Here is a 53,265-nt window from a genome sequence, read left to right as displayed (position 1 = left end):
CCGTGCAGGCCCCCCCGCCCGCCGCCGGGCCCCCGCGCCCCGGGGCCGCCGCCGCCCCCCCCCGCGAACCGCGGGGCCGCCCGCCCCCCCACGAGGGAGAGGCCGAACCCGTCCATGACCAGGTGGTGGTAGTTCTGGTAGATGAGGTGGTGCGTCGGCGAGAGGCTGATCAGCGCGAAGCTGAAGAGCGGATCGCGGGCGAGGTCGAGCGGACGCATCCGGTCCCGGGCCATCCATGCCAGGGCCGCCGCCCGGGGGTCGGGCTCCGCGCTCAGGTCGAGCAGGGCCGGCCGCCAGTCCCATGTCCCGCGGACGATCTGCCGCGGCTCCTGCCCGTCGTCGACGAAACTCACGTGCAGGGCGTCGATCTCGTCGACCACCCGGCGCAGCACGGTCTCCAGGAGTTCCCCGTCGACCGGGCCGTGGACCTCCAGATAATCCCCGATGCGGTAGGCCTCGAGCGCTGTCCGCGCGCGCTGCTCGGCGAGCCAGATCTCACGCTGGGCCGCCGTCAGGGGAAGGACGTCGCCGTCGCGACGGGACATGGGGGTACCTCCAGAGATGTGGGCGGCGGGGTCGCTGGGCGCGCCGGGACACGCCGGCCGCGGTGATGTCACGCGGCCGGCGTTCGGGGGGTGGTGCGGCAGGTGGGGTCAGCCGGCGAGTTCGCCGGCCTGGAGCTGCCAGAGGGATGCGTAGAGTCCGTGCTGGGCGAGGAGTTCGTCGTGGGTGCCCTGTTCGGCCACGACTCCGCCCTTGTCCATGACGTAGATCCGGTCGGCGTGCCGCACGGTGGAGAGCCGGTGGGCGATGATCACCATGGTCCGGCCGGCCGCGAAGCCGCGGAGCGCGCGCTGGATGGCGGCCTCGGTCTCGTTGTCCACGGCGGAGGTGGCTTCGTCGAGGATCACGACCGGCGCGTCCTTGAGGATCGCGCGGGCCAGGGCGATGCGCTGCCGCTGACCGCCGGAGAGTGCGGCGCCGCGTTCGCCGATCACGGTGTCGTAGCCCTTCGGCAGGGTCGCGACGAAGGGGTGTGCCTCGGCCAGCATCGCCGCTTCGACCACGGCCTTGTCCGAGGCGTCGAAGCTGCCGTAGCGGATGTTGTCGGCGATGGTGCCGTCGAAGAGGAAGGGGTCCTGGGCGACGAAGCCGATCGCGTGGCGCAGGTCGTGCCGGGGCAGGTCGCGCACGTCCCGCCCGTCGAGCAGCACGCTGCCGAACTCCGTGTCCTGGAAGCGCATCAGCAGTTTGGCGATGGTCGTCTTGCCGGAGCCGGTGGCGCCGACGAGGGCGGTGACCTGACCGGCGGGGATGGTCAGCGAGAGATCCTCCAGCGCCGGCGGCCGGCCGGGGTAGGCGAAGGTGACGTTGTCCAGGACGACCTCCCCGCGCACCGTTTCGACGTCGAGCGGTCCGCCGGTGCCGTCGGTCTCGGCGGGCAGGGCGCGCAGCTGCCGGACCCGGTCGTAGGCGGTGATCGTGCGCTGGTACTGGTCGACGATGCCGCCGAGCCGGTTCATCCGCAGCAGCACCATCTGGGGCAGTCCGATCAGCGGGCTGAACACCTCGAACGGCAGGCTGCCGTTGAGTACCGACCGGCCGCCGATCAGCAGGGTCCCGGCCATCGAGCCGGTGGTGCAGACCCGCACGATCTCGGCGTGGCGGATGGTGCTCCGGTCGGTCTGCTCGTTGCTCTGCCGGGCCTCGCCGCTCAGCCGGTCGATGCGCTCGGCCTCGTAGTCCTCGGTGCAGGAGCTCTTGACGGTGGCGCCGGCCTCCAGCGTGTTCACCAACTGGCTGTGCAGTCTGGCGCGGCGCTCGCCGGAGACGGCGTAGTCGTGCGTGACCTTGTCCTGGTAGTGGAACGACAGCCAGGCGATGACCGGGATGGGCAGGAACGCGATCCAGGCGATCTGCGGGGCCAGCAGCAGGAACACCGGCACCAGGAGGGCCACGCTGGTGCCCAGTTGCAGCACGTCGTTGGCCGAGGTGGCGAAGAAGGTGCCCAGCTGGCGGACGTCGTCGGTGAGCGCGCCGGCGATCCGGCTGGTCCGCTCGCCCTCCAGGTGCCGCAGTTCGAGGTGCTGCACATGGGCGTACGTCCGGTTGCGCCAGTCGTGCTCGATGTCCTGGCCGAGCCGGCGCCACTGGAGGTTCGAGGCGTACGACAGGCCCGCCACGGCGGCACAGGCGGCGGTCACGAGCCCTGCCAGGCCCCACAGTTGGGCGGACGCGGTCGTCAGCCCGAAGCGGACGAGCGGTGCGGCCTCGCCCTTGATGAGGACCAGTGCGGTCCAGCCGAGGAAGGTGCCGAGTGCCATCTCCGAGACCTGACAGGCGACCGACAGCGCGGAGGCGCGGTAGAGCCGCCCGCGGTGCGGTCCGACGATCTCCAGCAGGGGGTGTGGCCCGGTGTCCGCTCCGGGCAGGTCACGGGTCGCTTCGGCCGTACTGCGCCAGGCCTTCCGGACGACGGCCGCGGTCGCCGCCGCGACTCCGCCCAGCGCGACCAGCTGCTTGCTCAGCGCCGACCCGCGGAGCAGGGCGACACCGGCCGCCACCCCGCCCCCGACGGCGAGCACGGGACCCACGACACCGCGCTCCGCGCGCGGGGCCGACTCGGCGGCGGGTCCGGCCGGCGCCGGGCCCCCGGCACCGGCCTGTCCCTCCAGGACCAGGGTGACGGCTCTGCGGACGAGCCGGCCGACGTCCGTCGCTCTTAGCCGGGCGTCGTGCCGGACGAGGACGCCGCCGGTGACCGGACTGGCCTTCGCTTCCGTGATGCCGGGAAGGCGTCGCAGGGTCGCGGCGAGGACGTCGGCCGCCCGTGGCCGCCCGAGAACGGGCCTGACGTCCCAGCGCTGGCGGCCCGGAATGACCGAACGCGGGCGCACGTCCACATCCAAGGGGTGATATCCGGCTGCGGCACCCAGCAGAGATGTCATGTGTACGATCCCCTGTTTGCGGAGGTTGCAGAATCCGTCACGTGCACGACGCATTCATGCGGCAGAGTGGTAATTCTGGGGAAAAGCGATGCGACCAGCGGATTCGGGACCGACCACCGCTCGGGTGCATTTTTCTGCACCCGAGCAGCGGCCCGGACCGCCGAACCGTCAGCGCGTCTTGCCGGCGCCGGCGCCCGCGCCGGCGGTCGCGCGGATCTTCGGAGCCCTCGCCTCGCCCTCGGCCCGGGCGGCGGCCTCGTCCTTCTCGCTCTTCGGGGCGGTGCTTTCGACGGCGGCCTGCCGGCCGTCACCGGAACCGGCGTCGACGTCACCGGCGGCGATCTGCGCCGCCATCATCTCGGCGGCCACCTCGGCGGCCAGGTCGTGGATGTTCTCCCCGGCCTCGAGGGTCGCCTTCTTCACCTCGAGGACGAGGCCGACGGAGGTCTTGACGACGCCGCGCACCAGCGGCTTGAGGAGACGCTTGGCCAGTGGCGCGGCGATGAGGCCGACCAGGAAGGGCGGTACTACGGGCGGCATGATGCTCCATCCTCTCTACGCATACGTATGACAGGGAGCCCGGGTGCTGCGAACACCGAAGCAGCACACAGATGGGCGGAAGGAAGCACCCATTTCCAGATTTCGGGGTTCCCTGGCTGGGCCGGAAATTCTTGTCGATGGGGCCCAGCACCCGCTCTTCCATCACCGTAGTCGAGTCATGTGTGTCGAAGCCAAATGGTGCGGACTGGTTCACTCATGCGAGTGCTCTTGATCTTTCCGGGCCACGTTGGTTGCAGGGTGCATACTCATGAAGCGATGGTCAATATGATTTTCCTATATACGGAAGGTTTGCGGGTGTGCGTCCGCACCGACGGCGAGGTGCGGGGTCATCCCGGACCGCGTAGCCTGGTTCCTGGCACCAACCCAGTCGGGTCACCGAGGGAAGGCCAAGATGAGTCAGATCATCCGGCGCCCTGAAGGGAAGTACCGGCCGGCGAACGAGTCGCTCCGTCTGCACGGGAAACGGTTCTGGTCTCGGGTGGGCACTTACTGGCCCCAGAGATCGAGAATGTTTCGAATTAAACGGGAAGCCAAGCGCAGGGTCCCGCTCGCCCGGCGTTGGCGCCTGCGGAGGACGCCCGCGACATATATCAGGATATTGTCCTACTGTGCCGCAGTTCTGTTTTTGGGCTGGCTGGCGTGGGCCATCTATGCGATCGTCAACAACCAACCCGGTGCTGTTGACCATCGCTGTGAACATAAGACTGAGTCCTGTGGTGTCGTCATCAGTTTCGCCACGCCATTTCTCGCCTTTGCCCTGAGTCTCGCAACGTTTCTCACTCTGCGATATGTCAAGACGATCCATCGGGTGCGTCGCATCGCCAGGAAGACCCCGCGGAAACTGGTACCGACGGCGGGGACGATCGTCGACGAGGTCGTCGGCCGGGAAGAACTGTGCTCGGTGATGGCCCAGGCCCTTCGCAACCGTCGCTGGCGTCGGCCGTATCTGCTCGTCGGCGGAGTCGGCAGCGGAAAGACGGCGGTACTCGTGCAGCTGACGCAGGTACTGGCCAAAAAGGGAGTGCTCCCCGTTCCCATCCATCTGCGGAGAATCGACCTCGACGGTAGCGAGCTGAATTTCAGCGAAATGGCCAAAAAGCGGTTCTGCGACCTGGTGGACCCAGGGGTGATTTCCAGGGCACAGGCCGAACGCATCTGGCGACAGCTCTGCATGGACGACAAGGTTGTCGTCATCGCGGACGGACTGGAAGAGGCGTTCAGCGACGACGATCGCCAGGCGGAGCGGGACGGACTGATCCGCTACGCCATCGAACGAGCGGAGCAGCAGGGGATTCCCCTGGTGATCGCCTCCCGCCCGCATGCCGCGGTCGAAGGCACACGGGCGGCCGTGATCGATCTGGAGCCGCTCAGCGACGAGGCCGCGCTCACCTACCTGGGGCAGCAGAACTCCGGTGCCGAGGGCCGGCGGCTGGACTGGATCGTGGAGACGGCCGCCGTCGCGGAGTCACCCCTGTATTTGCAGGTCGCCCGTCAGCTCAAACAGCGCCAACTGCTCGAGCACTACGAGGGCGCCCGCGACCGGGGGGAGATGGACACGCGGGGCGGTGACCGCGCGGGGATCCGGCTGCGGCTGCTGCGGTCATGGGTCGACGCCCTGGTCCGTGGCCATCTGCGCGAGCGCTTCGACATCCCGCACGAGCAGCGGGTGAGAACCGTCGAGGTCATCTCGGCCATGGCGTGTATCGGTCTGCTCCGGGACCGGCAGGAGGTCAATTTCGCCGAGCTGGTCAACTGGAGCGGCAAAAAGAGAGGCTGGCGGTATCCGGAGATTCGCTATCCGGCGATCGTCAACGAATTGAGAAAGCGGGTCAGCGGCCTGCCGGGGCGTGACGCCTCGGAGGGGTGCTGGCGAGCTACCTTGTCGCGATTTGCGGCGCAAGGGGATCAGCTTGGCCTGGTGGAGGCGTACAGCCACAAGGTGAGGTTTCCGCACAGTATTCTCCAGGCATATCTCGGCTCCAGTTTCCTCGACGCTGTCCAGGAGAATTCCGATTCTGTTCTCAAGGAGGCACTGGCCGACCCGGCTCGTGAACTCCTCATCGCATTGATCATGCGTTCGCGGCACAACGGAGAGGCGCCGCAGCGGTCCACTGTGGACCTGCTCCTCAAGGCTGCCGAAGGCCGCGAGGACGAGAAGGCGTTCGAGCTGTACGCGGCGGCACTGGAGATCGACACCGGTAAGATCGGCGACTCGGCTCACGCGGATATCGCGCGCAGAGTTCGGGAGCGCTGGCCCGAACTCAAGGGCGGCGACGCGAGGACGCTCGACGACGCGAAGCTGAGGCTCGTGCAGCGCTTCGGCGAGGCGGCGCGCCGACTGGACGAGGCAGCCAAGGGTGCGGATTCCCAGGCATGGGAGAAACCGGCTTACAGCGATCTGATGAGGATCAGCTGGAAAGAGCCCAGCTATCCCGTCAGGCTCGCTATCGCCCAGGAGATGGGCGCGGGAGGCGACCACGCGTTCGACGCCGTGCGCCAGCTCTTTCCCTGGCCGAAGAAGAGGGAGGACTCGGACTCCGAAACCGACGATCCCTGGGAGCAGTACAGAAAGGCCATGGCCGACCAGAAATACTGGGAGGGCCTGGAACGCGAGAAGAAGCTCAGCCCTCCGGCCCGGCAGCAGACGGAGAAGCCGACCGACGCGGTCGAGATCTGGCGCCAGTTCGTCACCAGGGCGTGGCTGGTTCCCATGGTGGTGGGTTCCGTGGGCGTCGACCGCAGGAGTGTGGCCAGGGAACGTATGGATCTCTGGCTGCGGCACCTGGTCCCCAACCCCGCGACCGGACGGGCCGACCTTCCCATATCTCTGGAGATCGCTCTCGCTCAGGGGTTCAAGGGGGCCGCGAACCGCCGCAGGCGGCACCCCGCGACCTCCAACGAGACCCGCGAGTTCCTGATCGAGCAGGCGGAACGCATGCTCACCCACGCACGCTACTGGTACTCGCAGCTCACGCTCATCCACGCGCTGTGCCTGTGGGAGCTTCAGGACAGCGACGACGACCCCGACAGCGCGAAAGACGGGAGCCGGCACGGGGCCGAGTCGCTGCGGGCCGTGGAGCGCTGGCTGAGCATGGCCGGCTCCGAGCAGGCTCCCGGTGACCGGCCCGCCGACGAACTGACGGTGAAGGGCGGAAAGCGCCTGCACCCCTTCGTAGCCGAGGCCGGGGACCTCGCGGCACTGGCGCTCCAGACCGGGCATCCGGAGCGGTTCATCTGGATCGACGAGACGGGGGCCACTCTGAAGATCGGCTCGAGTCCCGCGGATCCGAAGGTCTATCGCAAACACAACCTGTGGATCCCCCCGTCCGTGGGCTGGAGCACGCTGCACCCCCGGGCCCAGCAACTCCTCGCCGACGTACTGCTGCTGCTCAACCTCACGGAGCGGGACGGAATCTCGGTCGACGAGCGCCTCCAGCGGACCAACCGGACGGAACTGCCGCCCTGCCTCACGTCGGATCGGACGGTCCTGCACCCCGATCGAACGGTCGGCATGCCGGGGAGGGCCGCGCCCGGCACTTGCTGCCTGCGCGGCTGCAAGTTCGAGCTGTGTCCCTATCCCGCGAAGGGGGAACAGCCGGCCGGTGAACTGCGTGAACCCTTCTGCCGGCAGCAGCTGACACTGGTGTCCGGGCGAAGGCCCCGACGCAAGAGAGCGGGCTGGCAGGGGATGAGCAGCCGCAAACTGCGCCGCTTCTGGAGAGCGATGGCAGAGCGCACCCGCACGCCGTCCGCGTAGCCGGCCCGGACAGCCGGTGCCGCCCGGGGCGGGTCAGGCCACCGGGAGACCCGCGTAGTTCTCCGCCAGTTCCGCCGCCGCGTGCGGGGAGGTGGCGATCCGGTCGAGCTGGGCGAGTTGCAGCTTGGTGTCGAACGGGTTCTGGTCCGGGGCCGTGTGCATCGTCGTCGTCATGAACCAGGAGAAGTGCTCCGCCCGCCAGACCCGCCGGAGGCAGGTGTCCGAGTAGGCGTCGAGCGCGGCCGTCGTGCCGGTGGCGGCCCAGTCGGTGAAGGCGCGGGCGAGCACGACGACGTCGGCGGCGGCGAGGTTGAGGCCCTTGGCGCCGGTCGGGGGGACGATGTGCGCGGCGTCGCCGGCCAGGAAGATGCGGCCCCAGCGCATCGGCTCCGTGACATGGCTGCGCAGCGGCAGGACGGCACGCTGGGTGATGGGGCCGCGGTTGAGACGCCACGGCCCGTCGACTGCGAAGCGCTCCTCCAGCTCGTCCCAGATCCGCTCGTCGCTCCAGGCGGCGGGATCGGTGCCGTTCGGGACCTGGAGGTAGAGCCGGCTCACCGAGGGCGAGCGCATGCTGTGCAGGGCGAAGCCGCGCGGCGAGTGGGCGTAGACCAGCTCGTCGCAGGCCGGCGGTGCGTCGGCGAGGATGCCGAACCACGAGTACGGGTAGACCCGCTCACAGGTCCGCAGTGCCCCTTCGGGTATCGCCTTGCGGACGACACCGTGGAACCCGTCGCAGCCCACCACGTACGCGCAGTCCAGGGTCCGCGCGACGCCCTCGTGGGTGTAGTGGACGACGGGCCGCCCGGTGTCCGCTCCGGTCACCGCGCTGACCTCGGCCTCGAACAACAGGGGTGCCCCGTCGGCCAGTTGGAGGGCGATCAGGTCCTTGACGACCTCGGTCTGGGCGTACACCCAGACCCGGCGGCCACCGGTGAGCGACGGGAAGTCGATCCGGTGGCCGCGGCGCCCCCAGCGCAGTTCCACGCCGTCGTGCACCAGGCCTTCGCGGTCCAGCCGCCCGGCCGCGCCGCAGTCGCGCAGGGCGTCGACCGTGCCCTGCTCGAGGATGCCGGCGCGCTGCCGCTGCTCGACGTAGCCACGGTCCCGGGACTCCAGGACCACGCAGTCGACGCCGGCCCGGTGCAGCAGCCGGGCGAGCAGCAGCCCCGCCGGGCCGCCGCCGACGACGGCGACCGTGGTGTGGGAGGGGATCGTCATGGGGCGCTCTCTTCGTCGAGTACGTCGAGTTCGGCGAGGACGCGGTCGGCGACGGCGAAGGCCTGGTTGGCGGCGGGCACACCGCAGTACACCGCGCTGTGCAACAGCACCTCCTGGATCTCGGCGACCGTGAGGCCGTTCCTGCGGGCCGCCCGGACGTGCAGGGCCAGTTCCTCGTAGTGCCCGCCGGCGACCAGGGCGGTGAGGGTGATGCAGCTCCGGGTCCGGCGGTCCAGACCGGGCCGGGTCCAGATGTCCGCCCAGGCGTAGCGGGTGATGAAGTCCTGGAAGGGGGCGGTGAAGGCGGTGGTGGCACCGGTGGCCCGCGCCACATGCTGCTCACCGAGCACCGCACGCCGTACGGCCGTCCCGTCCCCGTGCTCGGTGATGCCGAAGTGGCCCGTCAGCGCCGTCAGCACCCGGGCCGGCTGCTCGGCCGGCGCCAGGTGGCCGGCGCCGTCGATCTCCAGGAGGGTGGACCGGGCGATGCCGTCGGCGAGCCGGCGCGCATGCGCGGGCGGTGTGGCCGCGTCCTGCCGGCCGGCGATCACCAGGGTGGGGGCGGTGATCCGGTCGAGCCGGTCACCGAGGTCGTACGAGGCCAGGGCGTCGCAGCACGCGGCGTAACCGGCGGGCGAGGCGGCCCGCTGGTCGGCGACCAGCGCCCGGGTGGCTTCCGTGTCCTCGAACCCGGGCGCGAACCAGCGGGCCGGAGCCGAGTCGGCGAGCCACGCCACGCCCTCGGAGCGGACGCGTGCGGCCCGCTCGCGCCAGGCGGCCGGCTCGCCGAAGCGGGCCGAGGTGCACACCAGGGCCAGCTGCGCGACGCGCTCGGGGTGGTGGACGGCGAGCCAGGCGCCGACCGCGCCGCCCAGGGACACCCCGGCGTACGCGAACCGGTCCACGCCGAGCGCGTCCGCCAGGTCCAGGACGAGGCCGCCGAGCGCGGCGACGGAGTTCTCCCGCAGCAGGGACGCCGGGGAGCCGCCGTGCCCGGGAAGGTCGTACCGGACGACCCGCCGGCCGCGGGCCAGCACCGGCACCTGCGCCTCCCACAGCCGGAGGCTGGTGCCGAGCGACGGGCCGAGGAGGAGTGGGGGCGCGTCGGGGCGGCCCTCGACGACATGGTGCAGAAGAGGCATCAGCTCTCCTTGTGGGGGTGTGCCGTACGCTCCAGCGCACGGTCCGTCAGTTCCGGCGCGGCGCCCAGGTACCGTGTGGGGTCCAGCAGGTCGTGCAGCCGGTCCGGGCCGAGCGCGTCCCGTACGGCGGGCAGGGCCGCCAGGACGTCCGCCAGCGGCCGCGGGCCGGTCGCGGCGTCGCGTGCGGCGTCCGTGAGCAGCAGCTGTGCCCGGGGCCGGCCGACGGACTCCGCGAGGGCCGCCACCAGCCGTTCGGAGACGATCAGGCCCTCGGTCAGGCCCAGGTCGGCGCGCATGGCGTCCTCGTGGACCCGCAGCCCCGCGGTGAGTTCGGCCGCGTCCCGGGCGGCGCCGCCCGCCAGGCGCAGCGCGTCGCGGACCGTCTGCCACTCGGCGTGCCAGGCGCCGGCGGGGCGCTCGTCCTCGGCCGCGAGCGACGACAGCAGCACCGCGGCGTGCTGCGGAAGGCGGCGTGCCGCGGCGGCGATCAGGGTGGCCCGGACCGGGTTGGCCTTGTGCGGCATCGCGCTGGAACCGCCGCCCGTGCCCTCGCTCACCTCAGCCGTCTCGGTGCGGGAGAGGAGCAGTACGTCGGCCGCGAGCTTGCCCAGCGCGCCGCCGGCCAGGGCCAGGGCCGTGCCCAGCTCGGCGACCGGCGTGCGCAGCACATGCCAGGGAAGCAGGGGTTCGGCGAGGCCGGTGCGGGCGGCGTAGGCGGCGAGCAGGTCGACACGGCTGTCGAGAGCGGCGAGCGTGCCGGCCGCCCCGCCCAGCTGCGCGGGCAGGACGAGCGAGGCGAGGCGGTCTCTGGCGTCCAGGACCAGATGGCGCCAGCCGGCCGCCTTGAGGCCGAACGAGGTCGGCACGGCGTGCTGGGTGAGCGTACGGCCCGGCATGGGGGTGCTCCGGTGCGCCGTGGCGAGCCGCGCCAGGGCCTCGGCCGTGGTGTCGAGGTCGGCGAGGAGGAGCGCTCGGGCGCGGTGGGCGACCAGCATGAGCGCGGTGTCCAGGATGTCCTGGCTGGTGGCGCCCCGGTGCACCCAGGCGGCCGCCTCGTCGTTCACCGCCGCCCGGAGGTCGGCGACGAGGGGGATCACCGGGTTGCCGCCCGCGCGCGCCCGCTCGGCGAGGGCGCGCAGGTCGAAGCGGTCGGCGCGCGCCGCCGCCCCGATCTCGCGCCGTACGGACTCCGGTGCGCCCAGGGCGTCGGCGAGTGCCACCTCGGCGTCCAGCATGGCCTGGAGGAAGGCGCGGTCGCCGGTCGCCGCCGCCACGGGCGAGCCGGCCCAGCCGGGGGACAGCAGTCCGACGTCGGACGCCTCGTGGGCGGTGGTGTCAGCGGAACTCAAGGAAGACCGTCTCCTCGGTGTCGTCCCCCTGGAGCCTGATGTCGAAGCGGTGCACCCGGTCCCGCTCCTCGGCGGCGACCAGGGTGGCCCGCCGGTGCTCGGGGAGCCCGGCGAGCAGCGCGTCGTCCGGGTGGCCGGGCAGGTAGGCGCGGGTGTGGAGATGGTGCAGCAGCCCGCGCGCGAAGACGATCACGCTGAGGTAGGGCGCGTCGGGGCTCGGCGGCAGGGTGCGGACGGCGTAGTGGCCGTCGGCGTCGGTCGGGACGCGTCCGAACCCGGTGAAGGTGGTGCCGTCGCGGCCGATGACCGCGCCGGTGACGGGGTCGCGGCGCAGGGAGCCGGGCGCTCCGGTGCGCGAGCCGTCCGGGGCGGCCTGCCAGAACTCCAGGAGCGCGTCGGGAACGGGCGCGCCGGCGCCGTCGCGTACGACACCGTGCAGGGTGATGGTCCGCGGGTCTCCCACGGGTGCGATGTCGCCGCCGCCGGCGAACGGCAGTGCGTACCCGTAGAAGGGCCCGACGGTCTGGGAGGCGGTGACTCCTTCGGGCGGTGTCACGGCTGCGGGTCTCCTTCGGTCCAGGTGGCGGCGGGGCCGTCGAGCACGATGTCCCAGCGGTACCCGAGCGAGAACTCGGGGCGGGACAGATCGTGGTCGTAGGTCGCCACGAGGCGGTCGCGGGCGGCGGCGTCGGTGACCGACTGCAAGATCGGGTCGTACCGGAACAGCGGGTCGCCCGGGAAGTACATCTGTGTGACCAGCCGTTGGGTGAAGGCGGTGCCGAAGAGGGAGAAGTGGATGTGGGCGGGGCGCCACGCGTTGCGGTGGTTGGGCCACGGATAGGCGCCGGGCTTGACCGTGGTGAAGTGGTAGCGGCCCTGGTCGTCGGTCAGGCAGCGGCCCACGCCGGTGAAGTTCGGGTCGAGCGGGGCCGGGTGCTGATCGAGCTGATGGGCGTACCGGCCCGAGACGTTGGCCTGCCATATCTCCACCAACTGGCCCCGGACCGGGCGCCCTTGACGGTCGAGGACCCGTCCGCCGACCGTGATCCGCTCGCCCTGCGGCTGGTTCGCGTGCTGCCGGGTGAGATCGGAGTCGAGGGCGGTGACATCGGTGACCCCGAAGACCGGGCCGGTGAGTTCCACGGCGTCGGGATCGCCCTGGACGGTGACGGGGGAGTGCCGGGGGTGACGCAGGACGCTGCTGCGGTACGGCGGATAGGCGCGGTCGGGATGGACGGCACCGCTGGGGGGTACGGCGGCCATCTCGGCGTCGATGATCGCCTGGGTCGCCTGGTCCGGGACGGGGGCCTGCCGGGGCAGGTGCGGGTGTGTCATGTCAGCGCTCCAGGACGAGGGCCAGCCCCTGGCCCGACGGTGCGGTTCTCCTCGCCGGTGCGGACGGCGTCGAGGCCGTGCACCTCGGTGGCGGTGCGCCGGCGGACCTCCTCGGGAGTGACCCCGGGCGCCAGCTCGACCAGGCGCAGTCCGTCCTCGGTGACGTCGAGGACGCAGAGGTCGGTGATGATCCGGTGGACGCAAGCCCGGCCGGTGAGCGGCAGGGTGCAGCGGTCCACGAGTTTCGCGGAGCCGTCCTTGGCGGTGTGCTCCATCAGCACGATGACCCTGCGGGTGCCGTGCACGAGATCCATCGCCCCGCCCATCCCCTTGATCATCTTGCCGGGGACGGCCCAGTTGGCGAGGTCGCCCTGGGCGGAGACCTGCATCGCGCCCAGCACGGCGACGTCGATGTGGCCGCCGCGGATCATGCCGAAGGACAGCGCGGAGTCGAAGAACGCCGCACCGGGGACGGCGGTGACGGTCTCCTTCCCGGCGTTGATCAGATCGGGGTCGACCTCGTCCTCGGTCGGATAGGGGCCCACGCCGAGCAGGCCGTTCTCCGACTGGAGGACGACGTCGACGCCGTCGGGCAGGTGGCCGGGGATCCGGGTGGGCAGCCCGATGCCGAGGTTGACATAGCCGCCGTCGGGCAGTTCACGGGCCGCGCGGGCCGCCATCTCGTCGCGTGTCCAGGGCATCAGCCGCGCACCGTCCTCTTCTCCACGCCCTTGTCGGCGGCCTGCTCGGGGGTCAGTTCCAGGACGCGCTGCACGAAGACGCCGGGCAGGTGCACCTCGTCGGGATCGATCTCGCCGGGCTCGACGAGCTGCTCGACCTCGGCGATCGCGACCCGGCCGGCCATCGCGGCGAGCGGGTTGAAGTTGCGCGCAGCCTTGGCGAACACCAGGTTTCCGTGGCGGTCGCCCCGGGCGGCGCGGACCAGCGCGAAGTCGGTGGTGATGCCGTGCTCCAGGACGTACGGGCGCCCGTCGAAGTCGCGCGCCTCCTTGGCCGGCGAGGCGACGGCGACGCTCCCGTCGGCGGCGTACCGCCAGGGCAGTCCGCCCTCGGCGACCAGGGTGCCCACCCCGGCCGCGGTGTAGAAGGCGGGGATGCCCGCGCCGCCGGCCCGCAGCCGCTCGGCGAGCGTGCCCTGGGGGGTGAGTTCGAGTTCCAGCTCGCCGCTGAGGTACTGGCGGGCGAACTCCTTGTTGTCGCCGACGTACGAGCCGACGACCCGCGCGATCCGCCCCGAGGCGAGCAGCGTCCCGAGACCTCCGCCGTCCACACCGCAGTTGTTCGATACGACGCTCAGGCGGCCGGCGCCCTGCCGGTGGAGCGCGTCGATGAGTACGTTCGGGACTCCGCTGAGCCCGAATCCGCCCACGGCCAGCGAAGCGCCGTCGCCTATGTCGGCGACGGCCGCCTCGGCCGAGGGAACCACCTTGTCCATTGACGTCCGTCCGTTCGTCGGCGTGAGACGTTGCGGGTGTTCGCCCAGTGAACTAAAGTTCATAAATGGAGATGGTTGCGAGTGTCCATCCGCCGCCGTCGGCTTGTCAACGGGTGCACCGCGCGCGCACGGAGGACGAATGACGCAGAACGGCGCAGTCGAGGCGCCGGTCGGCCCGTTGGAACGGGGGCTCACGGTCCTCCGGCTGCTGGCCCGGTCTCCTCAAGGGCGGCTGACCGCAAGCGCGCTGGCGAAGGAGACCGGCCTGGCCCGGTCGGTCGTGGACCGCATCGCCACCACCCTGGTCCGCCTCGGCCACCTGCGCGAGGAGGACCGCGAACTCGCCCTCGCCCCCCGTGCGTTGACCCTCGGCACCGCCTATCTGCGCGCCTGCGGTGTGCCCGCCGCCACCGGCCCGCTCGCCGCGCGGCTCGCCGACGAGCTGGACGAGTCCGTCTCCGTCGCGGTGCCCGACGGCGACGCCGTCCGCTTCGTCGTCCAGCACACCCGGCGCCGCGCCCTGTCCGTCTCCTTCCGGGTCGGCGATGCGCTCCCCGCCGACCGCTGCGCCCCCGGCGCGCTGTTCGCCGCCAACTGGCCCGGCGAGCGGTTCGCCGCACGCCGCTCCCGGCGGCCCGAGGACTTCCCGGCGCTGCCCGGCCCCTACCGCCCGCGCCTGGACGACGCGGAGCTGCGCGCGCTCGCGGCCGCCGCGGCCCAACGCGGCTGGGCCCTTGACGACCAGCTCGTCGAGCCCGGTCTGGTCGCCCTCGCCGTCCCGGTCCGCGACGCCGACGGCCGCACCCTGTGCGCCCTCAGCGTGGTCAGCCACACCAGCCGCCACACCGCCGAAGGCCTGCGCGAGCACGCCCTGGAACCGCTGCGGCACACCGCGGCCCTGATGTCCGACGCGCTCGCCGCCGTACGAACGGCACCTCCGGCCGCCCCCGCCGGCGATCCGGACCCGACCGCCGACGCCAAGCGGGAACTCGGCCCCGAGTACCTCCAGTCGCTGGCCCGGGGGCTCGCCGTACTGACGGCTCTCGGCAGCCGCTCCGGCGCCGGTCTGACGCTGTCCGCGGTGGCGCAGGCCACGGGGCTGGCCCGCGCCACGGCCCGCCGGTCCCTGCTCACCCTGGAGCAGCTCGGCTACGCCACCTGCGACGACGGCCGGTTCACGCTTCTGCCGTCCGTGCTCGACCTCGGCTACCCCCTGCTGTCCGGCCTCTCCCTCGGCGACATCGCCCGCCCGCACCTCGCCGCGCTCGTACGCGACGTACGCGAATCGGCCTCCCTCGCGGTGCTCGACGGCCCCGACATCCGATACGTGAGCCGGGTCGCGGCCGGCCGGATCATGAGCGTCGACATCACGGAGGGCACCCGCTTCCCCGCCCACGCCACCTCGATGGGCCGGGTCCTGCTCGCCGGACTGCCGGCCGCGGAGCGCGCGGCCTGGCTGTCCGCGGCCGACCTCTTGCCCCTGACCCCGTACACGGTCACCGGCCGCGACGAGCTCGCGCGCATCCTGGAGCAGGTGGACCGGGACGGCCACGCGGTGCTCGACCAGGAGCTGGAGCAGGGCCTCTGCTCGATCGCGGTCCCTGTGCGGGGCGCCGACGGGGAGGTCGTCGCGGCGGTCAACGTCGCCCTGCACTCGGGACGCACCTCCGTCGAGCAGGCGCGGACGGCCATCCTGCCCGCGCTGCTCGCCACGGCCGCCGAGATCACGGCGGACGCGGCGGCGGTCCTCGGCACCCGCGCGCGCTGAGCACCGGGCGGGCGGGCCGTCACGGCGTTCGGAGCCGGGCCGTGACAAAAAAGTCGCGGGCCGCTGTCGATCCCGCCGGATCCCGTTCGACATCCCTGTGTGCGGCGCCCTGCCGCACGACGACGCGACAGGACTGGTGAGGAACACATGGAGCAACTGCTGAGGGTCATGAACTTCAACGTCTCGAGTGACGGCGTCGCTGCCGGTGAGCACCAGAGCCTCGAGAGACCGTTCGGCCTCGACCATGCCGAGAGGCTGTTCTCCTGGGCCGGCGCCACGGCCAGCTGGCCCATGCGCACGGATCCCGGGGGGAGCCGGGGCCTGGACGACTACTTCACGCGGGACTTCGCACGCAACATCGGTGCCGAGATCATGGGCCGCAACAAGTTCGGGCCGCAGCGCGGGCCCTGGCACGACCACGCCTGGCGCGGCTGGTGGGGGGAGGAGCCCCCGTTCCACACGCCGGTGTTCGTCATGACGCACCACCCGCGTCCGTCGTTCACCCTCTCCGACACCACCTTCCACTTCGTGGACGCCGACCCGGCCACGGTCCTCGCACGGGCACGGGAAGCGGCGCAGGGCAAGGACGTCCGGCTCGGCGGCGGGGTCACCACCATCCGGCAGTTCCTCGACGCCGGCCTCGTGGACACCCTGCATGTGGCGGTCTCACCGGTGAAGCTCGGTTCCGGCCTGCGGCTCTGGGATTCCCCCGACGAGCTGCGCGACCGTTTCCATCTGGAGGTCGTCCCCAGCCCGAGCGGGGTGACCCACCATCTGTTCTGGCGAAGGTGACACGAGGCCATGGCCGCATGACAGGGGGTGACACAGGCCTGCTCGTCGCGGCCGGGACGGGCTCCCTGTCGGCCAGTGGTGGCCGGAATCTGTAGATTTGCCTTGTAGGCCCAGAAACGGCCGTCCGGTGTGCGACGGCCGTGTCCATGGTCATGAACCTCGCAGGCGAGGCATTATGTCCGACTTGAGTGCGCAGATCGTGGTCACGTTCCTCGTGTACGTGGCCGTCATGATCGGAACCGGTGTCTGGGCCTACCGGCGTACCCACACCTTCGCCGACTTCGCCCTGGGCGGCCGCCGGCTCCCCGCGCTCGTCGCGGCACTGTCCGCGGGGGCCAGCGACATGTCCGGCTGGCTCTTCCTGGCCTTTCCCGGGGCCGTGTACGTGGCCGGTCTGGGGGCGAGCTGGATCGCGGTCGGTCTGGTGGTGTGCACCTATCTGAACTGGCTGATCGTCGCGCCGAGGCTGCGCACCTACACCGAGCGCGCCGGGAACGCCGTGAGCCTGTCGGCGTACCTGGAGGAGCGGTTCGAGGACCGTACCCGGATGCTGCGGCTGGTCTCCGCGGCGGTCACCCTCGTGTTCTTCACCTTCTACGTCGCCAGCGGGCTGGTGGCCGGCGGAGTGCTGTTCGGCCACATCTTCGGTGCCGGGTTCCGGCTCGGAGTGGCCCTGACCGCCCTGGTCATCGTCGTCTACTCGGGACTGGGCGGCTTCCTGGCCGTGAGCCTGACCCATGTCGTACAGGCCACGCTGATGTTCCTGGCCCTGCTCGTGCTCCCCGTCGTCGGTCTCTCGGCGCTCGGCGGCTTCGGGGCGCTGCGCGACTCCCTCAACGGCAAGAGCCCCGGCCTGCTGGACATGGGCGCCAAGGTCGACCTGAGCGACGGCAAGTGGTCCGCGCACGGCGGGTCGCTCGGCGCCGTTGCGATCATCTCGCTGCTGTCCTGGGGCCTCGGCTACTTCGGCCAGCCGCACATCCTGGCCCGCTTCATGGGCATCCGCAGCACCGGCGCCGTTCCCGTGGCCCGCCGTATCGAGACCGGCTGGGTCGTCGTCGTACTCGCCGGTGCCACGCTCGTCGGGCTGCTGGGCGCCGCGCAGGCCGGTACGCCGCTGCACGACCCGCAGACGGTGTACATCACCCTGAGCCGCATGCTGTTCAGCCCGTGGGGCGCGGGGATGATGCTGATCGCCGTACTCGCCGCGATCATCTCGACCGCCGACTCCCAGCTCCTGGTGTCGTCCGTGGCCCTCACCGAGGACTTCTACCACGCGTTCCTCAACCGGCGCGCCTCGGACAGCTCGCTGGTGTGGGTGGGCCGCGCCGCCGTCGTCGGCGTGACGCTGGTGGCCTCGCTGATCGCGCTCAGAGGCGGCGGGCTGCTGGGCATCGTGGGCTACGCCTGGGCGGGCTTCGGAGCCGCCTTCGGTCCGGTCGTCGTGCTCTCGCTCTACTGGCCGCGCATGACCTGGGCCGGAGCCATGGCCGGGATCCTGTCCGGTGCGGCCACGGTGCTGGTGTGGAAAGAGGTCGGTCCGCTGCTCGGTCCCCCCTGGTCGGGGGTCTACGAGATGCTTCCGGGCGTCCTGGTCGCCACGCCCGCCGCACTCTTCTTCGGCAGATTCGTCGGCCGGCCCCCGAAACGGGCCTTCTGGCGGATGCCGGGCGGCGGGGTGAGCCAGCTGATGCTCACGCCCTTCCTGACCCATGCGCCGGTCGGCATCGCCGTGCTCGACACGGACCTGCGCTACGTTTGGGTGAACGAGTGGCTCGACCACCAGATCCCGATGAAGCGGCGGCTGGGGCGGCGGCTGGTGGAGGTCCTGCCGCAGGCCGAGGCCGAGGCCTTCGAGGAGCAGATGCGCCAGGTCCTGGAGACCGGCACTCCGGTGATGGACTACGAATACCGGGGGGCGAACTTCTCGCAGCCCGACCGGAGCCGCGCGATCTCCGTCTCCTTCTTCGCGATGAAGGACCGCCACGGCCAGAACGTGGGCGTCTGGTACATGATCATCGACATCACCGAGCGGTGGCGGGCCCAGGAACGCCTGGCCCTGCTCAACGACGCCGCGAGCCGCATCGGCAGCACCCTGGACGTGTCGCGGACCGCGCAGGAACTCGCCGACGACGCGGTGCCGGCCGTCGCCGACTTCGTGGCCGTCGATCTGCTGGACTCGGTGATGCGCGGCGAGGAGCCGGCCCCCGGTCCGGTCGGCATGGAGCCGGTCATCCGACGCGCGGCCCAGCAGTCGGTGCGCGAGGGCTGCCCCGAGGCCTCCCTGGCCGTGGGGGAGACGGTCCGGCGGGCCCCTGCGTCGCCCGTGACCCGCTGTCTGATGGAGAGCAGAACCCTGGTCGAACGGGTCCTGGACGCCAAGGACAGCCCCTGGGTGACCGTGGACGAGACGCTGGGCGCCTCGCTCCTGCACTACGGCCTCCGCTCGGTGATGGTGGTCCCCGTGCGGGCCCGCGGTGTCACCCTGGGCGTGGCGACCTTCGCCCGCTCCGGGCGGCTGGGGCCCTTCGAGGAGGACGACGTACGTCTGGCCGAGGAACTCGTCTCCCGTGCGGCGGTGTGCATCGACAACGCGCGCCGGTTCACCCGCGAACGCAGCGCGGCCCGTTCCATGCAGCGCTATCTGCTCCCGCAGGACCTGCACGGGGGCTCCGCCCTGGAGGCGGCCTCCTGGTACCTCCCCGCGGACGCCCCCAGTGGCGTGGGCGGCGACTGGTTCGATGTGATCCCGCTGTCCGGTGCCCGCATCGCCCTGGTCGTCGGAGACGTGGCCGGGCACGGCATCAACGCGGCCGCGACCATGGGGCGCCTGCGCGTCGCCGTCCGTACGCTCGCCAACCTCGACCTCTCCCCGGACGAGCTGCTGGCCCATCTGGACGACCTGGTCATCGGTCTCATGGGAGCGTACACCGATGCGCCGGCGGCGGCCGAGGGCGAGACGCCGGGCGCCGCCTTCCTGGGCGCCACCTGCCTGTACGCCGTCTACGACCCGGTCAGCGGGCGGTGCGTCATGGCGCGAGCCGGTCATCTGCCCCCGATGGTCGTCGGACCCGGCGGCGAGGCGGAGATCCTGGACATTCCCGCCGGACCACCCCTCGGCCTGGGCTATCTCCCCTTCCAGGCCACCGAGACCGAACTGGCCGAGGGCAGCCTCATCGCGCTCTACACCGACGGCCTCGTGGAGTCCGTCGACCGGGACATCGACGTCGGGATCGCCCGGCTCGGCGATGTTCTCGCGGTGCCCCGGCCGACCCTGGAGGAGACCGGCCGCAGTGTGATCGACAGTCTCCTGAACGGTCCGCCCATGGACGACGCGGCCCTGCTCCTCGCCCGGACCCGGGTGCTGGCCCCGGAGCAGGTCGCCTCCTGGGACCTGCCCAGCGATCCGGCCGCCGTCGCGCACGCCCGCAGCCTCGCCACCCGTCAGCTGACCGACTGGGGCATCTCCCACCTGACGTTCACCACGGAACTCATCGTCAGCGAACTGGTCACCAACGCCATCCGGCATGCGAGCGGACCCGTCGTGCTGCGGCTGATCCAGGACCGGGGCCTGATCTGCGAGGTCTCCGACGGCAGCAGCACCTCGCCACGCCTGCGGCACGCCCGGACCACCGACGAGGGCGGCCGCGGCCTGCTCATCGTGGCCCAGCTGGCCCACCGATGGGGCACCCGTTACACCGCCCACGGCAAGATCATCTGGACGGAGCAGACCACCCAGGCCGACCCGATCGCCTAGGGCCTTTCTTTCGGATCAGGTCGGCTGCGGTGCCGGCGCCTTCTCGGCCGACCCGAGCGGGGTCATGGGGGTCCCCCCGCGCGAGCGAAGCCGAGCGTGGGGGAGAGTGACGACAACGCCGCAGATGTGCGTGCCAGGGCCCGCGACGCCGGCAAGATCCGAAAGAGAGGCCCTAGCGAAACGGCCCTGTCCTCATGGCGGCCGATCCCGACCACGAAGCGTCGCCGCCCGGTTACTTGCGAAGCGCTTCGACAATATCGTGTGCGGGTATGACACTCAGGATGCAGTGGCGTGGCAGGCGTACGGGTGTGCTCACCGTGGTGACCACCCTGATGGTGGGACTGCTGACCGGCATAGGCGCCGCCGGGACGGCACATGCGGCCACCGTGGACACGAGCGCGCGGTACAAGGCGGGAGTGCTGGCGCAGGTGCACACCGCGGGGCGGGTCGAGGACGACGGAAGCTCGGTGCGGTACAGCTGGCCCGGCGTGTATTTCGAGGGCCGCGTCCGCGGCACCGGCGTGGGCATCGTCCTCGACGACTCGGCCGCCGACTACGACGTCCAGATCGACGGATCCACCGTCGCCACGCTCGTCACGCCCGGCAACACCACACACTGGATCAACGGCCTGTCGAACGGCACGCACACCGTCCGGCTGGTCAAGCGCAACGACACCCCGTGGAGCACCAGCGCGTTCGGAGGCTTCGTCGCCGCGCCCGGTGGTGCCGTACTGAGCAGGCCTGCGGCCCGCAGCCGCCAGATCGAGTTCATCGGCGACTCCCTCACGGTGGGCTACGGCAACCTCTCGACCTCCCGTACCTGCACCGCGGACCAGCTCAAGCGGAACACCGACGCCGATGTGAGCTACGGCGCCCTCACCGCCCGGCGGCTGAACGCCGACTACCAGATCAACGGCTACTCGGGCCTCGGCATGGTGCGCAACTACAACGGAGGCTCGCCGGACGTGACGTACCGGACCTTCTACGACCGTGCCCTGCTGAACACGCCGGGCGATGTCTGGCGGAACCCGGGTACCTGGCGCCCCCAGGTGGTGGTGGTCAACCTGGGCACCAACGACTTCTCCACCGCCATCAACCCCGGTGAGCCGTGGACGCCCGACAGCCTGGCGGCGGCCTACCGCACCGCCTACGGCGACTTCGTGCAGAAGCTGCGGTCGCGCTACGGGGCAGGCACGACCATCGTGGCGGTGGGCGCCGGAAAGTACGCCGGCTATGTCCAGCAGGTGGTCAAGGCGCGCAACGACGCCGGCGACAGCCGGGTCCGCTACTGGCTCCTGGACGACTCGGGCCTGGACTTCCTCGGCTGCGACTGGCACTACTCGGCCCACGACGACCGCCTCATCGCCGACCGGCTCACCTCCTTCCTCGCCGGCCTGCCGACGGGCTGGTGACGGCACCGGGAACCGACACGCAGCGGATTGATGGGATGGATCCCTGATCCTCTCAGGGTAGTACCCCCACCGAGGGGCGGCTGAAAACCAGATAATCCAAGGAAGTTGACGCACAAGGCTGGACATCGCAAGAAGGCCGCGTCTATAAACATCCCATCTCTACCGCACGGCAACACACCGCTGTCGCCGAGGCGAAACGGCTCCCGCCCAGGGACGAGCGCGAGGAAGCATCGATGAGACTCAGAACCGCCCTCTGTTCATCCGTCTCCGCCCTGTCCGCACTGGCTCTGCTCAGCGCGTGCGGCAATGGCTCCACCTCCGCGTCGTCGGGCGGCGAGCCGCTGGTCGGGGTCGACTACCCGCGCTCCGACACCGACTTCTGGAACTCCTACATCAAGTACACGCCCCAGTACGGCAAACAACTGGGCCTGGACCTGAAGACCACCAACTCGCAGAACGACGTCGCCAAGCTCACCGCCAACGCCCAGACCTTCATCAGCCAGGGCGTCAAGGGCATCGCGATGGCGCCCCAGGACACCGCCGCCATCGCACCCACCCTCGCGCAGCTGGAGGCCAAGAAGATCCCCGTCGTCACCATCGACACCCGCCCCGACAGCGGCAAGGTGTTCATGGTGGTGCGGGCCGACAACCGCGCCTACGGAGAGAAGGCCTGCCGGTTCCTCGGCACGAAGCTGAACGGCACGGGCAAGGTCGTCATGCTGGAGGGCGGTCTCGACTCGATCAACGGCCGTGACCGCACCGAGGCGTTCAACGACTGCATGAAGAAGAACTACCCCGGCATCAAGGTGCTCGGCGAGGCCACCAACTGGGACGGCGCGGTCGCCGCCCAGAAGCTCCAGACCGACCTCACCGCCAACCCGGACGTCAAGGGCGTCTACATGGAGTCCAGCTTCGCCCTGTCCGGCACGCTCCAGGTGCTCAAGCAGAAGGGCTTGTTGGTGGGCCCGAAGGACAAGAAGCACGTCTTCATCGTGTCCAACGACGGCATCCCCGAGGAACTCAAGTCCATCGCCGAGGGCAAGATCGACGCCACCGTCTCCCAGCCGGCCGACCTGTACGCCAAGTACGCCCTGTACTACCTGAAGGCCGCGATCGACGGGAAGAGCTTCAAGCCCGGCAAGACCGACCACGACAGCACCATCATCAAGGTCCGCGACGGCGTGCTGGAGGACCAGCTTCCCGCCCCGCTCGTCACCGCCGACGGCGCCACCTACGGCGGCGTGCCCAGCGTCAAGAGCGACGCCACGTCGCTGTGGGGCAACAACCTCGGCTGACCTCCCCCGGAACCGGAAACCAACGGCCCACGAGAACAAGGCGGTTGAGATGAGCGACGGGGAGCGAGACATCACCCCCGCAGCCCCGCCCGTCGTCGAGGCGGCGGGCATCGTCAGACGGTTCGGTCCGACGGTGGCCCTCGACGGGGCCCGGATCACCATCAGGCCGGGCGAGACACACGCGCTCGTCGGCCGCAACGGAGCCGGCAAGTCGACCCTGGTGTCGGTCCTCACCGGCCTTCAGGCCCCCGACGAGGGAACCGTGACCTTCGGCGGCGAGCCGGCGCCCCGGCTCGGCGACCGCGACGCCTGGCGGCGACGCGTGGCCTGCGTGTACCAGAAGTCGACGATCATCCCCGGGCTGACCGTCGCCGAGAACCTCTTCCTGAACCGGCACGACCGCGGAGCCGGCCGGCTCATCAGCTGGCAGGCCACCCGGCGCCGCGCGCAGGAGCTGCTGTCGGCCTGGTCGGTGGAGGTCGACCCGCAGACCCCGGCCGGTGAACTGAGCGTCGAGCAGCGGCAGTTCATCGAAATCGCACGGGCGCTCTCCTTCGGTGCCCGGTTCATCATCCTCGACGAGCCGACCGCCCAGCTCGACGCGGCCGCCATCAACCGGCTCTTCGACCGCATCCGCGACCTGCAACGCCAGGGCGTGACCTTCCTGTTCATCAGCCACCATCTCCAGGAGATCTACGAGATCTGCGACATGGTGACGGTGTTCCGGGACGCCCGGCACATCCTGACCGCGCCGGTCGCCGAACTGCCCCGCGCCGACCTGGTCGCCGCCATGACCGGCGAGGCACCGGCCGGCCTGCGTGACGAACGCACCGGCACCCTGGACCCCGGCGCCACGGCCGCACTGACCGTCCGCGGCCTGCGGGGCGACGCATACGACGACGTGAGCCTCCAGGTCGGGGCCGGCGAGATCGTCGGCCTCGCGGGGGCGGCCGGCAGCGGCCGCACCGAGGTCGCCGAGACCGTCGTAGGACTGCGGGCGCCCCGGGCGGGCGAGGTGCGGATCGCCGGGAACCGGCCCCGGCCGGGCAGCGTGCCCGCGGCCCTCGCCGCAGGCGCCGGATTCGTTCCGCAGGACCGGCACCACCAGGGGTTCGTTCCCGGCATGTCGATCGCGGACAACGCCACGCTGTCCGTCCCGAAACGGCTCGGCCGGCACGGGTTCCTCAACCACAGCCGCCGGGACCGGCTCGCCGAGGACCTGATCGAGAACCTCGCGATCAAGACCCCCGGTCCCGAACTGCCCGTCTCCGCCCTGTCCGGAGGCAACCAGCAGAAGGTCGTCATGGCCCGCGCACTGGCCGACGACCCGCGGCTGCTGGTGCTGATCAACCCGACCGCGGGTGTGGACGTGCGCTCCAAGGAGTTCCTCCTCGGCAAGGTCGAGGAGACCGCCAAGACCGGCACCGGAGTGCTCGTCGCCTCCGACGAACTCGACGACCTGCGCATGTGCGACCGGGTCCTGGTGATGTTCCAGGGCCGTGTGACCTCCGAGATCGGCCGCGGCTGGCACGACCACGACCTCGTGGCCGCGATGGAAGGAGTGGACCTCGATGCCTGACACCGTCCTCGCGGACCAAGCCGCCAAGGCCGCGGCACCCGGGCGCAGGCGCACGGCGCTGCTCGGCGGCCGGATACCCCTGGCCCGGCTGCGCGACCTCGCCCTCGTCCCCGCGATCGTCGTCATCGCGGTCGTCGGCCAGATCGTCAACCCGGTCTTCCTCCAGGCCGACAACCTGATCAACGTCCTCCAGACCATGTCCGAGATGGCCCTGCTGGTCCTCGCCCAGACGATGATCCTGATCGTCAAGAAGATGGACCTGTCCCTGGAGTCCACCATGGGCCTCGCGCCCGGCGTCGCCGCGTGGCTGGTCGTCCCGGCCGGCGCCGGACACGGACTCGGCCTCCTCCCCGGTGCCTGGGCCGTCCCCGTCACCCTCGCCGTGGGCGCCCTCGTCGGCGTCGTCAACGCCCTGCTGATCATCCGCTTCGGCCTCAACGGCTTCATCGTCACCCTGGGCATGCTGATCGTCCTGCGCGGCATCCTCACCGGTATCTCCGGCGGCCAGACCTTCTTCCAGCTGCCGCCGTCGATGCTCTACATCGGCACCGCCGAATGGTTCGGGATGCCCGCCTCCATCTGGATCTGCCTGGCCCTGTTCGCGGTCGCGATCGTGGTCCTCGGCTGGACCGGCTTCGGCCGCTCGCTGTACGCCATCGGCGGCAACGTCGACGCCGCCAAGGCCGCCGGCATCCGCACCGACCGGGTGCTGTGGATCGTCATCGTCACCGGCAGCGTGCTCGCCGCCCTCGCCGGACTGATGCTCTCCGGACGCCTGGCCTCGGTCGCCTCGGCGCAGGGCAACGGCTACATCTTCACCGTCTTCGCCGCTGCCGTCATCGGCGGGATCAGCCTCAACGGCGGCAAGGGCACGATGTTCGGCGCGTTCTGCGGCATCCTCCTGCTGTTCATGATCCAGAACGTGCTGACGCTGGCGGGCGTCCCCGCCCAGTGGATCGGCGCGCTCAACGGCCTGATCATCCTGGTCGCCCTCGCCATCTCCCGCATCACCGGCGGCAAGGTCCAGGAGTGACCCGGGCGGCCCGCCGGCCGCCCGCCCTCCGCCGTGTCCACGTCCCGTCGCAAGGGGACCGGTTCCCCCTTGTCCTCACAGGAGTTGCCGCCATGTCCTCCACCGTGCCCTCATCCGCCCGCATCACCGCCCTGGACGTGCTGGACGTGCGGTTCCCGACGTCCGAGCACCTGGACGGCTCGGACGCGATGAATCCCGAACCCGACTACTCCGCGGCCTACGCCGTCCTGCGCACCGACGCCGGTGACGGACTGGAGGGCCACGCCCTGGCCTTCACCACCGGCCGCGGCAACGACGTCCAGGCCGCCGCCATCGCCGCCCTCGCCCCGCACGTGGTGGGGCGGTCGGTCGAGGAGGTCTGCGCCGACCTCGGGGCCTTCTCCCGCTCCCTCGTCCACGACCCCCAACTGCGCTGGCTGGGGCCGGAGAAGGGTGCCATCCACATGGCCACCGGCGCGGTGGTCAACGCCGCCTGGGACCTGGCCGCCAAGCGGGCCGGCAAACCCGTGTGGCGGTTCCTCGCCGAGATGCCGCCCGAGGACCTGGTCGCCCAGGTCGACTTCCGCTGGCTCAGCGACGCCCTCACCCCCGAGGAGGCCCTGGACATCCTGCGCCGCGCCGAACCGGGGCGCGAGGAGCGGACCGCGCGGCTGCTGGAGCGCGGCTACCCGGCCTACGCCACCACTCCCGGCTGGCTCGGCTACTCCGACGAGAAGCTGGCCCGACTGTCCCGGGAGGCGGTCGCGGACGGCTTCACCCAGATCAAGCTGAAGGTCGGTGCCTCGCTGGAGGACGACGTACGGCGCCTGCGCGTCGCCCGCGAGGCGGTCGGCCCGGACATCCGCATCGCCGTCGACGCCAACCAGAGATGGGACGTCGGCGCAGCGATCGACTGGATGCGCGCCCTCGCCCCCTACGACCCGTACTGGATCGAGGAACCCACCTTCCCGGACGACATCCTCGGGCACGCGGCCGTCCACGAGGCCGTCAGCCCCATCAAGGTCGCCACCGGCGAGCACGTCGCGAACCGGGTCGTCTTCAAACAGCTCCTCCAGGCCGGCGCGGTGGACATCGTGCAGATCGACTCCGCGAGGGTCGGCGGCGTCAACGAGAACATCGCGATCCTGCTGCTCGCCGCGAAGTTCGGCGTGCCGGTCTGCCCGCACGCGGGCGGCGTCGGCCTGTGCGAGATGGTCCAGCACCTGTCGATGTTCGACTACGTCGCCGTCTCCGGCACGACCGAGGACCGCGTCATCGAGTACGTCGACCACCTGCACGAACACTTCATCGACCCGGTGCGCGTCGTCCGCGGCCACTACCTCGCGCCGACGCTGCCGGGGCTGAGCGCGCAGATGCACCCCGAGTCCCTCAAGGAGTACTCCTACCCCGAGGGCCCCGTCTGGACCGCCCGTGTCTGAAGCCCCGAAGGAGGGAATCCGGTGCTCCTGACGGAACTGCTGCACCCCGGAATCCTCGAAGCCCTCGCCGGATCCGGGCACGGCGCCCGCGTCCTGCTCGCCGACGGCCACTACCCCGCCGGTACGGCCACCGGTGAGCGGGCCAGAACCGTCCATCTCAACCTCAGTCCGGGCCTGCTGGACGTCACCACCGTGCTCGACGTCCTGCTGCGGGCGATCCCCGTGGAATCGGCACAGGTGATGGTGGCGCCCGAGGGCGAACCGGAGCCACCGGCCATCGCCGAGTACCGCGCCCGGCTCGCACCCGCCCCGGTGCAGACGCTGGGCCGGTTCGAGTTCTACGACGCCGCACGGTCGCCCGACCTGGCACTGGCGATCGTCACCGCCGACACCCGCACCTACGCCAACCTGCTGCTGACCATCGGCGTCCGCGCTGAAGGGACCCTGACCCCACGATGACACTCGCCGTCCGTTACACGTCCGCCCGCACCCTGGACACGGCGCCCGCGCTCAGCGCGCCGCCCGGTCCGGGCGAGGTGGAGCTGGCGCCCGCCTACGTCGGTATCTGCGGTACCGACCTGCATATCTTCCACGGCGACATGGACGCCCGGGTCGCCGCGCCCGCCGTCATCGGGCACGAGATGTCCGGCCGGGTCGTACGGGTGGGCCCCGGCGTCGATGACTGGGCACCCGGCGACGCGGTGACCGTGATGCCGCTGCGCTGGGACGGCACCTGTCCCGCCTGCCGCAACGGCCACCAGCACATCTGTCAGCATCTGGACTTCATCGGCATCGACTCGCCGGGCGCGATGCAGCAGCGCTGGACCGTGCCCGCCTCGACCCTCATACGGCTGCCCGACGCGCTCCCGCTGGACCGGGCCGCGCTGGTCGAGCCGACCGCGGTCGCGGTGCACGATGTGGGCCGGGCCCAGGTCGGCGAGGGTGAGAAGGTCGTCGTGGTGGGCGGTGGTCCGGTCGGTGTCCTCATCGCGCTGGTCGCGCGCTCCGCGGGCGCCGAGGTGCGGGTGGTGGAGCTGAGTGCGCACCGGCGGCTGCTCGCCGAGGAGCTGGGTCTGGAGACGTGGGATCCGGCCGCGGACGATGTGCCGGCGTTGGTAGGTGCATGGACCGGGGACGCGGGCGCGGACGTCGCCTTCGAGGTGTCCGGTGCGGCGGGTGGCGTGGATACGGCGGTCGATGTCCTGCGCGTACGCGGCCGTCTCTGCCTGGTGGCGATCCACCCGCGTCCCCGTGAGGTGAACCTGCACCGTTTCTTCTGGCGCGAACTGACCCTGGTGGGGGCCCGGTTGTACGACCGCTCCGACTTCGAGAAGGCGGTCGCTCTGGTGGCCGACGGGACCATTCCGGCGGAGCGGCTGATCAGCAAGGTCGTGCCGCTCACGCAGGCGCCGGCCGCGTTCGAGGCGCTGGAGGGCGGCGGAGACGTGATGAAGATCCTCGTGGACTGCACCGACGACGCCCAGGAGGCCGCCGTATGACCGCCTTCGACCTCACCGGACGGCTCGCCGTGGTCACGGGGGCCCGGCGCGGGATCGGGCGGGCCATGGCCCGGGCGCTCGCCGAGGCCGGCGCGGACGTCATCGGCGTGAGTGCCTCGCTGGAGGAGTCCGGCAGCGCGGTGGAGAAGGACGTCACCGCCGCGGGCCGTACCTTCGAGGCGATCCGGACCGACTTCGCCGACCCGGCCGCCGTACGGGCGCTGGGCGCGGACCTGGCCGGGCGGGAGCGGCCGGTGGACATCCTGGTCAACAACGCGGGCACGATCCGCCGCGCCCCTGCGGCCGAACACACCGACGCCGACTGGGAGTTGGTGCTCCAGGTCAACCTCAACGCGCAGTTCGCGCTGACCCGGGCGGTCGGCGCGGCCATGGTGGCCCGCGGAAGCGGGAAGGTCATCTTCACCGCGTCGCTGCTCAGCTTCCAGGGCGGCATCACCGTTCCCGGCTACACCGCCGCCAAGCACGGCATCGCCGGACTGACCAAGGCGCTGGCCAACGAGTGGGCCCCGCACGGGGTCAACGTCAACGCCATCGCGCCCGGCTACATCGCCACCGACAACACCCAGGCGCTCCAGGACGACCCCGTGCGCAGCAAGGCGATCCTGGACCGCATCCCGGCCGGACGCTGGGGCGACGCCGACGACCTCGCGGGCGCCACCGTCTTCCTCGCCTCCGACGCCGCCGCCTACGTCCACGGCGTCGTCCTGCCCGTCGACGGAGGATGGCTCGGCCGATGAGCGGCGGCGCCTCACTCGCCCGCACCCCAGGAGCACACCGTGCAGCACCGGAAGATCCCGCACACGCCCGTCGCACTCACCGAGCTGGGCTTCGGGGCGTCCGTGATCGGCAACCTCTACCGCGTCACCCCGGACGACGAGGCGACCGCCGCCGTCGACGCGGCCTGGGAGGCCGGCATACGGTACTTCGACACCGCGCCGCACTACGGCCTCGGCCTCTCCGAACGCCGCCTGGGCGCCGCCCTGCGAGGCCGCCCGCGCGAGGAGTACGTCATCTCCTCCAAGGTCGGCAGGCTCCTCGTCCCCAACGAGGAGCCACGCGGCACCGACAGCGAGGGCTTCGTCGTACGGGACGACCTGCGCCGGCGGTGGGACTTCAGCCGTGACGGCGTCCTGCGCTCCCTCGAGGACACCCTGGAACGCACCGGCCTGGACCGCCTCGACATCGTCTACCTGCACGACCCCGACGACCACTGGCGCCAAGCCGCCGACGAGGCCATGCCCACCCTCGCCGAGCTACGCGACCAGGGCGTGATCGGCGCGATCGGCGCGGGCATGAACCAGTCGGCCATGCTCGCCCGCTTCCTGCGCGAGACCGCCGCCGACGTGGTGATGCTGGCAGGCCGCTACACACTCCTGGACCAGTCGGCGCTGGACGACGTCCTGCCCGCCGCACTGGAACTCGGCAAGAGCGTGGTGGCGGTAGGCGTCTTCAACTCCGGCATCCTCTCCCACGACCGGCCCGCCGAGGGCGCGAAGTACGACTACCAGGACGCTCCGCCGGCCCTCGTCGCGCGCGCTCAGGCCATCGCCGAGGTCTGCGAGGCGCACGGCACCACCCTGCCCGCGGCCGCGATTGCCTTCCCGTACACGCATCCCAGTATCATCAACGTCACCCTCGGCATGCGCACTGCGGAACAGGTCGGACAGAACGTGGAACTCCATGACCGGCGTGTTCCGGACGGCCTCTGGGCCGATCTCCGCACTCAGGGGCTGATCAGGTCGGACGTGCTCGCGGGCCGGGGTGGGAGGGATGCGCGGTGTCGCTGACGGACAAGGCCATCGAGCGGATCCGTGAGCTGATCCGGACCGGCGCGCTGCCCCCGGGCTCGAAGCTCCCGCCCGAGCCGGATCTGGCCGCCCAGCTGGGGCTGTCCCGCAACCTTGCCCGGGAAGCGGTCAAGGCACTGGCCGTCGCGCGGGTCCTGGAGGTGCGGCGCGGCGACGGCACCTATGTGACCAGCCTTCAGCCGAGCCTGCTGCTGGAAGGGCTCGGCGGTGCGGTGGAGCTGCTCCAGGGCGACTCGGTCGCCCTGCGGGACCTCATGGAGGTACGGCGGCTCCTCGAACCGCTCGCCACGGCCCTGGCGGCCACGCGGATCTCCGACGAGCAGCTGGCCGACGTGAAGCAGCACCTGGACGCCATGCGCGCGGCCCGCGACGACGTCGAACGGCTCAACGCCCACGACGCCGCCTTCCACCGCGCCGTCGTGGCGGCCACCGGCAACGAGACCCTCCTCACCCTCCTGGAGGGCATCTCCGGCCGCACCCTGCGCGCCCGTATCTGGCGCGGTCTGGTCGACGACAAGGCGGCGGCCCGCACCCTTGCCGAGCACGAGGCGATCTTCAACGCACTGTCCACCCGCGACGCCGCCCTCAGCCAGGCCGCCGCACTGCTGCACGTGAGCAACACCGAGCAGTGGCTGAGGGAACACCTGCGCGCAGGCGAACAGTACGTCGACCCGTCCTCACCCTGACAGTTCGGCGAAGCAGGCCGCGACGTCGGCTCCTTCCCGCACGAAGACCGGGATGCGCTCCAGCGGGGCCGCGGCGTCGAGCGTCGTACCGCCCTCCAGCACCCGCCCGGTGACCGGGTCGAGCCAGCGGGTGCCGGACGGCAGATAGGCCCGGCGGGCCCGGGCACCCGCCTCGTACACGGGCGCCACCAGCACATCGGGGCCGAGCAGGAACTGGTCGTCCACGTCCCAGGCGTGCTCGTCCGCGGGGAAGTCGAAGAACAGCGGGCGCATCGGCGGGGCGCCGGTGCGGTGGGCGTCCTCGGACAGCCTCTTCAGGTACGGGCGCAGGCGTTCCCGCATCAGCAGGTGGTCGCGGAGGATGCCGTACGCCTGCTGGCCGTACGACCAGACCTCGTTCGGCCCGCCGGTCATGTCCGCGGAGAAGGTGGGATGGTGCGGCTCGCGGTCCCCGTGCAGCCGCATGACGGGGCTGAAGGTGCCGTACTGGAACCACCGGATCAGCAGCTCGCGGTAGGCGGGGTCGTCCGGGTCGCCGCCGGCGAAGCCGCCGATGTCGGTGTTCCACCAGGGGATCCCGCTCATCGCGATGTTGAGTCCCGCCCTGATCTGGCGCGCGAGGGAGTCGAACGTGGGCGGGATGTCGCCGGACCACAGCAGGGCGCCGTGCCGCTGGCTGCCCGCGCACGCGGAGCGGACCAGCGACAGCGGCCGGTCCTCGCCCGCCGCGCGCAGGCCGTCGGCGACCGCACGGGTGTGCTCCAGCGGATAGAGGTGCGCGGCGGCGGCGGCCGGCCCGGCCGCGTAGACGGCGCGCTCGGCGAGGTCCCGGGGCAGGTCGGGTTCGCAGGCGTCCAGCCAGAAGCACTGCACGCCCAGCGAACGGTAGTTGTCGTTCAGCCGCTGCCACAGCGCGGCGCGTGCCCCGGGGTGGGTGGCGTCGTAGTACGCCATCGGGCGGGTCGGCGCGTCCCCGCCGTACCGGGACGGCCAGGGGAAGGTGAGCAGGCCGCCGTCGGCGTCCCGGACGAGGTGTCCGGCCGCGCGCAGCTCCTCGTGTGTGTCGCTGCCGGGCTCCACGGTGGGCCACACCGAGACGGCGAGTCTCACCCCGAGGCCGGTCAGCTCCTCGACCATGGCGGCGGGGGAGGGCCACTCGCTCTCCTCGAAACGCCAGTCGCCCATCCTCGGCCAGTGGAAGAAGTCGCAGACGATGACGGACAGCGGCAGCCCGCGCTCCCGGTACTGCCGTGCCACCGCCAGGAGTTCGTCCTGGGTGCGGTAGCGCAGCTTCGACTGCCAGAAACCGGACGCCCACTCGGGCAGCAGGGGCGGGCGTCCGGTGGCCCGGGTGTAGGAGTCCAGGATCCCGGCCGGGGTGTCACCGGCGGTGATCCAGTAGTCGATGCGCCCGCCCGCGTCGGCGGTCCACCGGGTGGCGTCCGCGCCCAGCTCGGCCCGGCCGGTGGCGGGGTTGTTCCACAGCAGTCCGTAGCCGCGCGAGGAGTGCAGGAAGGGGATGGCCGCCACGGTGTTGCTCTGGACGAGGTCGATCACACAGCCCTTCTGGTCCAGGCGCCCGTGCGGATGCTGCCCCAGACCGTGCAGCCGTTCGCCGTCGTAGGCCTGGAAGGACTGTTCCGTCCGGCCGCCCGCCGCGTGGACGCGAGCGCCGGTGTGATGCGCGTTCGGGAGCCGCTCGGCGAGGAGTTCGCGGCCCGAGACGGCGTGCCGGAACATCAGCCGGCCGTCCGCGGACGCCTCGACCGCCAGGCGGCCGTTGACCAGGCGGGCACGGCCGTCGTCCGACACGGACAGCTCGGCGGGCGGGCCGGGCGGGGGGCTCTCCAGCGCGCCGGGGGCGCCGGGGTCGATGGTCCCGGACGAGGCCCGCACCCGGACGGCGTCCGGTCCCCAGGGCTCGATGCGGAGGATCTCTGCGGCGGTGTGCCGTTCCAGACCGCCCGCGCGGATGCTGTAGGGCAAGGTGGATTCCTTTGCTGCGTGACGGCGGTGCGGTCAGTGGCGTGAGAACTGGACCCCGGTCGGCTGTACGACGTCCGGCCGCAGCGCGATGCCGCTGAGGGTCAGCCGTTCACCGTAGATGTCCGTGAGTCTGATCGCGCCGCCGCAACCGCTGCCGTCGGCCGAGAGGAAGTAGTCGTAGCCGGTACGCGGCAGGCGCCGCCAGCCGTGCGCGGTGCGGACCTCGAGGGCGGCCACCGGATTGCGGTGGCCGATCGCCTGGATGCCGCACCAGTAGGGGCTGGAGCCCGTCTTGTACCGGATCGAGAGGGTGCCGACCGCCCCGGGGCTCACCAGCCTCCAGGTGATCGGGATCCGGCCGGCGGAGAGGTCGGCGAGTCGGGCGAACGCCTGCCGGCTGAGGTCGATCTGGCCGGGCGCGCAGGGAGCCGGGCACTCGTTGGTGATCCGCACCGTGACGGAGGCGCCGTTCGCCGCGCGGACGAGGACGTACGCCCCGCACGCCCTGGACGACTCGTAGTCGGTGGTGTTCATCGCGGCGACCATGAGGTCGGGGCTCGGGCCGAACAGGCAGGCGCCGTTTCCGTCGCCGGCCTCGTAGGCGGTGGCGACGCCCCGGTAGGTGGTGCCGGGCCGGATCCGTCCGGCCGCCGGTGCCGTGGTGGGCGCCGGGCGCGGAGGCCGCGACGTACCCGTGGCCGAGGGCTGCGCCGCCGCGGATGCCGCCGGTGACGCCGGGGGGTGCGCCGGAGTCGCCGTGCGCGTCCCCGTCGGGGTCACCGTCCGGGCCGGGGCACCCGGCGGGGTCGGGCCGCCCGCCTCGGGCGAGGTCCTCGGGATCGCCCGGGCGGTGACGGCGGTCCCGGCGTCGGCCCTGTGGTCGGGGAGCAGCGCCAGGACCAGAGCGGCCAGCACCCCCGCCGAGGTCAGCGCGACAGCGGTGCCCAGCATCAGCCTGCGTCTGCGCCGGCGCTGTCGCGCGGCCCGCCGCGCGGTCATGGTCTCTGTCTTCATGTCGGTCCGTTCGGAGCATCGCGTCGATGGTGCACTGTTCAGTGACCGCAGGACGCGGAAACGTTGCCGACGAGTTCTGACACGTCCCCGGTTCAGCGCGCCGCGCGCTCGACCCGCGCCGTGCGGCTGGTGGGTGCGGCGCCGGTACTGGAGCGCAGTGAGATGGGTGGGGTCAACAGGATGTGCCGGGCCGGGGTGTCCGGTGCGGCGATGCGTTCCACCAGCAGGGCGACGGCCTTCTCGCCCATCTCCTGGGCCGGGACGTCGGCCGCCGTGAGCGGCGGGCGGAAGTCCTCGGCCCAGGTCCTGGCCGCGACTCCGGTGACGGAGAAGTCGTACGGCACACGGAGGCCGCTGTCCGCCAGCGCGCGCTCGATGCCGGGCAGCGCGGCCTCGTTGATGGTGGTGACCGCGGTGAGTCCGGGATGGTCGCGCAGCAGCGCCTCGACGCATTCCTGGCCGGAGCGGGCGTCGTCCTCGCAGGGCACTTCGATGCCGTCGAGACCGCGTTCCGCCACGGCCGCCCGGAAACCCTCACTGGCCCTGCGCGCGGGGCCGTAACCGGCCGAGACGAGTTCCCTGGACCGCGTGACCAGAGCCACCCGTTGGTGCCCCAGATCGGCGAGGTGCCGCACACAGTGCCCGACCAGGCCGGCGTAGTCGACGTCGATCCAGGACATCCGGTGGTCGTCGGCCGTGCGCCCGATGCCGACGAAGGGCAGTCCCGCCGCCTGGAGCCGGCCCACCCGTGGGTCCTCCAGGCGGATCTCCATCAGAATGACACCGTCCACCCGGCCCTCGGAGACCAACCGCTCGAAGGAACGGTCGTGCCCCCCGCCGGACGGGGACAGCAGCACATCGAGATCGGCCCGGGCGGCGGCGTCGACCACGCTGGCGACGAAGTCCAGTTGCATGTGGGTGAGCCGGTTGCCGGCCGGCGGTATGACCAGACCGATCGTCCGGGTCCGGCCCTCCTTGAGCGCCCTCGCGGTCGCGTTGGGGCGATACCCCAGTTCGTTGATCACGTCCTGGATGCGTTTGCGGGTGCTGGTCGAGACCGGTCGCTTGCCGCTGAGTGCGTACGACACCGTGCTGCGTGACACGCCGGCGCGCCGAGCGATCTCCCCGATGTTCATACAGCTCCTCACGCACTCACCCGCAGGGAGCCAGGGTACCTGGGCGTCGTGGGCGAGGGGGCTGCGAACCGATTCCACGCAAGCGCTTCGACAAAAGAGGCTACGACCGTACGAACTCCGGGTCAAGGTCCGGCCCTGACCGGTGCAATCCAGCCGTCGAATCGATTCCGCGACAACCTTGGTCCCGGACCTCCCACACCCTTGACAGCACTGCGAAACCGGGAGCACCGTCTCCCCCCGAAACCTCTCTGCAATCACGCTGCAAAGAAACGCGCGTTCAAGCGCTTCCGGAGCTGTCGGCGCATCCGCACCAACCCGGCCGGGTTGCGTCGGCACGGTGGGGAGATCAGATGGGCACCGTACGTGGAAGACGTCACCCGCTGTCCGGCCGCGGTGGCGTCCAGCTGTTGCTCGAGGCGGTACGACGTCGCCGCAGGCCGGAAAGTGCGCCGGACCAGGCAGACATCCCTCCGCCGTCGCACCCGCCCCGCTCCCGGCGGACCATGGCCGCCCGGGTGGGGGCCGCGGTCGCGCTCGTCGCCGCGACGCTGATCGGCGCCACGGCCACGGCCGGCCCGGCGGGGGCCGCCACCTCGGGGCCGTGCGACATCTACGCGGCGGGCGGTACGCCCTGTGTGGCCGCGCACAGCACGACGCGAGCGCTGTACGCCGCGTACAACGGGCCGCTGTACCAGGTGCGGCGTGCCTCGGACAACACGACCCGGAACATCGGTGTGCTGAGCGCGGGCGGATACGCCGACGCCGCCGCCCAGGACGCGTTCTGCTCCGGGACGACCTGTCTGATCACGATCATCTACGACCAGTCGGGCCGCGGGAACAACCTCACCCAGGCGCCCGGGGGCGGGGCCGCGGGCGGCCCCGACAACCTCGCCAACGCGACCGCCGCGCCCACCATGGTCGGTGGCCACAAGGCCTACGGCGTCTTCGTGGCGCCCGGCACGGGCTACCGGAACAACCACACCAACGGCATCGCGACCGGCGACCAGCCCGAGGGCATGTACGCGGTCCTCGACGGCACGCACTACAACGGCGGCTGCTGCTTCGACTACGGCAACGCCGAGACGGACAGCAACGACGACGGCAACGGCACCATGGAGGCCATCTACTTCGGCAACATCAAGGTCTGGGGCTACGGTGCGGGCAACGGCCCGTGGATCATGGCCGACCTGGAGAACGGCCTCTTCTCCGGCGTGAACCAGCGCTACAACGCCAATGATCCGACCATCAACTACCGCTACACGACCGCCATCATCAAGGGCGGCCCCAACCACTGGGCGATCCGCGGGGGCAACGCCCAGTCGGGCAACCTGTCCACGTTCTACGACGGGGTGCGCCCCAATGTCGCGGGCTACAACCCGATGCGCAAGCAGGGGGCCATCATCCTCGGCACCGGCGGCGACAACAGCAAGGGCGCCCAGGGCACCTTCTACGAAGGCGTGATGACCTCCGGCTATCCGTCGGACGCCACCGAGAACGCCGTCCAGGCCAACATCACCGCGGCCGGGTACAGCAACACCACGGGCGGCACGAGCACCGGCGCGCTGCACGCGGTGGGCGCGGGCAAGTGCCTGGACGTGCCGAACTCGTCCACCACGGCCGGTACACAGGTGCAGATCTGGAGCTGCAACGGCGCCGCCAACCAGACCTGGACCCGTACGTCCTCCAACCAGCTGACCGTGTACAGCGGCAGCAGCCAGATGTGCCTGGACGCGTACGACAACCAGACGTCCGCCGGCACCAAGGTGGAGACCTGGCCGTGCAACGGCGGCGCCAACCAGCAGTGGCAGTTCAACTCGGACGGCACCGTCACCGGCACCCAGTCCGGACTCTGCCTCGACGTCACCGGCGCCTCCACGGCCGACGGCGCCCTGGCCGAACTCTGGCCGTGCAACGGCGGGTCCAACCAGCAGTGGAGCCTCAACTGACCTGAGCTGACCCGACCGGCTCCGGCCCGTGGCCGGGCACACCGCCGACCACGGGCCACCCGCCACCCGTCGCGCCACCACCGGAGGATGACCATGCCCAGAGCCAGAGCGCTCCGTGGCCTGTGGGCCGCCCCCACAGCTCTGCTCGCCCTACTCGCCGGCAGTCCGGCCACCGCCGGGGTCGCGTACGCGGTACCGGCAGAACACCTGGCCGCGGCCGCCGACCTGTACGTGGCGCCGGATGCGGCTCCCGGCGGCAACGGCACCGCCGGGCAGCCGTTCGCCACCATCGAGCAGGCGGAGCAGCCCGCGCACCGGCTCTCGGCCGACTCGGACGTCGTCGTCCACCTGGCCGGTGGCACCTACCGGCTGACCAAGCCACTCGTCTTCGGCTCCGGAGACGGCGGCCAGAACGGCCACACCATCACCTACCAGGCCGCCTCCGGGCAGCAGCCGGTCGTGACCGGCGCCCAGCAGATCACTGGTTGGCAGGTGCATGATCAGGCTAAGAACATCTGGTCGGCCCACGTCGGCACCGGTGTGAACACCCGCCAGCTGTACGTGAACGGTAAGGAAGCGCCACGAGCGGCGATCCAGGTGCCCCGCTCCGCCTTCACCTTCACCCAGACCGGCCTGACCGTCACCGACTCCTCCCTCGACTACCTGGCCGGGCTCTCGGACCAGAACCACATGGAGGTCGAGAGCCTCAACTCCTTCACCGACCGCTATGCGCCGGTCCAGTCGATCAGCGGCAGGACCATCACCATGCAGCAGCCCGCGTGGAACAACAACTCCTGGGGCTACGACACCGTCAACGCACCGTTCGCCGGCGGGACGATGCACCTGGAGAACAACTACGCGTTCCTCCAGCAGGCCGGACAGTGGTACCTCGACGCGTCCACCGGCGACCTGTACTACCGGGCCCAGCCGGGGCAGAACCCCGGCAGCCTCGACATCGAACTGCCCCGGTTGCAGAGCCTGCTCGGCATCAGCGGCAGCTACGGCTCACCGGCCACCGGGCTCGCCTTCAGCGGCATCCGGTTCACCGGAACCTCCTGGCTCGGCCCCAGCGGACCCGACGGCTACGCGGACCAGCAGAGCGGCGCGCACATCACCGGCGCCTACCCGATGCCCGCCAACTGGCTGAGCACCTGCGCGTCGGGCTGCACCCAGTTCGAGGCCACCCGCAACCACTGGGCGCAGATGCCCGCGGCCGTCCAGGTCTCGGCCGCCACCGGCATCACGTTCTCCGGCGACACGTTCTCCGAGCTTGGACAGGCCGGGCTCGGCGTGGGCAACGACGGTGTCGCCAACGCCTCCGGCACCGGCCTCGGCGCGAACGGCGTCACCATCACCGGCAACACGTTCACCGACACCGCGGGCAGCGGCATCCAGGTCGGCGGGATCCAGCCGGACGCGCACCACCCCGGCAACCCGCAGATGACCAACCAGAACATCACCATCAGCAACAACAAGGTCAGCGGGGTGGGCACCGACTACAAGGAGACCGCCGCCATCCTGTCCACCTACGTCACCAACGCCACCATCACCCACAACCAGTGCGACCACCTGCCCTACGACGGCATCGACATCGGCTGGGGATGGGGCGCCAACGACCCGGGCGGCAGCCAGGACTACGTCAACCGGGGCACGTACAACTACCAGCCCGTGTACAGCACCCCCACGACGCTGAAGAACAACACCGTCTCCCACAACCTGATCTTCGACACCAAGAACGCGATGTTCGACGGCGGCAGCATCTACAACCTGTCCGCGAACCCCGGCTCGGTGATCTCCGAGAACTACATGTACGACAACAACCGCACCACCGCGCTGTACCTGGACGAGGGCTCCCGCTATCTGAAGGTCTCCGACAACGTGGTTCAGGACGCGGGCAACTGGGCGCTCACCAACGCCAACGCGAACAACCACACCGACGACAGCACGTTCTCCGGCAACTGGTACAACGGCGGCAACACCTACGTGGCCACCGGCCCGCCGCACAACAACGTCCTGACCGGCAACGTCCAGGTCAGCGGCACCAATTGGCCGGCGGGCGCGCAGCAGGTCATCCAGCAGGCCGGCGTCCAGTCGTCGGGCGGTGGCGGCGGCTTCCCCACCGGCTCCCACCAGTTGGTGATCGGCAGCGGCGGTCTGTGCCTGGACGTGTACGGCAACTCCGGCAGCGCGGGCGCCGCGATCGACCAGTGGACCTGCAACGGGCAGGCCAACCAGCAGTTCCAGTTCGTGCCGGGCGCCGGCGGATACGGGCAGCTGAAGGCGCAGAACTCCGGGCTGGTGGTGGGGGTTTCGGGCAGCCTCACCGCCGCCGGGACGCCCGACATCGTGCAGCAGGAACCGAGCGGAGCGACCGGCGCGCTGTGGCTGCCGGTACGGCAGTCCGACGGCTCGTACTCCTTCCAGAACCAGAACAGCGGCCTGTGCCTGGACGTCTACGGCGGCGGCAGCAACGCCGGCCAGCAGCTCGACCAGTGGCCCTGCAAGAACACGGCCGGCAGCAACCAGGACTTCACGCCGCGCTGACCGACTCACCCGCTCGTTCACTCCCACCCACTGTCCCCCACCCAGTGAGGAACACAGATGAAGAAGTACGGGGTGCTCCTGGCCGCCGCGCTGACGGCGGCGCTCGGCACCGCCACCGCGGTGCCCGCGGCAGCCGCCACCGGCACCGGATCACCGGGCTCCGCCGCACGGGCCGCCGCAGCGCCCACCCCCTTGCGGCTGATGCCGCTGGGCGACTCCATCACCTGGGGCGTCGGCAGCCCCTCCGGGAACGGCTACCGGAGCTTCCTGTGGAACCGGCTGGCGGGGGAGGGGCATGCCCTGGACTTCGTGGGGTCGGGCCGCAACGGCACGATGTCCGACCCGGACAACGAAGGCCACTCCGGCTGGCACATCGACGAGATAGCCGGCATCGCGGACTCCGTGCTGGCCCGGTACCGGCCCAACGTGATCACCCTGGAGATCGGCACCAACGATCTGAACGGCGGCTCCGCGGCCCAGCCCGCCGCCGATCGGCTCCATGCGCTCATCGACCGGATCACGGCCGACGCCCCTGACGCGACCGTCCTCGTCGGCACCGTGATCGTCTCCACCAGCAGCACCGAGGAGGCCACCCGCCCCGCGTTCAACGCCGCGCTGCCCGGCATCGTCCAGGCCGAGCAGGCCGCCGGCAAGCATGTACGCCTGGTGGACATGAGCGCTCTGACCACCGCGGACCTGTCCGACCCCTTGCATCCCAACGACAACGGCTACGGCAAGATGGCGGACGCCTTCAACGCCGGGGTCCAGGCCGCGGACGCGGCGGGCTGGCTCAAGCCGCCGGTCGCCGTGGGCGGACCGGTCCGCTCCGGGGTCGCCGGGAAGTGCATGGACGTCAACGGAGGCAACAGCGCCAACGGGACCGCCGTGCAGATCTGGGACTGCAACGGCGGCGACGCGCAGTCGTGGTCCGCGCGCTCGGACGGCACCCTGCGGGCGCTCGGGAAGTGCCTCGACGCCACGGGCGGTGGCACCGCCAACGGCACCAAGATCGAGATCTGGGACTGCAACGGCGGCACCCAGCAGCAGTGGCAGGCCTACAACGGCGGTTACCGCAACCCGGCCTCCGGCCGCTGCCTCGACGACCCCGGTGCCTCTGCCACCAACGGTACGCAACTGATCCTCTGGGACTGCAACGGCGGTGCCAACCAGCAGTGGACCACCCTGCCGGTCTCCTGATCGGCGTCTTCCCCCCACACACGAGGAGAATGATCCTTCATGTCCTGGTTCAAGGACGGGCCCCGTCTGCGCACCACCCTGGCCTCGGCCACCGGCGTGACAGCCGCCACCGTACTGGCCCTGGCCGCGACGACGGCCCCCGCCGCCCATGCGGCTTCCGGCACCCTGGGCGCGGCCGCGGCCGGCAGCGGCCGCTACTTCGGTACGGCCGTGGCCGCCGGAAAGCTCGGCGACTCGACGTACTCCACCCTTCTCGACCGGGAATTCAACATGATCACCCCGGAGAACGAGATGAAGTGGGACACCACCGAGCCGTCCCGCGGCACCTTCAACTTCGGACCGGCCGACCAGATCGTCAACCACGCCACCGCGCACGGTCAGCGGATGCGCGGCCACACCCTGGTCTGGCACTCCCAACTGCCCGGCTGGGTCAGCTCCATCACCGACCCGAACACCCTGCGCAGCGTGATGGACAACCACATCACCACGGAGATGTCCCACTACAAGGGCAAGATCTACGCCTGGGACGTGGTCAACGAGGCCTTCGCCGACGGCGGCAGCGGACAGCACCGCAGCTCGGTCTTCCAGAACGTCCTCGGCAACGGCTTCATCGAGGAGGCGTTCCGCACCGCCCGGACCGCCGACCCCTCGGCCAAGCTCTGCTACAACGACTACAACATCGAGAACTGGACCGACGCCAAGACCCAGGGCGTCTACGCGATGGTCAAGGACTTCAAGTCGCGCGGCGTACCCATCGACTGCGTCGGCTTCCAGTCCCACTTCGGCGCCGGCGGACCGCCCGCGAGCTTCCAGACCACGCTGTCGAACTTCGCCGCGCTCGGCGTCGACGTCCAGATCACCGAGCTGGACATCGCCCAGGCGTCGCCGACGGCGTACGCGAACACCGTCAAGGCGTGCATGAACGTCGCCCGCTGCACCGGTATGACGGTGTGGGGGATCCGGGACAGCGACTCGTGGCGGACGGGGGAGAACCCGCTCCTGTTCGACGGGGGCGGCAACAAGAAGCCCGCCTACGACGCGGTCCTGTCCGCGCTGGGCGGTAGTACGGGGAACTCCGGCGGCATCGTCCCGGGGGCGGTGTACTCGCTGACCGACGTCGCCGCGGGCCGCGCGCTGGACGTACCGGCCGGGCAGACCGCGAACGGCACGCCCGTGCAGGTCTGGGACGCCGGCGGGGGTACGAACCAGCAGTGGCGGGCGAGCCAGAACAGCGACGGTTCCTACACGCTGACGAATGTCGGGAGCGGGCGGGTACTGGACGAGCCGGGTGGGCAGACGGGCAACGGCACACGGATGGAGATCTGGGACGCCAACGGCGGAGCCAACCAGCACTGGCGGGCGAGCCAGAACAGCGACGGTTCCTACACGCTGACCAACGTCGCCTCCGGCCGCGCTCTGGAAGTCCCGGGCGGGCAGGGCGCCAACGGGAGCCCCGTGCAGATCTGGGACGCCAACGGCGGAGCCAACCAGCACTGGACCCTCAAGTGAGGTAGCCGGCGCCCAGCACGCGGTCCTGCTCACGAACACCCGCGTCCCGCACGGCGACCGTGCCCGGACGCGGGTTTCGGCATGCCCTCACCGCGGCCACCGAAGCCCCCAGACATGGGATGTATAGGGCTCTCTGTCGCTCGGTTATATCTATTGACAGCGTCAGGGCCCTGTGGGATCACTGTGTGACATGGGATGTCTGAGCGTTCCTTGTGCGTGCCCTCGGGCCCGCTGACAGGAGGGCTCGACACCCCCTTCGGAGCCCCTTCCGACAGGCACGGCACTCTCCGTCCCCTTCCCCCGCAGATCCGAGGACACAGAATGCAGCCTTCCTCCGCTCCGCCCTGCCGTCCCACGGCTCGTGCCCCACGCCTGGCCGCGGCGGCAGCCGTAGGCGTGATGGCCCTGCTGGCCATGCTGCTGGCGACCGCCCCGACCTGGTCGGCGCCGGCTTCGGCGGCACCCCTGGTCAGCTCGGCGTCGGGGCGATGCCTGGATGTCAAGGGCAACACCGACGCGCCGGGCACGGTTCTGGAGATCTGGACCTGCAACGACCAGCCCAACCAGGCGTTCGAGTCGACCGCGGCCGGTGAGCTGAGGACGATGAACGGCACCCGCTGCGTGGACGCCTACGACAATCGGACGGCCCCCGGGGCACCGGTGGTCATCCGGCCGTGCGACGGGCGGCCGACCCAGGTGTGGCGACAGAACTCGGACGGGTCCGTCACCGGTGCGGCGTCCGGATTCTGCCTGGACGTCAGCGGGGCGGGGACGGCCGACGGCACCGCGGTCATCCTGTGGACCTGCACCGGCCGCAGCAACCAGACGTGGACCGCCTCGACGTCCCCGGCCGGCGGGTCGCGCCCGTGCGACATCTACGCCGCGGGCGGCACCCCCTGCGTGGCCGCGCACAGCACGGTGCGCGCGCTCTACGGGTCGTACAACGGCCCCCTGTACCAGGTCAGGCGCGCCTCGGACAGCGCGACACGGGACATCGGCGTGCGGGCGCCCGGCGGTTTCGCCGACGCGGCGGCGCAGGACGCGTTCTGCGCGGGCACCTCCTGCGTGATCACGGTCGTCCGCGACCAGTCGGGACACGGCAACGACCTGTGGTACCAGGGCTCGGCCCAGGTGCCGGGATCGAGTCAGAGCAGCCCCGCGAAGGCGACCTCCGAGTCGCTGACCGCCGGGGGCGGCAAGGCGTACTCGCTCTACATCAACCCCGGCAACAGCTACTGGCGGGACGGCCATCTGACGGGTGTGCCGACCGGTGCCGCACCCGAAGGCGCGTACATGGTGACCAGCGGTACCCATGTCAACGGCGGCTGCTGCTTCGACTACGGCAACAGCGAGACCGACCGGAAGGCCGACGCCGCCGGGGCGATGGACGCGATCAACTTCGGCACCGAGTGCTGGTTCGGCGGCTGCTCCGGCAGCGGTCCCTGGGTGCAGGCGGACCTCGAATGGGGCCTGTACTCCGGCGGCAGCCAGTCCTGGAACACCAACCAGCGTGCGTTCCCCGACAAGTTCGTCACCGCGATGCTGAAGAACGACGGCACCTCGCGGTTCGCCCTCAAGGGCGGCAACGCGCAGTCCGGCGGCCTGACCACCCTGTGGGACGGCAGGCTCCCGAGCGGATACAGCCCCATGAAGAAACAAGGGGCCATCGTCCTGGGCAGCGGCGGCGACTGCTGCAAGCCCGGCGGCGGCGCCAACCTGAGCGCCGGCACCTTCTACGAGGGAGCCATCGTCGCCGGCTACCCCTCCGACGCGACCGACAACGCGGTCCAGGCCGACATCACCGCCGCCGGCTACCGCTGAGCGCCCGTCGGCTCTCCCAACCCGCCCCAGAAATGGATGAGGTATGCCCCTACACACTCGCTTTCAGTTGCAGCCTTCACTGCTGTCCCTGCGCAGAACCCTGGCGTTCGCCTTCTCGGCCCTGCTGCTCACGGTGGGCGTCCCCCTTCTCACCCTCGGCACGGCGCAGCCCGCCGCCGCGCTCGGCAACGGGCTCGCGCTGACCCCGCAGATGGGCTTCAACGACTGGAACGCGTACGGCTGCGACGTCTCCGAGTCACTGATCAAGTCCACCGCCCAGGCGATGCACACCAACGGCATGCAGGCGGCGGGCTACCAGTACGTCAACATCGACGACTGCTGGATGACCCACAACCGCGACTCCGGCGGCCACCTGGTCCCGGACCCGGCCAAGTTCCCCGACGGCATCAAGGGCACCGCGGACTACGTCCACTCGCTGGGCCTCAAGCTCGGGATCTACGAGGACGGGGGCACCGAGACCTGCGCCGGATACCCGGGCAGCCTGGGGCACGAGACCACGGACGCGCAGTCGTTCGCCTCGTGGGGCGTGGACTACCTGAAGTACGACAACTGCAACAACACCGGTGTGTCGGCGCGGACCCGGTACACCGCGATGCGCGACGCACTGGCCGGGACCGGCCGGCCGATCCTGTTCAGCCTGTGCAACTGGGGCCAGGAGAACGTGTGGACCTGGGGCGCCGGCGTGGGCAACAGCTGGCGCACCACGGGGGACATCACCCCCACGTACTCCAGCATGCTGTCGATCTTCCACAGCAACGTGGGACTCGCGTCCTACGCGGGACCCGGCCACTGGAACGACCCGGACATGCTGGAGGTCGGCAACGGGTCGATGACGTCCACCGAGAGCCGCAGCGAGTTCAGCCTGTGGGCCGAGATGGCCGCGCCGCTCATCGCGGGCACCAACATCGCCTCGGCCAGCCAGGACACCCTGTCCACGCTGACCAACTCCCGGGTGATCGCGGTCGACCAGGACTCCCTCGGCAAGCAGGGGACCATGGTGTCCTCCTCGGGCGGCCTGGACGTGCTGGCCAAGCCGCTGGCCAACGGTGACGTGTCGGTGGCCCTGTTCAACGAGACGGGCTCCACGGCGACCATCAGCACCAACGCGGCCGCGATCGGGAAGACCGGGGCGTCCTCCTACACCCTGACCGACCTGTGGTCGGGCGCGACCTCGACCACCTCCGGCACCATCAGCGCCTCGGTCCCGGCGCACGGCACGGTGATGTACCGGGTCGCGGGCGGCACCAGCGGCGGCGGCACCAGCGCGACGGGCCCGCTGCACGCGGTCGGCGCGGGCAAGTGCCTGGACGTACCGAACTCCACCACGACCGCCGGTACCCAGGTGCAGATCTGGAGCTGCAACGGCGGCGCCAACCAGACCTGGACGCACACCGCCGGCGGCCAGCTCACCGTCTACTCCGGCAGCGGCCAGATGTGCCTGGACGCCTACGACAACCAGACCACCCCGGGAACGAAGGTGGAGATCTGGCCCTGCAACGGCCAGTCCAACCAGCAGTGGACGCTCAACTCCGACGGCACGGTCACCGGCGTCCAGTCCGGACTGTGCCTGGACGTCACGGGAGGTGCCACGGCCGACGGAACCCAGGTCGAGCTGTGGAACTGCAACGGCGGCAGCGGCCAGCGGTGGACGCTGGGCTGACCCCGCCCCCCCTCGGCCACACCGGCAGACGCGGTACCGCCGTACGGCGGTACCGCCACGGAGGAGGTCTACCTTGTCCGGATCAGCAAGCGACCGCCGGCGACGGCGGTTCCCCGCACTGCTCCTGATCGCCCTGGCGATGGCCCTGGCCGCGCTGGGCACCCCGGCGTCCGCCACACCCCCGCGGACCGGCACACCCGCCGCGGTCCGAACGGCACCGGCGCACGCCCTTGCGGCCGACGCGTCGCTGCCCTGTGACATCTATGCCGCGGGCGGCACGCCCTGCGTGACGGCACACTCCACGACCAGGGCGCTCTTCGCGTCGTACAACGGGCCGCTCTACCAGATCCAGCGCGCGTCCGACCACGGCTACCGCGACATCGGGGTGCTCGGCGCGGGCGGCTACGCCGACGCCGCGTCCCAGGTGTCCTTCTGCGCCGGCACGTCGTGCACGATCACGAAGATCTACGACCAGACCGCCCACCACAACGACCTGCCGATCTCCTGGGGCGGCTACTGGAAGGGCCCCGGCCCGAACGGGTCCGACGTCGGAGCGGACGCCATGGCCCTGCCGGTGACCGCGGCCGGCCACCAGGTCTTCGGCGTCAAGGTCACCCCCGGTGTCGGCTACCGGCTCGACCACGCCAGCGGCGTGGCCACCGGCGCCCAGCCCGAGGGCATCTACATGGTGACGTCGTCGAACTACACCAGCCAGTGGTGCTGCTTCGACTACGGCAGCGGCGAGAACTCCCACACCGACACCGGCAACGCCACCATGAACGCCATCTACTGGGGCACGGCCTGCTGGTTCGGCGGATGCACCGGCAGCGGCCCGTGGGTCGAGGCCGACCTGGAGAACGGGATGTACCACACCAACACGGGCTCCAACAAGGACCCGAAGAACCCCGGTGTGCACTACCCCTTCGTCAGCGCATGGCTGAAGAACAACGGCACCAGCAACTTCACGCTCAAATACGGCAACGGCACCAGCGGCGGCCTGACCACCACCTTCTCCGGCCCCCTGCCGAACGGCTATTCGCCGATGAAGCTGGACAGCTCCGTCCTGCTCGGCACCGGCGGCGACAACAGCCCCAACGGAGTCGGCGAGTTCTTCGAAGGCGCGATGACCGCGGGCTACCCGTCCGACGCCACCGAGAACGCCGTCCAGGCGAGCATCACCGCCGCCGGCTACGGCACGGGAAGCGGCGGCACCACCACGGGCGCGCTGCACGCCGTGGGCGCGGGGAAGTGTCTCGAGGTGCCGGGCGGGACCACCACGCCGGGTGCCCAGACACAGATCGCCGACTGCACGGGCGCGGCCAACCAGACCTGGTCCCAGAGCGCCTCCCACGAGCTGACCGTCACCTCCGGCGGCAGCCGCCTGTGCCTGGACGCCTCCGGGCAGGGCACCACCCCCGGCACCAAGGTCATCACCTGGACCTGCAACGGCCAGCCCAACCAGCAGTGGACGCTCAACGCCGACGGCACCGTCACCAGCGCCCAGTCCGGACTGTGCCTGGACGTGACGGGCGCCGCCACCGCCAACGGCACCCCCGTCGAGCTGTGGACCTGCAACGGCCAGTCCAACCAGCGATGGACGCTGAACTGACCCTGTGAAAGGAGGCTCCACCGTGTCACCACTCAGACGGCTGTTCCGGCGCCTGCGCGGCTCGACAGCCGTGCTCACGGGCCTTGTTCTCGCCGCCGGCGGCATCGTGGGCACGGCCGCCGCGCCGGCCCAGGCCGCCACCTCCATCACCGTCGACGGCGCGTCCGGCGGCCGGATCTTCGACGGCGTCGGCGCGATCAGCGGCGGGGGCGGCAACAGCAGGCTCCTGGTCGACTATCCCGAGCCCGAGCGCGGCCAGATCCTGGACTACCTCTTCCGCCCCGGCTACGGCGCCTCCTTGCAGATCCTCAAGGCCGAGATCGGCGGGGACACCAACTCCACCTCGGGGGCCGAGCCGAGTCACCAGCACACCCGGTCCGACCTGAACTGCGGCCGGGGCTACGAATGGTGGCTGATGGAGCAGGCCAAGGCGCGCAATCCGAACATCAAGCTGTACGGCCTCGCCTGGGGCGCCCCCGGCTGGATCGGCGGCGGGAACTTCTGGTCCACCGACATGATCGACTACCTGCTCTCCTGGCTGGGCTGCGCCAAGCAGCACCAGCTGAGCATCGACTACCTCGGCGGATGGAACGAGAGAGGCTACAACGTCAGCTGGTACGAGCAGCTGCGCAGCGCGCTCGACAGCCACGGCTACGGCAACGTCAAGATCGTCGGGGCCGACTCGGACTGGTCCGTGGCGAACGACGTCGACGCCGACCCGAAGTTCGCCGCCGCGGTGAGCGTCATCGGCACGCACTACCCCTGCGGCTACCGGTCGTCCCAGTCCTCCTGCACGGTGCCGTCGGCCGCCACGTCGTCCGGCAAGCAGCTGTGGGCCAGCGAGAACGGCTCGGACGACTACAACGCGGGAGCGCCGGCGGTGGCCCGCGGCATCAACCGCGGCTACATCGACGGCCGGATGACCGCCTACCTCAACTGGCCGGTGGTCGCGGCGATCACGCCGAACCTGCCCTACCCCACCATGGGGCTCGCCCTGGCCGCGCAGCCGTGGTCCGGCCACTACGCGATCGGCAAGAACGCCTGGGTGATGGCGCAGACCACCCAGTTCACCGCCCCGGGCTGGCGGTACCTGGACTCCTCCAGCGGCTACATCGGCGGCAACCGGAACAACGGCAGCTACGTCACGCTGAAGTCCACGAACGACTCGGACTACTCCACGGTCGTCGAGACGATGGACGCCGGCGGTGCCCAGACGCTGAACTTCCGTGTCACCGGAGGGCTGTCCACCGGCACCGTCCACGTCTGGTCGACCGACGTCGACTCGGGCAACCCGGCCGACTACCTCGTGCACACCACGGACATCACCCCGTCCGGCGGCGGATTCAGCCTGACCGTACAGCCCCATCGCGTGTACACCCTGACCACCACCACCGGTCAGGGCAAGGGCACCGCCACCGGCCCCGCCGCGGGCGCGATGAGCCTGCCGTACAGCGACTCCTTCGACGGCTACGCCACCGGCACCGAGGCGAAGTACCTCATGGACTGGCAGGGCGCCTTCGAGGTGACCGGCTGCGGCGGCGGCCGTAGCGGCAGGTGCGTGCGCCAGATGAGCCCGCAGAAGCCGATCACCTGGGACGCGCTGTCCGATCCGCACGCCCTGCTCGGCGACGTGAGCTGGAGCAACTACACCTTCTCGTCCGACGTGCTGCTCGAACAGCCGGGATACGCCGAGCTGATCGGCCGCGCCAACGGGCAGGACTACACCAGCACCGGAGGGCTGAACGCCTACCACCTCCGGGTGAGCGACACCGGAGCCTGGTCGATCCTGAACTCCAGCACCAACGGCACCGTCTCCACCCTCGCCCACGGCACCACCACGGCGCTGGGCACCAACCGGTGGCACACCCTGGCCCTGACCTTCTCCGGCACCACCGTCACCGCCGTGATCGACGGCTCCCGGGTCGGTTCGGTGAACGACCGCACCTGGGCCGGCGGACAGGTCGGCTACGCCACCAGTCAGGGCGAGACGGCGCAGTTCGACAACCTGTCCCTCACCCCCGGCAGCGGCGGAACCGGCGGCGGTACGACCGCCCCGATCACCGGGGTCGGCTCCGGCCGGTGCGTGGACGTGCCGAACCAGTCGCAGACGCCCGGCACCCAGGTGGAGCTGTGGGACTGCAACGGCGGCAGCAACCAGCAGTGGACGAGCACCTCGACCGGTGAGCTGCGGGTCTACGGCAGCGCCTGCCTCGACGCCTCGGGCGGCGGCACCAGCCCCGGCACCAAGGTCGACATCTGGAACTGCACCGGCGGCGACAACCAGAAGTGGACGCTCAACGCCGACGGCACCATCACCGGTGTCCAGTCCGGCCTGTGCCTGGACGCCACCGGAGCCGGAACGGCCAACGGCACCCTGCTGGAGCTGTGGACCTGCACCGGCGCCAGCAACCAGAAGTGGACGCACACCTGATCCGGGCGACGTCCGGGATCACCCACCCCCGTCGATGACGTCGAAAGGCTCCGCATGACCTCCTCCCCCCTCCCGATCAGCCGGCGCCGGCTGCTGGCCGCGACCGGCGCGGTCACGGCCCTCGGCCTGCTGCGGTTCGCCCCCGAGGCCGCCGCGACCGACGGCCCCGCGAGCTACACCGCGAGCTGGTCCTCCGTGGACCAGCACCCGCCCGCCCCGGCCTGGTTCCAGGACGCCAAGTTCGGCATCTACTACCACTGGGGTGTCTTCAGCGTCCCCGCGTTCGGCAACGAGTGGTATCCGCGCAACATGTACATCAGCGGCTCGGCCGAGAACCAGCACCACATCGCCACCTACGGCGACCCCTCGGTCTGGCCGTACAACAACTTCATCGACGGAGCCCGCGACAAGGCGGGCAACTTCGTGCAGTTCGCCCCGAAGCTGGCCTCCCAGGGCGGCAATTGGGACCCGGACGCCTGGGCGCGGCTGTTCAAGGCCGCGGGCGCGCGGTTCGCCGGCCCGGTCGCCGAGCACCACGACGGCTTCTCCATGTGGAACAGCCGGGCCAACCCGTGGAACTCGGTCAGACGCGGACCCAAACTCGACCTCGTGGGGCTCCACGCCCAGGCCATCCGCGGGCAGGGCCTGAAGTTCATGGCCTCGCTCCACCACGCCTACCACTTCAACGGCTTCTACGACCATGTGCCGAACCAGTCGGACCCGAACCTGCGCATCCTGTTCGGCCAGCAGGGTACGGCCGCCGAGAACCAGCTCTGGTACGACAAGCTGGTCGAGGTCATCGACGGCTACCAGCCGGACCTGCTCTGGCAGGACTTCGACCTCAACCTGGTGCAGGAGTCGGACCGGCTCCAGTTCCTCGCGTACTACTACAACAAGGCCGTCGCCTGGAACAAGGACGTCGTCGCGACCTACAAGGACGGCCTCGACAACAAGGGCGAGGTCTTCGACTTCGAGCGCGGCGGCCCGGCGGGACTGCTCACCCCCTACTGGCTCACCGACGACAGCATCTCCTCCTCCAGCTGGTGCTACACGGTGGGCATCGGCTACTACTCCACCCAGGCGCTGCTGCACTCGCTGATCGACCGGGTCAGCAAGGGCGGCACCATGCTGCTGAACATCGCCCCGATGGCCGACGGCACCATCCCCTCCGGGCAGCAGACCATCCTGCTCGACATGGGCGACTGGCTCCGCCGCTTCGGAGAGGCGGTCTACGGCACCCGCTCCTGGACCAGCTACGGCGAGGGCCCCACCAAGATGGGCGGAGGCTCCTTCAGCGGACCGGTGGCCGGCAAGCCGCAGGACATCCGGTTCACCCGCAGCCAGGACAACAAGGTCCTCTATGTCACCGCGCTGGGCTGGCAGGGCGGCACCATGACCGTCACCACGCTGAACTCGAACCAGATCAACCTCAGCAGCCTGACCAGCGCCCGACTGCTCGGCAACACCGCCGGCACCTACATCGACCTGCCCGCACCGACCCAGGACGCCTCCGGCCTGCACCTGACCATGCCCTCGTCGAACCCGCCGTTCAGCGCCCTGGCGTACACGGTCAAACTGACCTTCGCCGGAGAGATCCCCGTCCTGAACGCACCGAGCGGCCCCACGACCTGGGTGAAGATCGCCAACGCCACCAGCGGTCTCGTGCTGGACAGCGGGGGCAACGTCGACTCCGGCTCCAACCTCAAGCAGTGGAACTACGACGGCAGCACCAACCTGCAATGGCAGCTGATCGACCTCGGCAACGGCTACCACCGCATCATGAACCGCACCAACGGCATGGCCGCCGACAGCTGGGGCAACACCGCCAACGGCGCTCCGGTCCGGCAGACGGCGTGGAACGGCGGCAACAACCAGCAGTGGTCCCTGCGCAGTCTCGGCGACAACCGCTACCAGATCGTCAACCGCGGCACGGGCACCGCGCTCGACGGCAGCGGCAGCACCACGGTGGGCTCCACGGCGGTGCTGTGGACGCCGAACTCCAGCACCAACAACGAGTGGACCATCACCGCTGTCTGACCCCCGGCGACCGACGCTCCCCGTCCACCCCACGACCAAGGAAGCAGGTCCGCATGAAACGCAATCCGCTCTTACTGGCCGTCGCGGCCGCGCTCCTCCTCGTCCTGTCGGCCGCGGGCACCTCCTTCGGCAGCGCCCGCGGCACGGCCACCACCAGTGCCGCCGGGGCGACCGCCGGCTGCGGCAAGGCACCGACGCTGACCAGCGGCACCCACACGATCCAGAGCGGCGGCCAGGCCCGCACCTACATCCTGCGGGTCCCCGCCGGCTACGACAACAACCACCCCTACCGGCTGATCTTCGGCTTCCACTGGCGGGGCGGCACCGCCAACGACGTCGACTCGGGCGGCACGGACGGATACAACTGGTCCTACTACGGCCTGCGGCGCCTGGCGGACAACGCGAACAACGGCACGATCTTCGTCGCCCCGCAGGGAAACGGCAACGGCTGGGCCAACCCCGGCGGCCAGGACGTGGCCTTCGTCGACGCCATGGTCAGCCAGCTCGAAGCAGGTCTGTGCGTCGACACCACCCAGGTGTTCGCCGCCGGCTTCAGCTACGGCGGTGCGATGTCCTACGCCCTCGCCTGCTCCCGGGCGACGGTCTTCCGCGCGGTCGCGGTCTACTCCGGCGCGAACCTCAGCGGGTGCGACGGCGGCACTCAGCCCGTCGCCTACATGGGTCTGCACGGCATCAGGGACAACGTGCTGCCCATCTCGTCGGGACGGGAACTGCGTGACACCTTCGTCCGGGCGAACGGCTGCACCCCGCAGAACCCGCCCGAGCCGGCCTACGGAAGCCTGACGCACATCATCACCACCTACTCCGGGTGCAGGTCCGGATACCCCGTCGTCTGGGCCGCGTTCGACGGAGCGGGCCACGACCCCGGTCCGATAGACGGCTCCACCGGCGACGGCTGGCACACCTGGACGTCGGCGGCGGTGTGGCAGTTCTTCACCCAGTTCGGCTCGAACCCGACACCGCCGCCGCCCACCGGCAACCAGGAGATCGTCGGTCAGCAGTCGGGGCGCTGCCTGGACATCAACAACTCCACGACGGCCAACGGCACGCAGGCACAGCTGTGGGACTGCAACGGCGGCTCCAACCAACGGTGGACCTACTCCGCCGGAAAGCAGCTGGTCGTCTACGGCAACAAGTGCCTGGGCGTCGGCCAGTCCGCCGGCAGCGGGACCCCGGCGGCGATCTGGGACTGCACCGGTCAGCCGGACCAGCAGTGGAACGTCAACCCCGACGGCACGATCACGGCCGCGCAGTCGGGGCTCTGCCTGGACGCCAACGGCCAGGGGACCACGAACGGGACGAAGGTCCAGCTGTGGAGTTGCACGGGCGGTGCCAACCAGCACTGGCGCTTGGCGTGATCGAATCGATTCGACAAACTAACACCCTGGGAGGCTGACCTGCCACCCGTCCGGCGCGGGGTTATACGCGCCGGACGCGTGGTTTGGTGGTGCCAGAAGGGGGGGTGAGAATGTGGTTGGGGTGGGTCGAACGAAGGC

36 protein-coding genes and 1 pseudogene are annotated in these 53,265 nt (G+C 70.9%); 24 read left to right on the top strand and 13 right to left on the bottom strand.

Translation table 11 applies throughout. The features are described from left to right. The 3 genes from ACFVIU_RS29545 to ACFVIU_RS29535 all read right to left on the bottom strand — a co-directional run. Positions 1-545: condensation domain-containing protein (locus ACFVIU_RS29545; protein WP_385846235.1), on the bottom strand; the 545-nt coding region annotated here is incomplete at its 3' end. Between the two features lie 108 nt (positions 546-653). Then, entirely contained in the window at positions 654-2,948 is a 2,295-nt protein-coding gene (locus ACFVIU_RS29540; RefSeq protein ID WP_385846234.1) for an ATP-binding cassette domain-containing protein, read from the bottom strand. Positions 2,949-3,116: 168 nt separating this feature from the next. Next, on the bottom strand, positions 3,117-3,488 hold the full coding sequence (locus tag ACFVIU_RS29535) for a DUF5132 domain-containing protein (protein ID WP_385846232.1): 372 nt from the start codon (positions 3,486-3,488) through the stop codon (positions 3,117-3,119). 646 nt (positions 3,489-4,134) lie between these two features. Between ACFVIU_RS29535 and ACFVIU_RS29530 the strand changes: the two genes are divergently transcribed. Continuing rightward, positions 4,135-7,266 (top strand): NACHT domain-containing protein, encoded by a 3,132-nt coding sequence (locus ACFVIU_RS29530; protein WP_385846231.1) that lies wholly within the window; start codon positions 4,135-4,137, stop codon positions 7,264-7,266. A gap of 33 nt (positions 7,267-7,299) precedes the next feature. Here the strand turns inward: ACFVIU_RS29530 and ACFVIU_RS29525 are convergent, their stop codons facing one another. The 7 genes from ACFVIU_RS29525 to ACFVIU_RS29495 are packed head-to-tail and all read right to left on the bottom strand — an operon-like array spanning position 7,300 to position 13,769. After that, positions 7,300-8,487: a 4-hydroxybenzoate 3-monooxygenase gene (locus ACFVIU_RS29525; protein WP_385846230.1), complete on the bottom strand. Its 1,188-nt coding sequence runs from the start codon at positions 8,485-8,487 to the stop codon at positions 7,300-7,302. After that, on the bottom strand, positions 8,484-9,629 hold the full coding sequence (gene pcaD / locus ACFVIU_RS29520; protein ID WP_385846228.1) for a 3-oxoadipate enol-lactonase: 1,146 nt from the start codon (positions 9,627-9,629) through the stop codon (positions 8,484-8,486). Before pcaD ends, ACFVIU_RS29525 begins: the two co-directional genes overlap by 4 nt. Further along, a complete protein-coding gene (gene pcaB / locus ACFVIU_RS29515; RefSeq protein WP_385846227.1) occupies positions 9,629-10,978 on the bottom strand; it encodes a 3-carboxy-cis,cis-muconate cycloisomerase in 1,350 nt (449 codons plus the stop codon). Before pcaB ends, pcaD begins: the two co-directional genes overlap by 1 nt. Further along, the gene (pcaG, locus tag ACFVIU_RS29510; RefSeq protein ID WP_385846225.1) at positions 10,965-11,534 is read right to left on the bottom strand and encodes a protocatechuate 3,4-dioxygenase subunit alpha; all 570 of its coding nucleotides are present in this window, start codon (positions 11,532-11,534) and stop codon (positions 10,965-10,967) included. The genes pcaB and pcaG overlap by 14 nt, the downstream gene beginning before the upstream one ends. Then, the gene (gene pcaH / locus ACFVIU_RS29505; RefSeq protein ID WP_385846223.1) at positions 11,531-12,313 is read right to left on the bottom strand and encodes a protocatechuate 3,4-dioxygenase subunit beta; all 783 of its coding nucleotides are present in this window, start codon (positions 12,311-12,313) and stop codon (positions 11,531-11,533) included. Before pcaH ends, pcaG begins: the two co-directional genes overlap by 4 nt. Continuing rightward, positions 12,310-13,014 (bottom strand): CoA transferase subunit B, encoded by a 705-nt coding sequence (locus ACFVIU_RS29500; protein WP_385846222.1) that lies wholly within the window; start codon positions 13,012-13,014, stop codon positions 12,310-12,312. Before ACFVIU_RS29500 ends, pcaH begins: the two co-directional genes overlap by 4 nt. Next, positions 13,014-13,769, bottom strand: a complete 756-nt coding sequence (locus ACFVIU_RS29495; RefSeq protein ID WP_385846221.1) for a CoA transferase subunit A — start codon at positions 13,767-13,769, stop codon at positions 13,014-13,016. The genes ACFVIU_RS29500 and ACFVIU_RS29495 overlap by 1 nt, the downstream gene beginning before the upstream one ends. A gap of 139 nt (positions 13,770-13,908) precedes the next feature. Here ACFVIU_RS29495 and ACFVIU_RS29490 point away from each other — a divergent pair, with 139 nt between their 5' ends. From ACFVIU_RS29490 to ACFVIU_RS29430, 13 genes are all read left to right on the top strand, one after another. Continuing rightward, complete coding sequence (locus ACFVIU_RS29490) at positions 13,909-15,537, top strand: IclR family transcriptional regulator C-terminal domain-containing protein (RefSeq protein ID WP_385846220.1); 1,629 nt, start codon at positions 13,909-13,911, stop codon at positions 15,535-15,537. Positions 15,538-15,684: 147 nt separating this feature from the next. After that, entirely contained in the window at positions 15,685-16,329 is a 645-nt protein-coding gene (locus tag ACFVIU_RS29485; protein WP_385846219.1) for a dihydrofolate reductase family protein, read from the top strand. 175 nt (positions 16,330-16,504) lie between these two features. Next, positions 16,505-20,086, top strand: a complete 3,582-nt coding sequence (putP, locus tag ACFVIU_RS29480) for a sodium/proline symporter PutP (protein WP_385846218.1) — start codon at positions 16,505-16,507, stop codon at positions 20,084-20,086. A gap of 269 nt (positions 20,087-20,355) precedes the next feature. Further along, on the top strand, positions 20,356-21,498 hold the full coding sequence (locus tag ACFVIU_RS29475; protein ID WP_385846216.1) for an SGNH/GDSL hydrolase family protein: 1,143 nt from the start codon (positions 20,356-20,358) through the stop codon (positions 21,496-21,498). Positions 21,499-21,731: 233 nt separating this feature from the next. Further along, on the top strand, positions 21,732-22,793 hold the full coding sequence (locus tag ACFVIU_RS29470; protein ID WP_385846215.1) for a sugar ABC transporter substrate-binding protein: 1,062 nt from the start codon (positions 21,732-21,734) through the stop codon (positions 22,791-22,793). 49 nt (positions 22,794-22,842) lie between these two features. Beyond that, the gene (locus tag ACFVIU_RS29465) at positions 22,843-24,372 is read left to right on the top strand and encodes a sugar ABC transporter ATP-binding protein (protein WP_385846214.1); all 1,530 of its coding nucleotides are present in this window, start codon (positions 22,843-22,845) and stop codon (positions 24,370-24,372) included. Then, positions 24,365-25,405 (top strand): ABC transporter permease, encoded by a 1,041-nt coding sequence (locus ACFVIU_RS29460; RefSeq protein WP_385846213.1) that lies wholly within the window; start codon positions 24,365-24,367, stop codon positions 25,403-25,405. The genes ACFVIU_RS29465 and ACFVIU_RS29460 overlap by 8 nt, the downstream gene beginning before the upstream one ends. A 92-nt stretch (positions 25,406-25,497) precedes the next feature. Beyond that, positions 25,498-26,823, top strand: a complete 1,326-nt coding sequence (locus tag ACFVIU_RS29455) for an L-fuconate dehydratase (protein ID WP_385846211.1) — start codon at positions 25,498-25,500, stop codon at positions 26,821-26,823. A gap of 21 nt (positions 26,824-26,844) precedes the next feature. After that, positions 26,845-27,282 (top strand): RbsD/FucU family protein, encoded by a 438-nt coding sequence (locus ACFVIU_RS29450; RefSeq protein ID WP_385846210.1) that lies wholly within the window; start codon positions 26,845-26,847, stop codon positions 27,280-27,282. Beyond that, entirely contained in the window at positions 27,279-28,322 is a 1,044-nt protein-coding gene (locus ACFVIU_RS29445; RefSeq protein ID WP_385846209.1) for a zinc-binding dehydrogenase, read from the top strand. The genes ACFVIU_RS29450 and ACFVIU_RS29445 overlap by 4 nt, the downstream gene beginning before the upstream one ends. Next, positions 28,319-29,080, top strand: a complete 762-nt coding sequence (locus ACFVIU_RS29440; protein ID WP_385846207.1) for an SDR family oxidoreductase — start codon at positions 28,319-28,321, stop codon at positions 29,078-29,080. Before ACFVIU_RS29445 ends, ACFVIU_RS29440 begins: the two co-directional genes overlap by 4 nt. A gap of 39 nt (positions 29,081-29,119) precedes the next feature. Further along, positions 29,120-30,130 (top strand): aldo/keto reductase, encoded by a 1,011-nt coding sequence (locus ACFVIU_RS29435; protein ID WP_385846206.1) that lies wholly within the window; start codon positions 29,120-29,122, stop codon positions 30,128-30,130. Next, positions 30,121-30,837: a FadR/GntR family transcriptional regulator gene (locus ACFVIU_RS29430; RefSeq protein WP_385846205.1), complete on the top strand. Its 717-nt coding sequence runs from the start codon at positions 30,121-30,123 to the stop codon at positions 30,835-30,837. Before ACFVIU_RS29435 ends, ACFVIU_RS29430 begins: the two co-directional genes overlap by 10 nt. Here ACFVIU_RS29430 and ACFVIU_RS29425 read toward each other — a convergent pair. The 3 genes from ACFVIU_RS29425 to ACFVIU_RS29415 all read right to left on the bottom strand — a co-directional run bounded on the left by ACFVIU_RS29425 (position 30,829) and on the right by ACFVIU_RS29415 (position 34,973). Then, positions 30,829-32,823: a TIM-barrel domain-containing protein gene (locus ACFVIU_RS29425; protein ID WP_385846204.1), complete on the bottom strand. Its 1,995-nt coding sequence runs from the start codon at positions 32,821-32,823 to the stop codon at positions 30,829-30,831. The two genes, ACFVIU_RS29430 and ACFVIU_RS29425, sit on opposite strands and share 9 nt — an antisense overlap. Before the next feature lie 33 nt (positions 32,824-32,856). Beyond that, positions 32,857-33,837, bottom strand: a complete 981-nt coding sequence (locus ACFVIU_RS29420; RefSeq protein WP_385846202.1) for an expansin EXLX1 family cellulose-binding protein — start codon at positions 33,835-33,837, stop codon at positions 32,857-32,859. Between the two features lie 92 nt (positions 33,838-33,929). Continuing rightward, entirely contained in the window at positions 33,930-34,973 is a 1,044-nt protein-coding gene (locus ACFVIU_RS29415) for a LacI family DNA-binding transcriptional regulator (protein ID WP_385846201.1), read from the bottom strand. 503 nt (positions 34,974-35,476) lie between these two features. Here ACFVIU_RS29415 and ACFVIU_RS29410 point away from each other — a divergent pair. The 10 genes and pseudogenes from ACFVIU_RS29410 to ACFVIU_RS29365 all read left to right on the top strand — a co-directional run bounded on the left by ACFVIU_RS29410 (position 35,477) and on the right by ACFVIU_RS29365 (position 53,127). Further along, positions 35,477-36,919 carry an arabinofuranosidase catalytic domain-containing protein gene (locus ACFVIU_RS29410; protein WP_385846240.1) on the top strand — a complete coding sequence of 481 codons (1,443 nt, stop codon included), beginning with the start codon at positions 35,477-35,479 and terminating at the stop codon, positions 36,917-36,919. Between the two features lie 93 nt (positions 36,920-37,012). After that, entirely contained in the window at positions 37,013-39,463 is a 2,451-nt protein-coding gene (locus tag ACFVIU_RS29405) for an RICIN domain-containing protein (RefSeq protein WP_385846199.1), read from the top strand. A 57-nt stretch (positions 39,464-39,520) separates the two neighbouring features. Continuing rightward, positions 39,521-40,660: a ricin-type beta-trefoil lectin domain protein gene (locus ACFVIU_RS29400; RefSeq protein ID WP_385846197.1), complete on the top strand. Its 1,140-nt coding sequence runs from the start codon at positions 39,521-39,523 to the stop codon at positions 40,658-40,660. A 39-nt stretch (positions 40,661-40,699) separates the two neighbouring features. After that, a pseudogene (locus tag ACFVIU_RS29395) lies at positions 40,700-42,166 on the top strand (endo-1,4-beta-xylanase); the annotation flags it as partial. 402 nt (positions 42,167-42,568) lie between these two features. Continuing rightward, entirely contained in the window at positions 42,569-43,990 is a 1,422-nt protein-coding gene (locus tag ACFVIU_RS29390; RefSeq protein ID WP_385846196.1) for an arabinofuranosidase catalytic domain-containing protein, read from the top strand. A 43-nt stretch (positions 43,991-44,033) separates the two neighbouring features. Then, positions 44,034-45,671 carry a glycoside hydrolase family 27 protein gene (locus ACFVIU_RS29385; protein ID WP_385846194.1) on the top strand — a complete coding sequence of 546 codons (1,638 nt, stop codon included), beginning with the start codon at positions 44,034-44,036 and terminating at the stop codon, positions 45,669-45,671. Positions 45,672-45,810: 139 nt separating this feature from the next. Beyond that, positions 45,811-47,280 (top strand): arabinofuranosidase catalytic domain-containing protein, encoded by a 1,470-nt coding sequence (locus ACFVIU_RS29380; protein WP_385846239.1) that lies wholly within the window; start codon positions 45,811-45,813, stop codon positions 47,278-47,280. A gap of 22 nt (positions 47,281-47,302) precedes the next feature. Continuing rightward, a complete protein-coding gene (locus ACFVIU_RS29375; RefSeq protein WP_385846193.1) occupies positions 47,303-49,711 on the top strand; it encodes a ricin-type beta-trefoil lectin domain protein in 2,409 nt (802 codons plus the stop codon). 54 nt (positions 49,712-49,765) lie between these two features. Then, entirely contained in the window at positions 49,766-51,748 is a 1,983-nt protein-coding gene (locus ACFVIU_RS29370) for an alpha-L-fucosidase (protein ID WP_385846191.1), read from the top strand. Positions 51,749-51,801: 53 nt separating this feature from the next. After that, positions 51,802-53,127, top strand: coding sequence for a ricin-type beta-trefoil lectin domain protein (locus tag ACFVIU_RS29365; RefSeq protein WP_385846190.1), 1,326 nt, complete (start codon positions 51,802-51,804; stop codon positions 53,125-53,127). Positions 53,128-53,265 lie beyond the last annotated feature (138 nt).

The sequence above is a fragment of the Streptomyces sp. NPDC127190 genome (genome assembly GCF_042672505.1).
In the GTDB taxonomy this organism is placed as follows: domain Bacteria; phylum Actinomycetota; class Actinomycetes; order Streptomycetales; family Streptomycetaceae; genus Streptomyces.
The sequence above is the reverse complement of the archived record's forward strand: the minus strand, read 5'-3'. Positions and strand labels throughout refer to the sequence as shown.

Bases quoted from the DNA above. Each gene is read 5' to 3' on its own strand.
- ACFVIU_RS29415 (WP_385846201.1), bottom strand. From the start codon at position 34,973: ATGAACATCGGGGAGATCGCTCGGCGCGCCGGCGTGTCACGCAGCACG.
- ACFVIU_RS29475 (WP_385846216.1), top strand. From the start codon at position 20,356: ATGACACTCAGGATGCAGTGGCGTGGCAGGCGTACGGGTGTGCTCACC.
- ACFVIU_RS29405 (WP_385846199.1), top strand. From the start codon at position 37,013: ATGCCCAGAGCCAGAGCGCTCCGTGGCCTGTGGGCCGCCCCCACAGCT.
- ACFVIU_RS29465 (WP_385846214.1), top strand. From the start codon at position 22,843: ATGAGCGACGGGGAGCGAGACATCACCCCCGCAGCCCCGCCCGTCGTC.
- ACFVIU_RS29540 (WP_385846234.1), bottom strand. From the start codon at position 2,948: ATGACATCTCTGCTGGGTGCCGCAGCCGGATATCACCCCTTGGATGTG.
- ACFVIU_RS29525 (WP_385846230.1), bottom strand. From the start codon at position 8,487: ATGACGATCCCCTCCCACACCACGGTCGCCGTCGTCGGCGGCGGCCCG.
- ACFVIU_RS29460 (WP_385846213.1), top strand. From the start codon at position 24,365: ATGCCTGACACCGTCCTCGCGGACCAAGCCGCCAAGGCCGCGGCACCC.
- ACFVIU_RS29445 (WP_385846209.1), top strand. From the start codon at position 27,279: ATGACACTCGCCGTCCGTTACACGTCCGCCCGCACCCTGGACACGGCG.
- pcaH (WP_385846223.1), bottom strand. From the start codon at position 12,313: ATGACACACCCGCACCTGCCCCGGCAGGCCCCCGTCCCGGACCAGGCG.
- ACFVIU_RS29495 (WP_385846221.1), bottom strand. From the start codon at position 13,769: ATGGACAAGGTGGTTCCCTCGGCCGAGGCGGCCGTCGCCGACATAGGC.
- ACFVIU_RS29485 (WP_385846219.1), top strand. From the start codon at position 15,685: ATGGAGCAACTGCTGAGGGTCATGAACTTCAACGTCTCGAGTGACGGC.
- ACFVIU_RS29390 (WP_385846196.1), top strand. From the start codon at position 42,569: ATGGCCCTGCTGGCCATGCTGCTGGCGACCGCCCCGACCTGGTCGGCG.
- ACFVIU_RS29535 (WP_385846232.1), bottom strand. From the start codon at position 3,488: ATGCCGCCCGTAGTACCGCCCTTCCTGGTCGGCCTCATCGCCGCGCCA.
- ACFVIU_RS29400 (WP_385846197.1), top strand. From the start codon at position 39,521: ATGAAGAAGTACGGGGTGCTCCTGGCCGCCGCGCTGACGGCGGCGCTC.
- ACFVIU_RS29500 (WP_385846222.1), bottom strand. From the start codon at position 13,014: ATGCCCTGGACACGCGACGAGATGGCGGCCCGCGCGGCCCGTGAACTG.
- ACFVIU_RS29370 (WP_385846191.1), top strand. From the start codon at position 49,766: ATGACCTCCTCCCCCCTCCCGATCAGCCGGCGCCGGCTGCTGGCCGCG.
- ACFVIU_RS29365 (WP_385846190.1), top strand. From the start codon at position 51,802: ATGAAACGCAATCCGCTCTTACTGGCCGTCGCGGCCGCGCTCCTCCTC.
- ACFVIU_RS29440 (WP_385846207.1), top strand. From the start codon at position 28,319: ATGACCGCCTTCGACCTCACCGGACGGCTCGCCGTGGTCACGGGGGCC.
- pcaD (WP_385846228.1), bottom strand. From the start codon at position 9,629: ATGCCTCTTCTGCACCATGTCGTCGAGGGCCGCCCCGACGCGCCCCCA.
- ACFVIU_RS29410 (WP_385846240.1), top strand. From the start codon at position 35,477: ATGGCCGCCCGGGTGGGGGCCGCGGTCGCGCTCGTCGCCGCGACGCTG.
- ACFVIU_RS29455 (WP_385846211.1), top strand. From the start codon at position 25,498: ATGTCCTCCACCGTGCCCTCATCCGCCCGCATCACCGCCCTGGACGTG.
- ACFVIU_RS29420 (WP_385846202.1), bottom strand. From the start codon at position 33,837: ATGAAGACAGAGACCATGACCGCGCGGCGGGCCGCGCGACAGCGCCGG.
- ACFVIU_RS29385 (WP_385846194.1), top strand. From the start codon at position 44,034: ATGCCCCTACACACTCGCTTTCAGTTGCAGCCTTCACTGCTGTCCCTG.
- ACFVIU_RS29470 (WP_385846215.1), top strand. From the start codon at position 21,732: ATGAGACTCAGAACCGCCCTCTGTTCATCCGTCTCCGCCCTGTCCGCA.
- putP (WP_385846218.1), top strand. From the start codon at position 16,505: ATGTCCGACTTGAGTGCGCAGATCGTGGTCACGTTCCTCGTGTACGTG.
- ACFVIU_RS29380 (WP_385846239.1), top strand. From the start codon at position 45,811: ATGGCCCTGGCCGCGCTGGGCACCCCGGCGTCCGCCACACCCCCGCGG.
- ACFVIU_RS29490 (WP_385846220.1), top strand. From the start codon at position 13,909: ATGACGCAGAACGGCGCAGTCGAGGCGCCGGTCGGCCCGTTGGAACGG.